The organism is Teichococcus deserti, from assembly GCF_001982615.1.
Lineage (GTDB): Bacteria > Pseudomonadota > Alphaproteobacteria > Acetobacterales > Acetobacteraceae > Pseudoroseomonas > Pseudoroseomonas deserti.
This window is the reverse complement of record NZ_MLCO01000188.1, coordinates 1-44,997: the sequence shown is the minus strand read 5'-3', so window position 1 is coordinate 44,997 and position 44,997 is coordinate 1. Positions and strand designations below refer to the sequence as shown.

Here is a 44,997-nt window from a genome sequence, read left to right as displayed (position 1 = left end):
CGCCTTGCCGGGCCTGCCCCGCACCGGCCGCGGCTTCGACCCGCTGGCCAGGGCGCTGGCCGCCGGGGGCCACCGCGCCCTCTGCCCCGACATGCCCGGCCGCGGGATGTCCTCCTGGCTGGCCGATCCGCGGCTCTATGCCGTGCCGACCTATGTGGCGCTGCTGCAGCCGCTGCTGCGCGGGCTGGGGCGGCCCTATGACCTGGTCGGCACCTCGATGGGCGGGCTGATCGGGCTGGGCCTGGCCAGCCTCCCCGGCCAGTCGCGCCGCCGCGCCAGCCTGCGGCGCCTGGTGCTGAACGATGTCGGCGCCGCCATCCCCGCCGCGGCGCTCGCCCATATCGGCGCCTACCTGGCCGCCACCCCGGATTTCGAGTCGCTCGACGCGGTCGAGGCGCATCTGCGCCGCATCCATGCCGGCTTCGGCGCGCTGACCGACGCGCAATGGCGCCACCTGGCGGCGCATTCCGCGCGCGCCCTGCCGGACGGCCGGCTCGGCCTGCACCACGACCCCGGCATCGGCCGCGCGCTGGGGCCGGCCATCGCCGATGTCAGCCTCTGGCCGCTCTGGGCCGCGCTGCGCCCGCCGGTCCTGCTGCTGCGCGGCGCCGACAGCCCGCTGCTGACCGCCGAGACCGCGGCGCGCATGGCGACGCGTCCCGACACCCGCCTGGTGACCTTCGACGGCTGCGGCCATGCCCCGGCGCTGATGGCGGAAGACCAGATCGCCACCGTGACGCGGTTCCTGCGGTAGCGCGCGATCGCCCGCTGCAAACCCGGAAACCCTTACCGCCAAGAGCACGTTTCCCCGGCACCGCCCGCCGCCTGATGCGGCCGGCCGAGGAGATTTCCATGATCAAGCTGACCCGCCGCGCCGGCCTGATGCTGCCGCTCGGCCTGATGGCCGCCTGCGCCGCCCAGCCCGAGATGCTGCCGCCCGCCGACCCGACCGGCCGCGCCGAGCCGGAGATGCGCGCCCTCCTCGACAGCCTGCAGTCGCTGCGCGGCAAGCCGATCGAGACGCTGAGCCCCGCCGAGGCCCGCCTGCAGCCTGGCATGGCCGATGCGGTGAAGGCGCGGCTGCGCCAGCTCGGCCGGCCGGTCGCGCCGCGCCCGGTGCCGGTGGTGCAGGACATCGAGATCCCGGGCAATGGCGGCCCGCTCGCCGCCCGCGTCTACATCCCCGCCGAGCCGCCGCGCGCCGGCCAGCCCGCCCGCCCGCTGATGCCGCTGATCGTCTACTATCACGGCGGCGGCTTCGTCATCGGCTCGCTCGACGCCTATGACGCCTCGGCCCGCGCCCTGGCGATGGAATCCCAGGCGGTGGTCATCGCCGTCCACTACCGCCAGGCCCCCGAGAACAAGTTCCCGGCGGCGCATGAGGACGCCTATGTCGCCTATCGCTGGGCGCTGCAGAACGCCGCCCAGTTCGGCGCCGACCTGACCCGCGTCGCCGTCGTCGGCGAGAGCGCCGGCGGCAACCTGGCGATCAACGTCGCCATGGCGGCGCGCGAATCCCGCGCCCCCCTGCCGGTCGCCATGGGGCTGATCTACCCGGTGGCGGGCACCGACATGACCACGCCCTCCTACCAGGCGAACGCCAACGCCAAGCCGCTGAACGCGGCGATGATGCGCTGGTTCATGGGCCACTACACCAGCCTGCCGGCCGAGGCGCAGGACACCCGCCTGAACGTCTACGGCCGCGCCGAGCTCACCGGGCTGCCGAAGGCGATCATCATCACCGCCGGCATCGACCCGCTGCAGTCGGACGGCATGCTGCTGGCCCAGCGCCTGCAGGCCAGCGGCGTCTCGGTGGTGGCGCAGGACTACCCGACGGTGACGCACGAGTTCTTCGGCGTCGATCCCACCCTGCTGGCGACCGCCGGCGCGGCGCAGCGCTTCATGGCGGGCGAGCTGCGCTCGGCCTTCGCCCTGCCGGCCCCGGCGGTGGTGGCGCCGGTGGCGACGCGGCGCGGGCGCTAAGCCCCGGCGGCAGGCGGGGGCAGGGGGAAGCGGTTCCCCCTGCGTCCCGGCGCTGTCCCGAGCGGCGGTTCGGCGCCAGGGTCGGCGCCAGGGTCAGCGCCAGGGTCAGCGCCAGTGGCCGGCGATCCAGGTCCAGCGGCCCTCGGCCCAGACCCAGCGGCCATGCTCCCAGACCTCGCCGCGCACCGGGCGCAGGATCCAGCGGCCGCCGATCCATTCATAGGCGCCGCCATGCCAGTGCCAGTGGCCGGGCTGCCAGACATAGCGCTCCGGCATCGGCGGCGGCGGCAGCGGCACCTCGCGGCGCAGCTCCGGCACCGGCGGATAGGGCGGCGGAACCGGCTGGGCGCAGGCGGTGGCGACGGTCAGCCCGGCCACGGCCAGGCCCTGCAGCAGCTTGCGACGGATCATCGGGCAGCTCCTCCTCAAGGCGGGCAATACCTGGTCCTGAAGCTGGGCTGCCGCCCCGCCAAGGCCAAGTGGAGGCCGGATGTCTTCGCCGCAAGCCGCGCCGTTCAGCCCGCCTTCAGCCGCCGCGCCGCCTCGACCGCGAAATAGGTCAGCACGCCGTCGGCGCCGGCCCGCTTGAAGCCCAGCAGGCTTTCCAGCATCGCCTTGTCGTGGTCCAGCCAGCCATTCTGCACGGCCGCCATGATCATCGCGTATTCGCCGCTGACCTGGTAGGCGAAGGTCGGCACGGCGAACTGCTCCTTCACCCGGCGGACGATGTCGAGATAGGGCATGCCCGGCTTGACCATCACCATGTCGGCGCCCTCGGCCAGGTCGAGCGCCACCTCGCGCAGCGCCTCGTCCGAATTGGCCGGGTCCATCTGGTAGGTCTTCTTGTCGCCCTTCAGCGCGCCGCCCGAGCCCACCGCGTCGCGGAACGGGCCGTAGAAGGCGGAGGCGTATTTGGCGGCATAGGACATGATCCGCGTGTGCAGCAGGCCCTGCGCATCCAGCGCGTGGCGGATGGCGCCGACGCGGCCGTCCATCATGTCCGACGGCGCGATCACGTCGATGCCGGCGGCGGCCTGGTTGACCGCCTGGGCCACCAGGATCTCAACGGACTCGTCATTGGCGACATAGCCGTCGCGGATCACCCCGTCATGGCCATGGTCGGTATAGGGGTCGAGCGCCACGTCGCCGACCAGCCCGAGTTCCGGGAACTCCTGCTTCAGGATCCGCGCGGCGCGGCACATCAGGTTCTCGGGGTTCTTCGCCTCGGTCCCTTCGGCGTCCTTCAGCGAGGGCGGCGTCATCGGGAACAGCGCGATCGCCGGGATGCCGAGCTGCGCCGCCGGCGCCACATGCGCCGCCAGCCGGTCCAGCGTCACCCGCTGCACGCCGGGCATCGAGCCGACATCCGTCGTGCTGGCGCTGCCCTCCATGATGAAGATCGGCCAGATCAGGTCGTCCACCGACAGGCGGTTCTCCGCCACCATCCGCCGGGTCCAGGCGTCGTGCCGGTTGCGGCGCGGGCGGATCGTCGGGAAGGCCCCCGTGACGAGGGGGAAGGGAGATTGCGGCATCGGCGGCTCCGGCGGTGGCGAAGCCTGGTCGGGATCGGCCAGGACGGATGCTCCGCGGCGGCCAAGGGCCGCGGAGGGCGCGACCACTCCTGCCACGCGTCCCCCGCCGGAGGGAAGAGGCGGTCTCCGCAAGCCAGCCGCCCATCCGTGGATTGCCGCGATTTCAGCAGCGTCCCGAGGGGCCGGGTGCCACCCTCGGCGCCATGCTGCTTCCCGCTCGCCTGGCGCTGCTGCTCGCCCTGATCCTCCCGGTCGCCGCGGCGCGTGCCGCCGAGCCGCGCCCCGTCACCCTGCCCGGGCCGGGCGGCTTGGCGCTGCAGGCGCTGCTGCTGACCCCCGAGGGCGGCGCCCCCGGCATCCCGGTCATCGCGCTGCACGGCTGTGGCGGCCTCGCCGGCCGCGACGGAAAGACGATCCGCCTCGGCGCGCGGGAGCGCGACTGGGCAGCGCGCCTGCTCGCCGCCGGCCATCCGGTGATCTTCCCGGAAAGCTTCGTCAGTCGCGGGCTGGGCCCGGCCTGCGGGCTGCGCGACTTCCCGGCCGGCGGGGAGGTCCGCGGCGGCGATGCCCTGGCGACGGCGGCCTGGGCCCAGGCGCAGCCCTGGGCGGCGCCGGGCGGGGCGCTGCTGCTCGGCTGGTCGCATGGCGGCAGCACCGTGCTGGCCGCGGCCGCCGCGGCGCCGCCTGGCCTGATCCGCGGCGGCGTCGCCTTCTACCCGGGCTGCGGCCCCTCCCGCCGCGCGCGGGCCGAGGCGCGGATGCCGCTGCTCCTGCTGCTGGGCGCCCGCGACGACTGGACCCCGCCGGCGGCCTGCCACGCCTGGGCGGCGATGCAGCCGGCAGGTCGGGTCGCGCTGCAGGACTTCGCGACCGCCGGCCATGGCTTCGACGCGCCAGGCGAGACGCTGCCGCGGGAGAGAAGCCTGGCGGATGGGCGGCGCGTCACCGTCGGACCCGACCCGGCCGCGCGGGCGGTGGCGATCCCGCGAGCGATGGACTTCCTGGCGACGCTGTCGCGCTGATGCGGCCAGGCCGCTCTCGCGGGATCCCCTTCGCGACGTTCGGGGTCTAGGATGCCGCCCGGGCGGCGCAGCACCGGGCTGATCCCCGCGGGGTGGGAGAGGCCGGCTTGGAGGCGCTGAACACGGAAAACCGGGCGCGGCAGGGCGCGACCGCCGCGGCCGCCATCGGCCTGACGGTGCTGGCGGGGCTGCTCTATGTCCTGGGCTATGCGCTGTCGAAAAGCCTGGTCTCGGACCATGGCCTGAGCCCGCTGCAGGTCACCTTCCTGCGCTGCGGCGTGATCCTGGCGGTGGTGCTGCCGGCGGCGGCCTGGCCGGGCGGCCGGCTGGGCTGGCACCGCCTGCTGCGGCCGGCGCTGGCCTGGCAGCAGCGGGCGGCGGCGGCCACGCTGGTGGTCTCCAACGCGCTGGCGGTGCTGGCCTACAGCCTGCTGCCGGTCACCGCCGCCTCGGCGCTCGGCTTCACCGCGCCGCTGCTGCTCGCCCTGCTCGGCGGGCTGTTCCTGCGCGAGCGGGTCTCGCTCGGCCGCTGGCTCGGCACGCTGACCGGCTTCCTCGGCATGCTGCTGATCGTGCGGCCGGGCGGCGAGGCCAGCCTGCCCGGCATCGCCGCCGCCTTCGCCGGCGCGCTGACCTATGCCGGCTACCAGATCCTGATCCGGCATCTGCGCGCCGTGGCCACCACGCTCGACACCATCATGCAGGTGGCGCTCGTCGGCGTCGTGCTGCTGGCGGTGCCGGTGGCGCTGCACTGGCGCCCGCTCGGCCTGGCGCAGGCCGGGCTGGTGGTGCTGGTGACGGCGATCCAGACCGCGGCGCTGGCCAGCATCGCGGCGGCGCTGCGCCGGGGCGAGGCCTCGCGGCTGGCGCCCTGGCAGTTCTCCGGCCTGCTCTGGGCGATGGCGCTGGATGCGCTGCTGCTGCAGGTGACGCCGGCGCCGGGCAGCCTGCTGGGCGCACTGCTGGTCATCGGCGGCGGCGTTCTGGCCCAGACGCTCAAGCCGCGACGCTGAAGCCGGGCGTCGGCCGGACTGCCGCGACCTGTGGCCGAGGTCACGCTCAGTTCAATGCCCTGACCGGCAACCATTCCGCCCTCGCGGGCCCGGGTTGCGCCCAAGCCGTGGGGGTCCGAGTTCCACCGATCAACAAGGCGTGGTAACGGGGGCGCCATGAACCCGGCCGAAACCCCCATCGCCCTCGGCGCCGACCATGCCGGCGTCGCCCTCAAGGACAGCCTGCGCGCCGCGCTCGAGGCGGCCGGGCATCCCGTCGTCGATTTCGGCACCCATGCCGGCGACAGCTGCGACTATGCCGACTTCGCCCATCCGGTGGCCGAGGCGGTGACCACCGGCCAGGCCCGCTTCGGCGTGCTGGTCTGCGGCAGCGGCATCGGCATGGCGATCACCGCCAACCGGCATCCGGCGGTCCGCGCCGTGGTGGTCCACAACACCACCGAGGCCCGGCTGACCCGCGCGCACAACGACGCCAACATCGCCTGCTTCGGCGCGCGCACCATCGGCGCCGAGGTCGTGCTGGACGCGCTGTCCACCTTCCTCGCGACCCCTTATGAAGGCGGCCGGCACGATCGCCGCATCGCCAAGATGACGCCGCCCGCCCTGGCCGGCGCCCGGCCCCAGGAGGTCTGATCCGATGAACGAGCTGTCCCCCGCGCAACTCGCCACCCGTTTCTTCTCGGCCCCCCTGGACGAGGCCGATGCCGACATCGCGAAGCTGATCGGCCAGGAGCTGGTCCGCCAGCAGGACGGCATCGAGCTGATCGCCTCGGAGAACATCGTCTCCCGCGCGGTGCTGGAGGCCCAAGGGTCCATCCTGACCAACAAGTATGCCGAGGGGCTGCCGGGCAAGCGCTACTACGGCGGCTGCGAGTTCGTCGACGAGATCGAGACGCTGGCCATCGAGCGCGCCAAGGCGCTGTTCGGCGCGGCCTATGCCAATGTGCAGCCGCATTCCGGCGCCCAGGCCAACCAGGCGGTGTTCTTCGCGCTGATGCAGCCGGGCGACACCTTCATGGGCCTGGACCTGGCCGCCGGCGGCCACCTGACGCATGGCTCGCCCGCCAACCAGTCGGGCAAGTGGTTCAAGGTCGCCCCCTACACGGTCGATCGCGAGACCGGCGTGATCGACATGGAGGAAGTGGCCCGCATCGCCCGCGAGAGCCGCCCCAAGGTCATCGTCGCCGGCGGTTCTGCCTACTCGCGCGCCTGGGACTTTGCCCGCTTCCGCGCCATCGCGGACGAGGTCGGCGCCTTCTTCATGGTCGACATGGCGCATTTCGCCGGCCTGGTGGCGGGCGGCGCGCATGAGAGCCCCGTCCCGCACGCCCACGTCACCACCACGACCACGCACAAGACGCTGCGCGGCCCCCGCGGCGGCATGATCCTCACCAACGACGAGGCGCTGGCCAAGAAGATCAACTCGGCGGTCTTCCCCGGCCTGCAGGGCGGTCCGCTGGAGCATGTCATCGCCGCCAAGGCCGTCGCCTTCGGCGAGGCGCTGCGCCCCGACTTCCGCGCCTATGCCCACCAGGTCGTGGCCAATGCCAAGGCGCTCGCCGAGGAGCTGATCGCCCAAGGTGCGGGCATCGTCACCGGCGGCACCGACAACCACCTGATGCTGGTCGACCTGCGCCCGCTGAACCTGACCGGCAAGGCGGCCGAGGCGGCGCTGGGCCGGGCCCACCTGACCTGCAACAAGAACGCCATCCCCTTCGACCCGGCCAAGCCCTTCGTCACCTCGGGCATCCGGCTCGGCACGCCGGCGGGCACCACCCGCGGCCTCGGCGAGGAAGAATTCGGCCAGATCGGCCGGATGATCGGCCGCGTCCTGCTCGGCCTGTCGCGCGCCAACGACCCCGAGGGCAATGCCGCCGTGGAGGCCGAGGTGGCCGCCGAGGTGCATGCCCTCTGCGACCGCTTCCCCGTCTACCGGGCCTGAACGGGCCAGGTCGGGGAAGCCCCGGATGCGCTGTCCCTTCTGCGGCAGCGAGGACACCCAGGTGAAGGACAGCCGCCCCGCCGATGACGGGGCGGCGATCCGCCGCCGGCGGTCCTGCCCCTCCTGCGGCGCGCGCTTCACCACCTTCGAGCGGGTCACCCTGCGCGAGCTGACGGTGGTCAAGTCCGACCAGCGCCGGGTGCCCTTCGACCGCGACAAGCTGTCCCGCTCGATCCGCATCGCGCTGCGCAAGCGCCCCGTCGACGAGGACCGGGTGGAGCGCATCGTCACCGGCATCCAGCGCCGCCTGGAAGCCGAGGGCGAGAGCGAGATCACCAGCCGCACCATCGGCGAGATGGTGATGGATACCTTGAAGGAACTGGACCAGGTGGCCTATGTGCGCTTCGCCTCGGTCTATCGGAACTTCGGTGAAGCCAGTGATTTCAAGGCTTTCCTGGGCTCCCTCGATTTCGGCAACGACCAGGACAAAGGCTGAGCTCAGCGTGGTCAAGCTTTCCCATCCGGCGGCGCTCTCCGCCGGGGTTTCTGCCGTGGCGCTCGCCTCGGTCCGGGCCGAGGCCGGTCTCGTCATCCGTGTCGCGGGCTTCGCCGACCGCCCGGCCCTGGCCGAGCTGTCGGCCGCCGCCTTCGCCCAGGGCGCGGCCGCGCTGCTGCCGGCCGGGCTGCGCCGCGCCGCCGACCCGGCCCGCTTCGCCGCCCTCTTCGCCGAGGCGGAAGGGCAGGGCGCCACCCTGCTGCTGGCCGAGCGCGACGGCCGCGCCCTGGGCTGCATCCTGGCCGAGCCGCCCCCCGCCGCACCCGGCGACGCCGCCCGCCTGACCGGCCTCTGGGTCTTCCCGGGCGCCGCCGGCCAGGGCGTCGGTTCTGCGCTGCTGCGGGAGTTGGAGACCCGGATGACGGCCGCCGGGGCGGGCTCGCTGCGCGTCCGCGTGCCCAGCGGGCATCTGCGCGCGCTCGGCCTGTTCCGCCGCCGCGGCTATGCCATGCAGGCCGCCGGCCGCCGCACCGAGCCGGTGCTGCAGGTCACCCTGCCGCACAGCGTGCTGGCCAAGCCGCTGCTGGCGCATCCGATCCTCGACGCGGCATGACGGCGGCGCCCGGAACCCACGACCCGCTCCAGGACGCGGCGCTGATGCGCGCCGCCCTGGCGCTGGCCGCGCGGGGCCTGGGCAACACCTGGCCGAACCCTTCGGTCGGCTGCGTCATCACCCGCGACGGCGCCGTGGTCGGCCGCGGCTGGACCGCCCCCGGCGGCCGCCCGCATGCCGAGACCGAGGCGCTGAAGCGCGCCGGCCATGCCGCTCGCGGCGCCACCGCCTATGTCACCCTCGAGCCCTGCTGTCATTGGGGCCGCACGCCGCCCTGCACCGATGCGCTGATCGCCGCCGGGGTGACCCGGGTGGTGGTGGCTATGCGCGACCCCGACCCCCGGGTCGATGGCGGCGGCATCGAGAAGCTGCGCGCCGCCGGAATCGAGGTCACCGTCGGCCTGCTGGAGGCCGAGGCGCGCGCGATCAATGCCGGCTTCGTCAAGGTGGCGACACGGAACCTGCCGCTGGTCACGCTGAAGCTGGCCTCGACGCTGGATGGCCGCATCGCCACCCGGACGGGCGAGAGCCAGTGGATCACCGGCCCTGCCGCCCGCCATGCGGCGCATGCGCTGCGCGGCCGGCATGACGCGGTGCTGGTCGGCAGCGGCACGGTGCTGGCCGACGATCCCGAGCTGTCCTGCCGCATTCCCGGCTTCGCCCGCATCCCCACGGTGCGCGTCGTCGCCGATGCCCGGCTGCGCATGCCGGCCACTGCCCGGATGCTCAGGGAAGGGCAGGGGCCGGTCTGGATCGCGACCCGCCCCGGCCATCCGCCGGAAGCCCTGGCCGCCCTGCAGGATGCCGGCGCCACCGTCTTCGAGGTCGCGCCCGACGCCTCTGGCCAGGGGCTCGACGCCGGCGCCCTGCTGCGCGCGCTGGCCGCCCGCGGCCTGACCCGGATCCTGGCCGAGGGCGGGGCGGGCCTGGCCGCCGCGCTGCTGCGCGGCGAAGGGCTGGTCGACCGGCTGGCCTGGTTCCACGCCCCCGCCGTGATCGGCGGCGACGGCCGGCCGGCGCTGGACGCCTTGCCGCTGGAGCTTTTGTCCGCCATGCCCAGATATCGCCGCACCAGCCTGGCGCAGCCGGGCCCCGACCTGCTCAGCGAATTCGAGGCTGCCTGACATGTTCACCGGGATCATCACCGCCACCGGCACCGTCGCCGCGATCGAACCGATCGGCGAGGGCCATGACATGCGCCTGGCGCTGGCCACCCCCCAGGGCTGGCTGCACGGGGCCGAGATCGGCGCCTCCATCGCCTGTTCCGGCTGCTGCCTGACCGTGGTCACGCTGGAGGAGAACCGCTTCACCGTCGAGGTCTCGGCCGAGACGCTGAGCAAGACCACGCTCGACCAGTGGCGCCAGGGCAGCGCCATCAACCTCGAGCGCGCGCTGAAGATGGGCGACGAGATGGGCGGCCATGTCGTCTCCGGCCATGTCGACGGCGTCGCGGAGGTGCTGTCGATCACCCACGAGAACGGCTCGCTTCGCTGCCGCTTCCGCTTGCCGACCGAGCTCGCGCGGTTTGTCGCGCAGAAGGGGTCGGTGACCATCGAAGGCGTCTCGCTGACGGTGAACGAGGTCGAAGGGCTGGATTTCGGCGTCAACCTGATCCCCCATACCGCCGCGGTGACCACCCTCGGCGCGCTGGCCCCCGGCCACCGGGTGAATATCGAGATCGACATGCTGGCGCGCTACGTCGCCCGGCTGCGGGAGTTCCAGGCATGACCATCCAGACGCAGCAGACCTCCTTCGCCGACTTCATCAGCCCCACCGAGGAGCTGCTGGAAGAAGCCCGCCGCGGCCGCATGTTCATCCTGGTCGATGACGAGGACCGCGAGAACGAGGGCGACCTGGTCATCCCGGCGCAGTTCGCGACGCCCGACGCCATCAACTTCATGGCCCGCCACGCGCGCGGCCTGATCTGCCTGGCCATGGCCCGCCCGCGTGTCGAGCAGCTGGGCCTGCCACTGATGGCGCAGAGCAACGGCACCCGGCACCAGACCGCCTTCACCGTCTCGATCGAGGCGCGGGAGGGGGTGACCACCGGCATCTCCGCCGCCGACCGCGCCCGCACCGTCGCCGTCGCCATCAACCCGGAAAGCCGCCGCGACGACATCGTCACCCCGGGCCATGTCTTCCCGCTGGTGGCGCGCGAGGGCGGCACCCTGGTCCGCGCCGGCCATACCGAGGCCGCCGTCGACTTCTCGCGCCTGGCCGGGCTGAACCCCGCCGGCGTGATCTGCGAGATCATGAACGACGACGGCACCATGGCCCGCATGCCGGACCTGGTCGCCTTCGCCCAGCATCACGGCCTGAAGCTCGGCACCATCGCCGACCTGATCGGCCACCGCCGCCGCACCGAGCGGCTGGTCAAGCGCGTCGAGGATTCGCGCCTGGGCGACCTGCCGGGCGGCGAATGGCGCGTCGTCGTCTATGCCAACACCCTCGAATACGGCGAGCATGTCGCGCTGGTGAAGGGCGACCTGGCCCGCCCCGGCCCCGTGCCGGTGCGCATGCATGCGGTGAACCTGTTCACCGACATCGTCGGCACCAGCGGCTCCAGCGAGCTGCACCGCGCCATGAACGCGATCAACGACCTCGGCCGCGGCGTCGTCGTGCTGATCCGCGACGTCAAGGCCACCTCGCTCTCCGAGCGGCTGCGCGCCAGCCGGGCCCGCGGCCCGGGCGCGGAGCTGCGCGACTACGGCATCGGCGCGCAGATCCTGGCCGATCTCGGCGTGCGCGAGATGCTGCTGCTGACCAACCACCCCAAGGCCATTGTCGGGCTGGAAGGCTACGGGCTGACCGTGGCCGAGACCCGCCCCATCGAGGAAGGCGCCGCATGAGCACCGCCGACGCGCCGGAACGCGCGATCCCCACCATCCCCGGCCGCCCGCCGCGCATCCTGCTGATCCAGGCCCCCTATTACGAGGCGGTCGTGGGCGGCATGCGCCGCGGCGCCGAGAAGATCCTGACCCAGATCGGCGCCAGCATGGACGTCGTCGACGTCGCCGGCGCCTATGAGCTGCCGGCCGCCCTGCGCATGGCGATCCGCCGCTCGGCCGAGGCCGGCACCATCACCTGGGACGGTTTTCTCCTTCTCGGCTGCGTGGTGAAGGGCGAGACCGACCACTACCAGTTCATCTGCGACGCCGTCTGCCAGGGCGTCATGGACATCAGCAGCGAGACCGGCGTGCCGCTGGGCTTCGGCCTGCTGACCGTCGAGAACCTGGCCCAGGCCGAGGCGCGCAGCGCCGACGACCACCACAACAAGGGCGGCGAGGCGGTGCAGGCCGTGCTGCAGCAGATCATCCTCGCGCGCCGCTGGGGCCTGGCATGAGCGACACTCCGAAGGGCGCGCCGAAGAAGCCCGCCCCCAAGCAGAACATGGCCGGCCGGCCGCGCACCGGGTCGCGCGTCGCCGCCATCCAGGCGCTGTTCCAGTCCGACATCAACGGCGAGGCCGCCGAGACCGTGCTGGACCAGTTCATCCGCTACCGCATCGGCCCCGATGCCGGCGGCTTCGAGGATGGCCGCGTCCCCCAGGCCGACGTGCCGCTCTTCACCAAGGTCGTCCGCGGCGTGGCCACCCAGGGCGACAGCCTGGACGCCATCCTGCAGGGCCACCTGCAGGGCGAATGGACGGTGGCGCGGCTCGACCCGGTGCTGCGCGCGCTGCTGCGGGCTGCGGCTTATGAGCTGTCCGCCGGCAGCGAGCCGCCGGCCCGCGTCGTCATCAACGAATACATGGACATCGCCCACGGCTTCTTCTCCGGGGAAGAGCCGCGCTTCGCCAACGGCGTGCTCGACGCCATGGCGCGGTCGCTGCGGGCGCCGGAGTTCCAGAAGTAAAGCAAGGCTGGGGGAATGAATTCCCCCAGACCCCCTTCTTTTTTCTGTCAGAAAGGGCAAGGAAGCGATGGCCATGACGCTTCCTGCCGAATTCTCCCTCATCGCACGACATTTCGCGCCACTCGCCGCCCCAGGCTCCCTCGGGCTGACTGACGACGCCGCGGTGCTGACGCCGCCCCCAGGGCGTGAGCTGGTCCTCGCGGCCGACGCCATGGTCGCGGGCGTGCATTTCCTGCTGGACGACCCGGCCGAGACCATCGGGCGCAAGCTGCTGCGCAGCAACCTGTCCGACCTGGCCGCCATGGGCGCCACCCCGCTTGCCTATCTCCTGACCGTCGGCCTGCCGCGCGGCACCCCCGACGCCTGGATTGCAGCCTTCGCCGCCGGCCTGGCGCTGGACCAGCAGGAATTCGGCCTCGGCGTGCTGGGCGGCGACACCGTCTCGACGCCCGGCCCCATCCACCTGTCGCTGACCATCCTGGGCCATGTCGCCCCCGGCACCGCGCTGACGCGCGGTGGTGCCCGGCCGGGCGACGAGATCTGGGTCTCGGGCAGCATCGGCGACGGCTATCTGGGCCTGGCCGTGCTGCAGGGGCGGCTGCCGATGGACGCCTATCTCGCCGACCGCTACCGGCTGCCGCAGCCGCGCCTGGCGCTGGGCCTCGGCCTGGTCGGGCTGGCGCGCGCCGCGATGGACGTGTCGGACGGGTTGCTGCAGGACCTCGGCCATCTCTGCCGCGCTAGCGGTTGCACCGCGCGGATCGAGGCTGCGGCCGTGCCGCTGTCGGCCCCTGCCACGGCGCTGGTCGCGGCGGATGTGTCGCTCCGGCAGAAGCTGATCACCGGCGGCGACGATTACGAGCTGCTGTTCGCCGCGCCGCCGGAGGCCGGGTCCGCCATCGAGGCGCGCGCCCTCGAGGCTGGTGTCGCGGTCACCCGCATCGGCCGCTTCGCCGCGGGCGAGCCGGCGGTCGTGGTGGTGGACGCGGCGGGTGTCGAGCGACCGGCCGGGCCGGGTGGCTGGAGCCACTTCTGATATGAAAACAGCGCGCCCTGGAAGGTCGCGCTGGGGCTGGGCTGGCTCGGGTGCAGTCCTTACCTGGGCACGGCATTCAGACAGGAAAAAGAAGGGGTCCAGGGGAATTCATTCCCTGGCCTTTACCGCCCCGGACCGCCGCCCGGACCGGCATCCTGGGCGGTGAGCCCGCCGGCGCCGACGCGGCCGATATTGCCGAACAGGGCCTGCAGCACGGTGCGCTCGGTGCCCGGCACCGGCGTGGTGCGGTCGACCATGCCGACATCGGTCCGCATGTCGCCCTCGCCGAGCTCGCGCACCTGGCGCAGGGTGCCGCCGTCGTCGAAGGTCATGACCACGACGCGCTGGTTCTCGACCGCGCCGTGGCTGCCGGGGCGCAGGCGGGTGGTCGAGCTGATATAGTACCAGTGGTTGCGGTCGAAGGTGCCGGTGGCGCTGGGCGGGCCCAGCAGCGCCTGCACGTCGGCCTGGGTCTGCACGCCGGGCGAGAGCTGGGCGAGCAGGTCGGCATCGGCCTTGTTGCCGCGCTGCACCGGCGGCGCCTCGAAGACCGAGCAGCCGGCGGCGGGCAGCGCCAGGGCGAGGGCGAGCAGCGCCGCCCGGGCGCGGCTGCGCGTCGGCCGGCGGTTCAGCTTGGCTCGGTTGGTGTCGCTGGTCACGGGCGCCCTGATTCCTCTTGGCCAGGCCCCGCGCGCCGTCGGATTGACCGGCGCGGGGATGCAGTCCATCTGCATGCCCGATTGCCACCGCCCCGCACCGGGGTCAACCGGCGCCTGCATGCGCCGCCATTGGGGAGCCGTTCCGACCATGGCCTTGTTCGGCCTGTTCCGCCGCCGGCCGCATGAACGGACGGGCTTCGAGCTTTATGGCGCCGCCGTGCGCGCCGCCCGCCACCCGGCCTTCTTCGCGCGGCTGGGCGTGCCCGACACGCTCGACGGGCGCTTCGACCTGATCGGGCTGCATGTGGCGCTGCTGATCCGCCGGCTGCACCGCGACCCGGATGCGCGCGGCGCGGCCCTGGCGCAGGCGGTGTTCGACGCCATGTTCGCCGACATGGATTTCAACCTGCGGGAGATGGGGGTGGGCGACATGTCCATCGCCCGCCGGGTGAAGACCATGTGGGAGGCGTTCCACGGCCGCGCCCAGGCCTATGAGGCGCCGCTCGCGGCGGGCGACCGCGCGGCGCTGGCCGATGCCCTGGCCCGCAACGTCTGGCGCGGCGCGCTGCCGGAGGGGGCGGCCGAGCCGGTCGCCCTGGCGGCGCTGGCCTTTTCCACGGATGCCCTGCTGGCGCAGCAGGGGATGCCCCAATTCCTGGCTGGCGAGGCCCGCTTTGCCGCCCCCGAGGACGCTTCGTCATGACGACCCCTGATCCGGTCCTGGAATTCTCCCGCACCCTGCCCTGGGGCGCCATCGGCCCCGAGGGGCGCCGCCAGGCCTGGACCGCGACGGCCGCCGAATGCGCGGCCCTGGCCCGGCGCTTCGACATCCCGGCGATCCACGACTTCGCCGTCGAGCTGCAGCTGGAGCATGAGCGCGGCGGCACCATCCGCTGCCGCGGCCGGCTGTTGGCGCATGTGGTGCAGAGCTGCGTGGTCACGCTGGAGCCGGTGGAGCAGGCGGTGGAGGAGGCGGTCGACCTGCGCATCCTGCCGCCCGGGCGCCTGCCGGCCGACGATCCGGAGGGTCCGGACGAGATCGAGACCGAGCGCGGCAGCATCGAGCTGGGCGAGCCGCTGGCCGAGCAGCTCTCGCTGGCGCTCGATCCGTATCCGCGCGCCCCCGGCGCCGTGCTGCCGGAGGCCGATCTCGAGGAGGATGAGGAGGCGCCCGAAGCGGAGGCGCCGGCCCGCCCCAATCCCTTCGCCGTGCTGAAGGGTGGCCGGAAGGACCCGTAGGCGTCAGCCCGGCCGGTTCCGCCGGCCGGGCTTTTTTGTGCGCCGCAGCATGAGCCTCTCGTCAAGCCTCCGTTGGCCGCCTCAGAAAGGCAACGTTAACCCTTTCAAGCCTGTCCACCGGCGCGTAACAACGGTGTATCAAGACTGGCGGGGGCGGACGGCCCCCTGTTATGGAGGCGTCATGCGCCGCAGAGACCTGTCCGCTTTGGTGATCGCCCTTGGCCTGCCGGCGCTGGGCCTGCCAGCTCTGAGCTCGCGGGCCCTGGCCGCGGCGCCGGTGCCGGCGACGACCGCCCAGCCGAACTGGGAGGCGCTGCTGCGGCTGGCCGCCCGGCTGCGGGCGCTGGATGCGGACGGGCTGACGCCGCGCTACTACGATATCCCCGAGGATGCCCGGGCCGCTTCCGATCCGAACGGCTATGTCGCCGCGCTCTACGCCTCGGCGATGGCGGCGATGACCGACCTGCTGCAGGGCCGGGTGCAGGAGGTGGCAGGCCGTCCCGACATCCGCCGCGACCTGACCGCCCAGCCGGTCGCGCAGTGGCAGGCCGCCCTCTATGGCAGCGCCGAGCCGGCCGAGGTGATCGAGCGCGCCGCCCTGCTGCCGGCCGACATGCCGGCGCTGCGCCTGGCGCTGCAGGCCGCCCGCGCCCGCGTCGAAGCCGGCGGCTGGCCCAGCATTCCCGCCGGCGTCGGCACGCTGGACCCCGGCATGGAGGATGCCCTCCGCATCCCCGCGCTGCGCGGCCGCATCGCCGCCGACGACCGGGAGCTCGCCGCCGCCATCGCCGCGGCGCCGGAGATGGCGCAGGCGCCGCTCTACGACGCGCCGCTGGAGGCCGCGGTGCGCCGCTGGCAGATGGCGAACGCGCTGGAGTCGGATGGCCGCGTCGGGCCGGCCACCCAGCGCCTGCTGAACCGCCCGGCCGAGGCCTGGCTGGGCCAGATCCGCGTGGCGATGGACCTGCGCCGCGGCCAGGGCGCCCCGGCCCCGGGCCGCCGCATCGAGGTCAATATCCCCGAATTCCGCCTGCGGGTGATGGAAGGCAGCCGCCAGACCATGAGCATGGCGGTGGTGGTGGGCAAGCAGGCCCGCGCCACCCCGCCGCTGGCCGTGCGCATGACGGCGGTGCAGTTCAACCCGCCTTGGGGCGTGCCCGAGCGCAATGCGCGCGAGGACCTGCTGCCGAAGTTCCGCCGCGACCCGCGCGCCATGATGGAGAAGGGCTTTCGCCTGTTCACCACCGTCGGCGGCGAGCGGGTGGAGGTCGATCCGACCACCATCGACTGGTCCAGCCTGAACGCCCGCAATTTTCCTTACTACGTCCGGCAGGATGCCAGCGACGTCAGCGCGCTGGGGCGGCTGAAATTCGTCATGCCGAATGGCGACGACATCTATCTGCACGACACGCCGGACCGGCATCTCTTCGGCCGCGCCGACCGCGCGCTGTCCTCCGGCTGCATCCGGCTGAGCCAGCCGATGGAGCTGCTGGAGCTGGTGCTGGACGGCGTCCCCGGCTGGGACCGGGCGCGGGCACAGCGCGCGCTGGACAGCCGGCAGACCAGCTTCGTCGGCCTGCCGCGCACCATCCCGGTGCGGCTGGCCTATAGTTCCGTCGTGGTGGAGCAGGGCAGGGTCCGTATCCACCAGGACATCTACGGGCTGGACGCGGCCTATCAGCGCCTGCTCGACCAGCGCCGCCCGGTGCCGGCGATGGCGCCCGCCGCGCCCGCCAGCGGCAACACGCCGGTGGCGCGCAGCACGTCCCGCCCCGACGCCGCCCGCACGCCGCAGCCGGCCCGCGCCGCGACGCCGGCCGCCAACCCCACGCCCGTGCGCGCCGAGGGCACCTCGGCCCGCGCCCAGGCGGCCCCCCTCGCCACACCGGGTACGACGATCGAGTGATGCTGTTCCGACGCTTCGCCGCTCCCCGCCACACCGCTGGCGACTGCCCCTGCTGCGACCCGGCCATGGCCGGGCGGCGGGAGGTGATCGCGGCGGGCCTCGGCCTGCTGGCCTGCGCCGCCGTGCCGGGATCGGCGCGCGCCGTCACCCTGCCGCCGGTGCGCAGCATCAAGGTGGAGCGCAGCTACACCGAGGACAGCTTCGACGGCGTCTATTTCCGCGACGGCCGCTACGACCGCGAGGCGCTGCACAAGCTGGACCTGGTGTTCCGCGATCTCTCGGCCTCCGAGGTGACGCCGATGGACCCGCGGCTGTTCGACGTGCTGAGCGCGGTGGCGACGCGGCTCGAGACCACCGAGGCCTTCGTCATCTCCAGCGGCTACCGCACGCCAGAGCACAATGCCCGCAACGTGCGGCGGCGCGGCGGCGCCTCCACCGTGTCGCTGCACATGTCGGGCATGGCGGCCGATTTCCGCCTGCCCGGGCGCGACCCCTATGGCGTGGCGCGGACGGCGGCGCAGATGCAGGTGGGCGGTGTCGGCCTCTACCGCCGCGAGGGTTTCGTCCATCTCGACTGCGGGCCGCCGCGGCGCTGGTGACGGGAAGGGGCCGCGAGGCCCCTTTTTCAGGCCGCCAGCTCGAGCAGTGCCGCCGCCAGCACCCGCGTTCCCTTGGCCAGCTGCTCCGGCGTCGAATATTCTGACGGGTGGTGGCTGACCCCGTCGCGGCAGGGGACGAAGATCATGCCGCTGGGGCAGAGCGGCACCAGGAACTGCGCGTCGTGGAAGGCGCCCGAGGGCATGCGCAGCGGCTTCAGCCCCTGGGCCAGCGCCGCCCGCTCGACGGCGCCGGGCACCTCCGGCTGGAACTCCACGGGCAGGGCGAAGAAGCGCTCGGTCACGGTGGCGCGGCAGGAGGTCAGCGCCGCCTGGATGACGCCGGGGATGGCGGCGCCGCGGGCCAGCAGCACATCCTTGTCCGGGTGGCGGAAATCGATGGTGAAGCGGGCGCGGTCGGCCACCGTGTTCGAGGAATTGGGAAACACCTCGACCTTGCCCACGGTGAAGCGCAGCACGTCGGCCGGGTCCTGCATCAGCCGGTTCAGCGCAGTGATGGCGCGGACCATGTCCTGCACGGCGTCCTGCCGCTGCGACAGGGGGGTGGTGCCGGCATGGTCGGTCTTGCCCTCGATCTCGACCAGGAACCAGCGGCTGCCCTGGATGCCGGTGACCACGCCGATGTCGAGCCCGCCGGATTCGAGGCGCGGCCCCTGCTCGATATGCGCCTCGACATAGGCATGCGGGCGATAGGCGCCGAGCGGCCGGCGCGGCAGGTCGGCCTCGGCCGCCAGGTGTTCGTCCAGCGCCGCGCGGAAGGGGATGCCGTCAGGATCGACCACCGCATCCCAGCTGTCCGGTTTCGCGAAGCCGGACCAGGCCATGCTGCCCATGCAGCCAGGGGCGTAGCGGCCGCCTTCCTCGTTGGTCCAGGCGACGACCTCGATCGGGCGGCGGGTGGCGAGGCCGGCCTCGCGGATCGCCTGCACCGCCTCCAGCCCCGCCAGCACGCCCCAGATGCCGTCGAAGCGGCCGCCATTGGGCTGGCTGTCCATGTGGCTGCCGGTCAGCACCGGAGCGGCCTCGGGGTCGCTGCCCTCATGCCGCAGGAAGAGGTTGCCCAGCTCGTCGGTGGCGACGGCCAGGCCCAGGGCTTCGGCCCAGCCGATCAGCAGCCGGCGCGCTTCGCGGTCCAGCGGCGACAGGCAGGGGCGGTTGACGCCGTCGCCGGGGATGGCGCCGAGCTTCGCCATCTGCATCAGCCGGTCCCATTGCCGCGCCTCGTCCACCGCCGCGATCAGGTTGGGTGCCACGCTCTCGCTCATGATCCGCGCCTCGCCGTTTCTCCGCGGTATTCCTGACAGGCGCCCCGCGAAAGGCAACGGGGGACGCGGCTTGACCCCTGAACCCCCCGCATGCTGAGAGGGAGGGGCGAGGCCACGTCCTCCCCCCATCAGGGTCGAAGTCCGGGACGGCCCGGCGGTTCTTCTGCAAGGAGGCCGCCATGGCCTGGTTTCTGTTGATCGTCGCCGGGTTGTTCGAGGTCGTCTGGGCCTTCAGCATGAAGCAGTCCGAGGGCTTCACCCGGCTGTGGCCCACCGTCATCACCTTCGCCGCCATGCTGGTCAGCTTCGGCCTGCTCTCCTGGTCGATGCGGGTGCTGCCGCTGGGCACCGCCTACACCATCTGGACCGGCATCGGCGCGGTCGGCGCCTTCACCGTCGGCGTGCTGTTCCTGGGCGAGGCGCTGACGCCGCTGCGGGTGCTGGCGGCGATCCTGATCGTCGGCGGGCTGGTGCTGATGAAGCTGTCCAGCCCGCAGTGACCTTCGCCAGTTGGGCCCTTCAGTCGGGCCCGTCAGTCGGGCCCGTCAATCTGGGCCGTCAGCCGGGACCGTCAGTCCGGGCCGGCGACCTCGCGAAGGCGGCCTGCCTCGATGCGCAGGAAGCGGGTGCCGAGGCGCGCGATGCAGTGCCGGTCATGCGAGACCATCAGGCAGGCGGCCCCGGCCTGCTGCACCGATGCCTCCAGCACCGCCTCCTCCAGCGCCTCGCGGCCGGGGATGTCCAGGTGGTTGGTCGGCTCGTCCAGGATGAAGAAGTTCGGCTGCTGCAGCCGCAGCGCCAGCAGCCCCAGCCGCGCCCGCTGCCCCGGCGACATTGTCTTCAGTTCCCGCTTCTGGTCCGGGACGGGAATGCCGGCGCCGGCCAGCAGGCGCCGCGCCGCGGCGTCGCCCCCCGTCGTCAGGCCGGCGATCAGCCGCTCGGCACTGCTGCCTGGCGGCAGATGCGCCAGCGCCTGGTCCAGATAGCCCGGGCGCAGAGCCGCGCTCGCCGTGATGCCGGGCAGCGGGGTGGCGATGGCCTGGCGCAGCAGCCGCAGGAAGCTCGACTTGCCGCTGCCATTGGCGCCGAGCAGCACCAGCCGCTCGCCGGCGCCGATGGCCAGCGTCCCGCTGCGGAACAGGCGCCTTCCGTCGGGGGCGGCGACCCACTGGTCCTCGACGGTCAGCAGCCGCCTGGCATGCAGCGCGCCGGCGGCCAGGCGGATCGTCCCGGCCCGCGGCGCCGCGGCGGGCGGCGGCGCCGAGGCCTCGACGGCCGCGGCCCGCCTGCCGAGCTGCGCCGATTTCCGCAGCGCCGCGTCGCTGCGCCGGTTGACGCCGACATTCTTCAGCTCGGCGGCGGAGCGGCGCAGGCGGTCGGCCTCGCCGGCGGCGCGCGCCGCCCGGCCGGCCTGGGCCTCCTCGCGTTCGGCCAGCAGCCCGACGGCGCGGCCATAGGGCGCCGGGGCCAGGAAGGAATCGGCCGGCCGCAGGAAGAGGGTCCGCGGACAGCATTCATGGAGGAAGAAGCGGTCATGGCTGGCGACGACCAGGGCCGGCGCGCCGGGGGCGGTGGCCCAGCGCGCCAGCAGGTCGATCCGCGCCAGGTCCAGATGGTTGGTCGGCTCGTCCAGCAGCAGCAGCGCCGGGTCGGCCAGGAAGCCGCGCCCCAGCAGCGCCAGCCGCTGCCAGCCGCCGCTGAGCTGGCCCAGCACCGTCTCGCGCAGCGCCGCGGGCGCCTCGAGCTCCTCCAGCATGGCCTCGGCGCGCCAGGCGCCGGCGGCGCGCTCGGCGGGCGGGATGGCGCGGCGCAGCGCCTCGGCCAGGGTCAGCCCGGCCAGGATCTCAGGCAGCTCCTGCGGCACCAGCAGCGCCGTGGCGCCGCGGGCCAGCGTCAGCCGTCCGGCGGTCGGCGCCTGCTGCCCGGCCAGGCAGCGCAGCAGGGAGGACTTGCCGGCGCCGTTGATGGCGACCAGCCCCAGCCGGTCGCCGGCGGCCAGCGAAAGGCTCAACCCGTCGAAGAGCGGCGCCAGCGCCAGCCCCTGGGCTTGAAGGATCATCTTGTTTCAGTCCGATCAGCGGCCGAACCGGAAGGTCAGCCGTCGCCGCATCCCGTCGGAACGAAGGACGCGGCCCCGAAGGGCAGGAAGCGGGGCTGGGTCAGCCCGGTCCGCTGGCCTGCCCCATGACGATAGCCTGCCATGGGGCGGGGAAGGGCCCGCGCGGGGTGTGCTGGCCGTATGATGTCATGCGGCCCTCCTCAGGCGCGGGGTGATCGGTGGCGGCAGCCTAGCGCCGGCGGCGGCGGGCGGGAAGGCGGCTTCGATCCGCGGGGGCTTTTATCGCTTGCTTAAGCGCGCCCGGACGACCCTGCGGCGCCATTTGCTGCGGCCCCCGCGATGAACCCTCCCGCCCTGCGCTGGCAGGCCCTGCTGCTGATGTTCGTCCTCGGCCTCGCGGTGGTGGCCGAGGAGGCCTGGAACTATGCCGCCAGCCGCCGGCACGAGATCGTCTCGATCCAGGAGGGCATGGCCAACCTGGCCCGCTCGGTCGCGCAGGAGACCGAGAGCAACGTCGCCATGGCCGATGTCGCGCTGGTCGGCTTCGCCCAGGCCATGCAGTCGGACAAGGCGGCGCTGGACCAGGCCCAGGGCCATCTCTGGAGCCAGCTGGAGACCCAGCCGCTGCTGCGCAGCCTGGCGCTGCAGGATGCCGGGGGCAGGCCGCTGGCCGGCCTCGCCGCCCGCAACGGCGCGGTGCGGCCGGAGGCGCCGATCTTCCTCGCCCCCGGCTCCGAGATCGAGCAGCACCTGACCCGCCCCGGCTGGAAGCTGCAGGTCGGCGCGCCGCAGCGCGCGCCCGACGGCGATGGCTGGGTCATCCCGCTGTCGCGCCGCTTCGAGGATGCCGATGGAAGGCTGGCCGGGCTGGTGGTCGCCGCCCTCGACCTCGGCGCGCTGGAAGGGCGGCTGGGCGGCTTCGACCTCGGCCGGCTGGGCTCGATCGCGCTGATCCGCGCCGACGGGCTGCTGCTCGGCCGCTTCCCCTCGATGGAAAGCGCCTTCGGCCGCCGCTTCGACTTCACCGCGCTGGACGAGGCCGGCAAGGGCGGGCCGACCGGCCGCACCGACTATGTCTCGCCGATCGACGGCCGGCGGCGGGTCGGCGCCTATCACATCAGCCCGCGCTACGGCGTCGGCGTCGGCGCGGCGCGCGAGCTGCACGAGGCGCTGGCGCCCTGGACGCAGCGCGCCTGGGCCCGGCTGGCGGTGGTGGCGGCGCTGCTGCTGGGCTCGCTGACGCTGGGGCTGCACCTGATGCGCCAGGTGCTGCGGCGCCGCGCCGCCGAGCAGGCCCGCCTGGCCAGCGAGGCGCATTTCCGCCTGCTGGCCGAGCATGCCTCGGACATGGTGGCGCGGCTCGGGCTGGACGGGCGCTTCCGCTATGTCTCGCCGGCGTCGCAGCGGCTGCTGGGCGCGCCGCCCGAGGCGCTGCTCGGCCGCCCGATCGGCGAGGTGGCGCTGGAGGAGGATCGCCCGGCGCTGCAGCTCGCCCTGGCGGAGGCCGACCATCCCGGCTGCCAGGGCCAGGTCGCCTTCCGCGTCGCGCGCGAGGACGGCGCCACCGCCTGGATCGAGACCACGCTGCAGCGGGTGCGGGAGACCGGGGAGGGCGCCGGCTTCGTCATCGTCTCGCGCGATGTCACCGCCCGCCGTGTCATGGAGGAGCAGCTCTCGGCCCTGGCCATCACCGACGGGCTGACCGGCCTGGCCAATCGCCGCCACCTGGACGAGGCGCTGGCGCGCGCCTGGCAGCAGGCGGTGGAGCGCGGCGCGCCGCTGGCCGTGCTGCTGCTCGACATCGACCACTTCAAGCTGTTCAACGACCAGTATGGCCACCAGGGCGGCGATGCCGCGCTGCGCGCGGTCGCCGGCGCCATCCGCCGCTGCATCCGCGACAAGGACGATCTGGCGGCGCGCTATGGGGGCGAGGAATTCGCCGTCATCCTGCCGGGCGCCGAGGCCGCCGGCGCCGCCCGCGTCGCCGAGCGGGTGCGCAAGGCCATCGCGGCGCTGGCCATCCCGCATGCCCGCCACCCGCTGGGCCATGTCACCGCCAGCATCGGCATCGCGGCGCTGCTGCCGGCAGCGCAACTGGCCGCCGCCGCCGATGCCCCGGAGGAGGAGGCGACCGCCGCGCCGCCGGGGCCGGAGCAGCTGCTGGCCGCCGCCGACGCCGCCCTCTACGAGGCCAAGCGCCAGGGGCGGAACCGGACGATCGCGGCCTAGTCTGTGATCGCCCGACGCGGCCTTACGGACAGGCGTGAACCACGGGCTCAGATCACGGCTTGTTCGGCTTGGCCAGCAGGAAGTCGAGGTCGCAGCCCTCGTCCGCCTGCAGCACCTCGCGGCGATACAGCCTTGCATAGCCGCGCGGCGGCTCGGCGGCCGTCGCGGGCTGGGCGTCGCGGCGGCGCTGCAGCTCGGCCTCGTCGACCAGCAGGTCGATGCGGCGCTCCTTGACCGACAGGCGGATGCGGTCGCCGTTGCGCACCAGCGCCAGCGGCCCGCCCGAGGCCGCGTCCGGCGTCACATGCAGCACGATGGTGCCATAGGCGGTGCCCGACATGCGCGCATCGGAAATCCGCACCATGTCCTTCACCCCGGCCCGCGCCAGCTTCGACGGGATCGGCAGGTAGCCCGCCTCCGGCATGCCCGACGGCGACAGCGGCCCGGCATTCTGCAGCACCAGGACATCGTCGGCGGTGACGTCCAGATCCGGGCTGTCGATGCGGTTCGACAGATCCTCGAGCGAGGTGAAGACCACCGCCCGCGCCTCCTTCTCGAACAGCGTCGGATCGGCCGCGGCGCGCTTCAGGATGGCGCCGCGCGGCGCCAGGCTGCCGAACAGCGCCACCAGCCCGCCCTGCGGCTGCAGCGGCTCCTCCCGGCTGCGGACCACCGTGCGGTCGACGAAGCCGGCCGGCTGGTCGAGGCGCTCGCCCAAGGTCTGGCCGGTGACGGTCAGCGCGTCCAGATGCAGCAGCGGCTTCAGCTCGCGCAGCACCGCGCCGATGCCGCCCGCCACATGCAGGTCCTCCATGTAGAAGGGGCCGGTGGGCTTCAGGTCGACCAGCACGGGCGTGGTGTCGGAGAGCTCGTTGAGCCGGTTCAGGTCGATCTTGATGCCGGCCCGCCCGGCGATGGCGGTCAGGTGGATGATGGCATTGGTCGAGCCGCCGATCGCCAGCAGCACCCGCAGCGCATTCTCCACCGATTTCTCGGTGATGATCTGGCTGGGCCTGATCTTCCTGGCCGCCAGCATCATCGCGGCCTTGCCCGAGGCCTCCGCCGCGCGGATCCGGTCGGCATGCACGGCGGGGATCGCGGCGGTCCCGGGCAGCATCATCCCCAGCGCCTCGGTCAGCGACGCCATGGTGCTGGCCGTGCCCATCACCGCGCAGGTGCCGGCGGTGGTGGCCAGGTTCTCCTCCACCTCCTCGATGGTGTCCTGGTCGATCTCGCCGGCGCGGAACTTGGCCCAGAAGCGGCGGCAATCGGTGCAGGCGCCGAGCCGCTCGCCGCGCCACCGGCCGGTCATCATCGGCCCCGTCACCACCTGGATCGCCGGCACGTCGGCCGAGACCGCGCCCATCAGCTGCGCCGGCACCGTCTTGTCGCAGCCGCCGACGAGGACCACCGCATCCATCGGCTGGCCGCGCACCATCTCCTCGGTGTCCATGGCCATCAGGTTGCGGAAGAACAGGCTGGTCGGATTCAGGAAGACCTCGCCCAGCGAGATCGTCGGAAATTCCAGCGGCAGCCCGCCGGCGGCCAGCACGCCGCGCTTCACCGCGGTGACCAGCTCCGGCACCAAGCGGTGGCAGTTGTTGAATTCCGAATAGGTGGCGGCGATGCCGATCACCGGCTTCTTCATCAGCTCCCGCGAGTAGCCCATGGCGCTGGCCATGCTGAGCCGCAGGTAGCGGGCGAAATCCATGTCGCCGTAATTGGTCAGGCCGCGGGTCAGGCCGACGGCTTCTTTCTTCTCATCGCTCATGGACGTTGTTCCTCAGGGGCAGGTCAGGCGGACAGGAAAGCAGACTGGGCGCGCAGATAGGCCTGGCGGGACGGCGCCAGGTGGTTGCCGCAGAGCCGCGTCAGCCCGGCGCGGTCGCCCGAGGCCAGCGCCGCCAGCATCGCATGGTGCTCCTCCCGCGACCGGGCCAGGGCCGCGGGATCAGGGAAGGCGGCGAAGCGGATGGCATGCGCCCGCTGCGCCAGCCGCTCGATCGCCTCGGCGAGAAACGCATTGCCGCAGCGGGCGAAGAAGCCGCGATGGAAGGCGAGGTTCGCCCGGAACGCCGCCCGGGCATCGCCCGCCGCGACCGCCGCGTCATGCCCCGCCTGCAGCCCGCGCAGCACGGCCAGCTCCGCCTCCGGCAGGGGCAGCGGCATCTGCTGCGCGGCCTGGGTCTCCAGCAGGTCGCGCAGCGCGCAGAGCTGCTCGACCTCGGCCAGGCTATAGGCCTTCACCAGCGCGCCGCGGTGGGGGATGCGCTCGATCAGCCCCATCCCCTCCAGCACCGCCAGCGCCGCCCGCACGTTGTGCCGGCTGGCGGCGAAGCGCTCGGCCAGCTCCTCCTCGATCAGCCGCTCGCGCGGATGCAGCCGGCCGAAGACGATGTCCTCCTCCAGCGCCGCGGCGATGGCGGCGGGAAGCGGGGCAGGCGCCTCGGCGCGCATGGCCTGCGGCATCGGAGTCTCCGGGATCGGTCACCGCCACCGTAAACGCCGACGGGATTGTCGACAATCCCGTCGACTCCCGGTTGACTCGGTGGCGTTCCGCCTTCGAAACTGGCGCGCAGAAAAAGAACCAGTGGAGGAAGTCCCCATGCGCAATCCCCTGTTGCGACATCCCGTGTCCCGCCGCGCCTGGCTCGCCGCACCCGCTCTGCTGCTGGCGAAGCCCGGCCGCGCTGCCGAATTTCCCGACCGCACCATCACCATCGTCGTGCCCTTCGCCCCGGCCGGCGCCACGGATCTGGCCGGCCGCGTGCTGGCCGACCGCATGGGTCCGCTGATGGGCCCGCAGGGCCGCGTGGTGGTGGAGAACAAGCCCGGCGCCGGCTCGGCGCTGGGCGCCGAATATGTCCGCCGGGCGCGGCCGGACGGCTACACGCTGCTGGTCGGCTCCGCCTCGACCCTGGCGGTGGCGCCCGCCGCGCAGCCTGCCGTCGCCCGCTACAACCCGGCCGAGGACTTTTCCCCGATCGCCATCGTCGGCACCAGCGCCCTCGGCCTGGTGGTCCCGGCCGCCTCCGGCATCAAGTCGATCCCCGAGCTCGTGCAGAGGCTGCGGGCCGATGGCGGCAAGCACGGCTATGCCAGCTCCGGCGTCGGTGGCGTCTCGCATCTGGCCTCGGCGCTGTTCAGCAAGCTGGCCGACGCGCCGGCCAACCACATCCCCTATCGCGGCGGCAGCTCCGTGGCGGAGGCGCTGCTGAAGCAGGAGGTGCTCTTCGCCGTCGACCAGATCGCCTCGATCGTCGGCCAGATCCGCGATGGCCAGCTGACGCTCCTGGCCGTCACCACCACCACCCGCGACCGCAGCTTCCCCAACGTCCCGACCCTCGCCGAGGCCGGGGTCAAGGAATACGAGCTCTCCACCTGGACCGCGCTGGTCGCGCCCAAGGACACGCCGGCCGAGGTCGTTGCCCTCCTCAACCGCGCCGCCAACGGGGCGCTGCGCGAGGCCGCCGTGCGCGAGCGCCTCTCCACCAGCGGCACCGATCCCCGCGACGACAGCACGCCGGACACCACCAAGGCCTTCCTGGCGGAGGAATTCGCCAGGTTCAAAGGTGTCGTCGAGAAGACCGGGCTCAGGATAGAGTAAGCAAGGCCGGGGGACAGTATTCCCCCGAGCCCCCTTCTATTTTTGTCAGTTGGCAGGCGCCATCAGCAAGGCGGTGCGCATCGCCTGCTCGGAATCCAGCCAGCCCGTCTCGTTGTCGTCGGCGGCCAGCGTCAGCCCCTCCGGCGACAGCACATGCTTCACCTGGGCGTCGCGCCAGGCCTTCTGGCCGCGCTTCGCCAGCCCGTGGGCCAGGGCGCGCACCAGCCGCAGCACCATCGCCCGCTCGGCCACCAGCTGGGCGGCCTCGGCCACGACCTCGGGCTCGGCCTCCGGCGGCGCCAGGGCGCGAAGACGCTCCGCCAGCAGCGCCACGGCCGGATAGGCCAGGTTCACATGCAGCTGGTGCGTCTCGGCGTAGTAAGCGGCGGCCCGCTCGGTCAGATCGCGATCGGCGATCTCCTGCGCATCGCGCAGCAGCACCAGCGCCGGCGGCACCTCGAAGGCCGGCCCTGGCGGCGGACCTGGCGGCGAGGCGGCCTCGGTCGCCGCGCGCGCCGCGGCCGGCGTCGCTGACGGAGCGGACGGCTTCGACGCCGGCGCGGCCGGGGCGGCGGCAGCCACGACCGGTTGCCCGCGCGGCCGCATCCTCGCCACCTCTAGCCGTTCCAGCAGCTCCTGCATGGTCTGCCGGGCTTCCTCGGCATAGAGCGCCTCGGGCTGCGCCTCGGCCAGCTTCTTCGACAGCCAGCGCGGCAGGTGCTTCGCCAGCAGCCCGGCGAAGTCGAGCAGCTTCACCTGCGCCTGGCTGCCGCCGCGATAGCGCAGGAATTCGCGGTAAGCCTCGGGCTGCACCGGATAGGTCTCCGGCAGCTCGACCAGCAGGGTGACGTGGCGCGACAGGAAGGGGATGCCGAAGCTCGGCGCCTCGCGCCGCCAGGCGGCGGCCCAGAGCAGGCCGTAGATCTCGTCGCGATGCACCACCGCGCCCAGGCTCTTGCGCGCCTCGGCCAGGCTGGCCTCGGGGTCGAAGGCGTAGTGCAGCACCGTGCCGTCCGGCAGCCGCACCGCCTCGTAGCCGGCGCCCGCCTCCTGGGTCAGGGCGGCCAGCCGCGCCGCCAGGCTCTGCAGCGCGACCGGCGCCTTGTTGCCGGCCACGCCCGGCTGCAGCACGACTTCGATTCCGTCGGGGAAGCGGAAGAAGCGGTGGGTGATGGTGTGCGGCAGCCAGCGCGGCGAGACGCGGGGCTGGCCCAGATAGGGATCGGCCGTGGTGTCCTGCGCCGGTGCCTGGCCGAGCAGCACCGCCTCGGTCCAGTCGGGAACCGGGTCGCGGCCTTCGGCGCGCGCCGCCTCTGTCGCCGGGATGACCTCGGTGGGCGACCCGTCCGGCCCGGGGCGGCGCAGCCGGCCATAGACGCCGCCGAACCTGCCGATCACCACCTCCTGCACGGCCCCTTGATGCGCCGAGCGGTAGCGCAGGCCCCGCGGGTTGGAGGGCAGCGCCGCCACCTTCGCCCCCATGCCGAAATTGCGGTCGAGCCCGGTCTCCTTGCGGATCGAGGCGGCGATGTCGCACATGGCGAACAGCTCCGGCCCGGTCAGGCCGCGGCCGCTGTTCCAGATCGCCAGCTTGCGCGCGCCCTCCACCGGCAGCGCCGAGAACTCGACCCGCCGCTGGCCGGCGGGCGCGGTCGCCGCCGCCTCCAGCGCGTTCTGCAGCAGCTCGCGGATCATCATCGTCCTCGGGCAGCGCTCGATCATCGAGGCGACGAGGAAATCCTCGTCCTGCACCTTGAGGCGGGTGACCTTGGCGTCGTCGCTGCGCACGGCATCTCCTTTCCCGGCGGGACGGCCAGCCTAGCAGCCGGGCGCCCTGCCGTCAGGGTGGCGCGTAGGGCGAGGGATCGTCGAGCTCGGGCGGCGGCCGCGCCGCCGTGTCGCGGGCGATCAGCCCGGCATCGTTCTCGGTGAATTTTCCGACACGCGCGCCAACTGGCCAGCAGGCGAGGTCCCCGGCCGGGCTCGGCCGCAGCAGAGCCTGCGGATCGCCCTCCGCCTCGCCGAGCCAGAGCGGCCAGTCCTGGCGCGCCAGGATCACCGGCATGCGGTGATGCACCAGCGCCTGCTTGGCATTGGCCTCGGTGGTGACGATGGAGAAGGTCTTCAGCCAGGAACCGTCCGGCTGCTGCCAGCCTTCCCACAGCCCCGCCAGCGCCATCGGCGCCCCCGAGCGCAGCGCCACCGCATAGGGCTGCTTCGCCTTGCCTTCCTGCCGCCATTCGTAGAAGCCGTCGGCAGGCACCAGGCAGCGGCGCTTCGCGAAAGCCTCGCGGAAGGAGGGCTTCTCGGCGATGCCCTCGGCGCGGGCGTTCATCAGCCTGGCCGCGCCGGAGGCATCCTTGGCCCAGCGCGGCACCAGCCCCCAGCGCAGGATGTCGAGATGCCGCGCGCCGCTCTGCGGGTTGCGCCGCAGCACCGGCGCATGCTGCGTCGGCGCCACGTTCCAGGACGGCGCCGCGTCATTCGGCAGCGGGGTGTGGACCTCGAAATAGGCCCCGAGGTCCACGATCTCCCGCTGCCGGAAGTAGCGCCCGCACATCCGGCGGCGTGCCCTACTTCGGCAGCAGCTGCTCGGCCAGCGTCGCGAAGAAGCTGGCGCCGACCGGCAGGATGGAGTCGTTGAAGTCATACTTCGGGTGGTGCACCTGCGGGTCGCCGGCCGACCTGCCGCCGCCCAGGAACAGATAGGCGCCCGGGCGCTCGTTCAGCATGAAGGCGAAGTCCTCGCCGCCCATGGTGGGTTTCGGCAGCTCGGCCACCTTGGCCTCGCCCGAGACGCTGCCGGCGGCGCGGATGGCGAGCCTGGTGGACGCCTCCTCGTTGATCGTCGCCGGATACATGCGGGTGAACTTGACGTCCGCCTTCGCGCCATAGGCGGCGGCGATGCCGGTGGCAAGCTCGGTCACCTTGCTCTCCAGGACGTCGCCGATCTCCGGCTTGAACCAGCGGGCGGTGCCGTGCAGGCGGACGCTCTCGGGGATGACGTTGAAGGCATGGCCGCCGGTGATGCTGCCGATGGTGACCACGCCGGCCTCGACCGGCTCGATGTTGCGCGCCACGATCGACTGGAAGGCGGTGACGATCTGCGCCGCGATCACCACCGGGTCGTTGCCCTGGTGCGGCATGGCGCCATGCGCGCCCTTGCCGGTCACCGTGATGTCGATATCGGCGACCGCGGCCATCAGCGGCCCGACGCGCCAGGCGAATTCGCCGGCCGGCAGCGACGGCCAGTTGTGGATGCCGAAGACGCGGTCGACGGGGAAGCGGTCGAACAGGCCTTCCTTCACCATCACCTCGGCGCCGCCGCCGGATTCCTCGGCCGGCTGGAAGAAGACATAGACGGTGCCGGCGAAGTTGCGGGTCTCGGCCAGGTACTTGGCGGCGCCCAGCAGCATCGAGGTATGGCCGTCATGGCCGCAGGCATGCATCTTGCCCGGGATGGTCGAGCTGTAGGCGACGCCGCTCTCCTCCAGGATCGGCAGGGCGTCCATGTCGGCGCGGAGCCCGATGGCGCCACCCGGCGCGCTGCCGCGGATCACGCCGACCACGCCGGTCCTGGCGATGCCGGTCACCACCTCGTCGACGCCGAAGCTCTTCAGTTTCTCGGCGACGATGCCGCTGGTGCGCACCTCCTCGAAGGCCAGCTCCGGATGGCGGTGGAAGTCCTGGCGCCAGGCGGTCATCTCGTCGTGGAAGGCGGCGATGCGGTTCAGCACGGGCATGGGCGGTGTTCCGGCGGTTCTGGATCAGGTGGCTGACAGCTTTGCGCCATGGGGCGCGGCCGGCAAGCCCACCCCTCGGCAAAGCCCGCGCCGGCCCCATATCCACGGGGATGATCCGACGCCTGCTGGCCTGGCTGCTGCTCCTGCTCCCGCTGCTGGCGGGCATCGCCTATTGGCAGGGGGTCTGGCGGCCGCCGCCGCGCTGGGACCCGGCGGCGCCGCTCGACTTCCGCGCCGAGCCGAATTTCCTGACCGGCCTGAAGCTGGCCCGGATGCAGATGCAGCCGGACAGCTGCTTTGCTGCCTTTGAGGCCTCCGAGATGCCGGTGGCCCGCGTCCCCGACCGCGAATCCGACCAGGGCTGCCCGATCCGCGCCGCGCTGCGGCTGCAGGGTTCGCAGGTCGAGTTCTCGCCCAACCGCCCGGTGGTGACCTGCCCGCTGGCCGCCGCCTGGGCGCTGTTCGAGCGCCACGCGCTGCAGCAGGCGGCGCGGCAGCATCTCGGCACCACGGTGACCGTGGTGCGCCATCTCGGCAGCTACAACTGCCGCAACGTCTATGGTCGAGCGCAGGGCCGCCGCAGCCAGCACGCCACGGCCAATGCGCTGGACATCGCTGGCTTCACTTTGGCCGATGGCCGCAGCGTGATGCTGCCCCGCGACTGGGAGGCCGCCGATGGCCGCGGCGCCTTCCTGCGCGCCGTGCGCGACGGCGCCTGCCGCAGCTTCCGCGCGGTGCTGGGGCCGGACTACAACGCCGCCCATCGCGACCATTTCCATCTCGACCGCGGGCCCTGGGGGCGCTGCTCCTAGGGTGACAGATGGTCGCGGGCGGCGTGCTGCACGGCCAGCGTCAGCTGCTCCAGCAGCCGGCCGCCCAGCCGCGCATGCTGCCAGAACAGCGGCACCGCCAGGTCCCGGCCAGGCGCCAGCGCCACCAGCCGGCCACTCTCCAGCAGCGGCGCCGCCAGGCCGGCCGGCGCCATGGCCCAGCCCATCCCCAGGAGCGTCGCTTCCAGGCAGCCCTGCGTCGTCGGCACCCAATGGGCCGGCGCCGCCAGCGCGATCCCGGCGGCCTGCTCCGCCCAGCGCGCCTGCAGCCGGTCGTGCCGGTCGAACTGCACCACCGGCGCGGCCGCCAGCGCCGCGGCCGTCGGCCCCTGCGGGAACCAGCGCCGTGCGAAGTCGGGGGAAGCGGTCGCGACATACGAAAGGACACCCAGGCGGCGAAGGCGGCAGCCGGGCAGGGGGGTGGCCTCGGCGGTGACGGCGGCCAGCACCTCGCCGCTGCGCAGCCGGGCGGCGGTCTGGCCTTCATCCTCGGTGATCAGGTCGAGCAGCACGCCCTCGGCCGCGGCGAAGCGGGCGGCGGCGGGCAGGAACCAGCTGGCCAGGCTGTCGGCATTGACGGCGATGCGCAGCGTGGTCGGGCCGGCCGGCTGCGGCAGCAGCCCGGGCAGGTCGGGCGCCATCTCCGCCTCCAGCAGCCGCACCTGCTCCAGATGGGCGCAGAGCCGGGCGCCCGGCGGCGTCGCGCGGCAGGGCTGGCCGCGGACGACGAGGATGGCGCCGCTGCGCTCCTCCAGCATGCGCACCCGCTGCGACACGGCCGAGGGCGTGACCCCCAGCGCCCGGGCGGCGCCCTCGAAGCTGCCGGTGCGGAGCACGGCGGCGAGCGCCGCCAGCGCCGGATAGTCGATCATCTGGTTTAGCTCTGCTTCATTCGGCTTAGGGGAATGAATTTTCCTGAAGCGCCGCGGTGCTGCAAGCCAGCGGGCATGACAACGCTTCCGGCTTCGGCCTTCCTCGGCGGCTTCGCCCTGACCTTCTCGCTGATCGTCTCGCTTGGCGCCCAGAACCTTTTCCTGCTCCGCCAGGGGCTGCGGCGGGAGCATGTCGGCGCGGTCGTCGCCTTCTGCATCCTGGCCGATATCCTGCTGATGGCCGCCGGGGTCGCCGGCATCGGCCGGCTGCTGCAGGCGGTGCCGGGCCTGGCTGCCTGGCTGACGCTCGGCGGCGCGGCCTTCCTGGCCTGGTACGGCTATGGCGCTGCGCAACGCGCCTGGCGCGGTGGGGCGGGGGCCGCGGCGGCCCGCGCAGCCGGTACCCCGCTAGCCGCGACCCTGCTGCAGGCCGCGGCCATCACCCTGCTGAACCCGCATGTCTATCTGGACACGGTCCTGCTGGTCGGCGTCGCTGGCTCTGCGCTGGCGGCCGAGGCGCGACCGCTCTTCCTGGCCGGCGCCGGCTCGGCCAGCCTGATCTGGTTCGCGGGGCTGGGCTATGGCGCCCGGCTGCTGGCGCCGCTCTTCGCCCGGCCGGGCGCCTGGCGGGTGCTGGACGGGGCGGTGGCCGCCGTCATGCTGCTGCTGGCGATCGGCCTGCTGGCCAGCCTGCGCGGCAGCCTGGGAATCGGCCAGCAGCCGTGATTCGTCGGGAAATCGCGCGCCGGCGACGCCGCGCGGGCATCACCCCGCCAAAGATTCTGTCCAGAAACACAGCGAAATCAGCATCCTGGCCCCTGTCGCGACACGCCAACAGGAATACGGTATCTCAATACCACAAGTTTTTCCCTTGACCCTCCGCCGCCCAGCAGGGATAAGGCGCGCCTCTTTCAGGACTAAGCAGAAGCCGATCATGCTGACCACGCAGACCCGCTCGCTGAAGCCGGCGGAGGTCAAGAAGGGCTGGGTGTTGATCGATGCGGAGGGCCTCGTGCTCGGCCGCCTCGCCACCATCGTTGCCAATCGCCTCCGCGGCAAGCACAAGCCGCAATTCACCCCGCATGTCGACTGTGGCGACCATGTCGTCATCGTCAACGCCGAGAAGGTCCGCGTGACCGGTAACAAGGCCGAGCAGTCGGTCTTCTACTGGCACACCGGCTATGCCGGCGGCATCAAGGAGCGCACCATGCGGCAGCGCCTCGAAGGCCGCTTCCCGGAGCGCGTCATCGAGAAGGCCGTGGAGCGCATGATCACGCGCGGTCCGCTCGGCCGGAAGCAGATGAAGAACCTGCACGTCTATGCCGGTGCCGAGCACCCGCATGCCGGCGCGCAGCCCCAGTCGCTCGACGTCGCCGCCCTGAACCGCAAGAACAAGGTGGCTTGAAAATGAGCGAGCAGACCACCGCCTCCTCCCTCTCCGAGCTGAAGAACCTGGTCGCCGGCACCCCGGCCGCCGGCGAGTCCTCCGCCCCGCGGGAGCCGAAGCGCGACCAGTTCGGCCGCGCCTATGGCACGGGCCGCCGCAAGGACGCGGTCGCCCGCGTCTGGGTCAAGCCCGGCAAGGGCGAGATCGTCATCAACGGCAAGAAGCAGAGCCAGTATTTCGCGCGCCCCGTGCTGCGCATGCTGATCGCTCAGCCCTTCCTGGTTGCTGACCGCTACCAGCAGTTCGACGTCTACGCGACCGTCGCCGGCGGCGGCCTCTCCGGCCAGGCCGGCGCGGTGCGCCACGGCCTCAGCCGCGCCCTGGTCAACTATGAGCCTGCCCTGCGCGGCATCCTCAAGAAGGCCGGCTTCCTGACCCGCGACCCGCGCGTCGTCGAGCGGAAGAAGTACGGCAAGGCGAAGGCGCGACGCTCCTTCCAGTTCAGCAAGCGCTGACGCTGGGCGGACCGGCGTTGCGCCGGTCCGTTCGAGGACTGTTTATCGGCAAGGGCGGGTCCGCAAGGACCCGCCCTTTCTGTATGCTCTGACACCGTCTCCGACCCTGAAGGAGGGCCTCATGGCCAAGGGTTCACTGCCTGCCATCTTCATCGACGGCGAAGCCGGCACCACGGGGCTCGGCATCCGCCAGCGCCTCGAGGCCCTGCCGGGCATCCAGCTCCGCTCGATCGATCCGGAGCGCCGCAAGGACCCCGAGGCCAAGCGTGCCCTGATGGCGGACGTCGACCTGGTGGTGCTCTGCCTGCCCGACGCCGCCGCCAAGGAGGCCGCGGCCATGGCCGCCTCGCTCGGCAAGGATGCGCCCAAGCTGCTCGACGCCTCCACCGCGCACCGCGTCGACCCGGACTGGGCCTTCGGCTTCCCCGAGCTGAACCCGGCCCAGGCGGCGAAGATCGCGGCCGCCCAGAACGTGGCGAATCCGGGCTGCTACCCCACCGGCGGCATCGCCCTGCTGCGGCCGCTGGTCGATGCCGGGCTGATCCCCGCCGATCACCCGATCACGGTCAACGCCGTCTCCGGCTATTCCGGCGGCGGCAAGGCCATGATCGAAGGCTACGAGGCCGGCACCTCGCCCGCCTTCGAGCTCTATGGCCTCGGCCTCGAGCACAAGCACCTGCCCGAGCTGCAGCTCTATTCCACCCTGACCCGGCGCCCGATCTTCGTGCCCTCCGTCGGCAACTACCGCCAGGGCATGCTGGTCTCCATTCCGCTGCATCTCGACACCCTGCCGGGCACGCCCAAGGCTTCGCAGCTCGAGGCGGCGCTGGCCGCCCATTACGCCGGGTCGGAATGGGTGAAGGTCGTCCCCACCGCCGGCAACGCCAAGCTCGAGCCCGAGGCGCTGAACGACACCAACGCCATGGAGCTGCGCGTCTTCGGCAATGACGACCGGCACCAGGCGGTGCTCGTCGCCCGGCTGGACAATCTGGGGAAGGGGGCTTCGGGCGCCGCCGTCCAGAACATCAGGATCATGCTCAACCTGCAGGCGCATCAGGCTGCGGCGGCATAGACGCAAGCAAGCCGGGGAGAAAGTATTCTCCCCGGACCCCTCATCTATTTCTATTCTCGAAAAATCAGCACCAAACCAGAAGGGAACGCGTCCGAACCATGGCTCCGCTCTACCCGTTTGAAGGCCGCATGCCGGCCATCGACCCCTCCGCCTTCGTCGCCCTCTCCGCCGCCGTCGTCGGCGACGTCGAGCTCGGCGAGGACGCCTCGGTCTGGTACCATTGCGTGCTGCGCGGCGACACCAACATCATCCGCATCGGCGCCCGCACGAATATCCAGGACGGCACCATCGTCCATGTCAACGCCGGCAAGTTTCCCGCGTTGATCGGCAATGACGTCACCGTCGGCCATGCCTGCATCATCCATGCCTGCACCCTCAAGGACCGTGCCTTCGTCGGCATGGGCGCGACCGTGCTCGACGGCGCGGTCATCGAGGAAGGTGGCATGCTGGGTGCCGGCGGGCTGCTGGCCCCTAACAAGCGCATCGGCCCCAACGAGCTGTGGCTCGGCTCGCCCGCCCGGCTGGCGCGCGTCATGACCGCCGAGGAACGCGCCGGATGGGACAAGACCGCCGTCCACTACGTCGAGCTCGCCAAGCGCCACCGCACCTCGCTGGCGACATGACCCGCCGGGGCGCGCTGCTGCTGTCCGGGATCCTCCTGGCGGCCTGCGTCGCCCCGCCGCCGCCCGTCTCGCTGCCTTCGGTGGCGGTGACGGCGGCGCCCAACACCACCACCGCCGCGCTGCGCGCGGCGGCAGCCGCCTTCTCGGCGCCCGGCAAGCTGCAGGGCCGGCCGTCGCTGGCGGCGCTGGCCGTGGCGCAGCTGGAATACCTGGCGGTCGAGCTGCCCTCCGGCCGGGTCTCCGGCGATATCGGCATGATCGCGCCGATGCTGCAGGCCGCCCGCAGCGAGGTGCGGACCTGGCTCGGCATCGACGAGGCGGTGCCGCCGCAGCAGGTGATCGATGCCATGGCCGCCGCCGCTGCCGCCCCCGGCGGCGAGCCTGCCGCGCCTGGCCAGATCCCGGCGGGCCTGTCCTCGGCGGGTGCTGTGGAGATGTGGCGCCGGCTGGGCGCGATGCCGCGGCTGCCCCAGGCCAATGCGGCGACGCGGATGGCGCTGCGCTATTGGGAATTCGGCCCGCTGGAAGACTTCGACATCGGCTTCCTGCGCCGCTGAGTTTGGCGAAGCGGCGGGGCTGCGGCAGAATGGGGGGGAACCCCGACGGAGTGCCCGCCATGCGTCTTGCCCGAATCTCGGTCCTTCCGGCGCTCTTGGCGGGGGCGCTGCTGCTGCCCGGCTGCGCCGAGCTGCGCACCCCGCGGCCGCGCGTCGAGCTGCCGCTGGAGCTGGTGCAGGGCCCCGAGGACCCGGTGCGCAACTCGGCCCGGCTGACCGCCGCCGCCTTCGACAACCAGGGCGCCGGGCTGGACGGCCGCCCTGCCGAGACCGCCCGCGCCGCCGCCCGGCTGGAATATCTGGCGCAGGTGCTGACCACCGATGCCCGCTTCGCCGCGCTGCCGCCGGGCCTGTCGATGTCGCTGCGCGGCGCGGTGCGCGAGGTGCGCCAGGCCATCGGCATCTCGGCCACCGCGCTGCCCGAGCAGGTGATCCCCGCCCTGGCGAATGCCGCCCGCGTCATCGAGACCAAGGGCGACACGGCGGCCGCGCTGCCCGCATCCATGTTCCAGGCCGGCCCGGCCCTGACCCTGCAGCGCCTGGGCCAGCCCGGCCCGCTGCCGGAGGCGGCGATCGCCACCGGCCGCACGCAGGAGGCGATCGCGGCGCTGGACAGCGTGGATGGCTGGGGCGGCGCGCGCGACACTGATCCTTTGCGCTGACGAGGATGAGGGGGCGCGGGGGAATCCAATTCCCCCGCTCTTCTGCTTTCCTTAAGCTGCTTTTCCTATCTTCCTTGTTCTGACAAGGAAGAATCCCCGACATGCCCTTTCAATCGCTCCGCGCGCGGATGGTGCTGGCGATCCTGGGCGCGAGCCTGGGGGCGTCGCTGCTGCTGACGCTGGTCGGCGCACTGCAGCGCGACGCGTCGGAGGAGCAGGACCTGGCCCGGCGCATGGTGCAGCTGCGGCAGAGCCTGATGCTGTCCCTGGCGGAGGAGGAGCGGCTGGCCGCCTCGATCGGCAGCGCGGTGGCACGGGTCCCTGCGGTGGCGGCGGCGGTGCGCGACGGCGACAAGGCGGCGCTGCGGGCCGGGACGGCGGCGCTGTTCCAGGACATGGCGCAGCGCTTCGGCCGGGTGATCCTGACCTTCGCCGACGGCCAGGGCACGGTGATGCTGCGGGCGCATGACCCGGCGGCCTCGGGCGACAACTACCGCGACCGCCGCACCACGGTGCGGGAGGCGCTGTCGCGCGCCGCGCTGGTGACCGGGCTGGAGCCGGGGCGGGACAATGTCAGCGTCTTCGCCGTGGCCCCGGTGACCGAGGGCGGCCGGGTGGTCGGCGTGGTCGATCTGGGCATGGCGATCGGCGACAGCCTGGCGGAGCGGATGAAGGCGCTGAGCGGGGCCGAGGTCGCGGTCTACCGGCTGGCGGCGGGCAGCCTGACGCGCATCGGCTCGACCACCGGCGGGCAGGGGCTGCTGCCGGAGGCGCAGCTGCGGGCCGGGCTGCAGGCGGCGCAGGCGGAGACGGTGGCCTGGCGCGGCGCGCGGATGCGGGTCGCGACCGAGGCGCTGCGCGGCATCGACGGCCAGCCGCTCGGGCTGATCGAATATGGCATCAACATCGAGGCGCGGCTGGCCGCCGGCGACCGCACCGACCGTGACGCGCTGCTGATCACCGCGGGCACGGCGCTGATGGCGCTGCTGCTCGGGCTGTGGCTGGCGGCGCGGCTGGCGCGGCCGCTGGTGGCGCTGGCCGAGACGGCGCGACGGCTGGCCAACGGGCAGACCGCGCTGGAGGTGCCGGGCCGCGCCCGGCGCGACGAGATCGGCGCCGTCGCCCAGGCGATGGAGGTGCTGCGCCAGGGCACGGCGGAGGCCGAGACGATGCGGGCCGACCAGGCGCGGCAGCGGCAGCAGGCCGAGGCCGAGCGGCGGCAGGCGACGCTGGATCTGGCCGGGCAGGTGGAGGCGCGGATCGGCGCCGTCAGCGAGGAGCTGGCGCAGAGCGCCACCCGGCTGCAGCGCAGCGCCACCGCCCTGCTGGCCAGCATCGAGACGGTGGGCAGCCGCGGCGCCGGCGCGGCCCAGGGCGCGGAGCTGGCCTCGAGCAACGTGCAGACGGTGGCCGCCGCGGCCGAGGAGCTGAACGCCGCCATCGCCGAGATCACCCGCCAGGTGGCCGAGGCCGCCAGCGTCGCCCGCCGTGCGCTGGAGCGCAGCGAGGCGGCCGATGGCACGGTGCGGCAATTGTCCTCGAGCTCGGAGCGGATCGGCGAGGTGGTGCAGCTGATCGGCGACATCGCCGGCCAGACCAACCTGCTGGCGCTGAACGCCACCATCGAGGCGGCGCGGGCGGGGGAGGCGGGGAAGGGCTTTGCCGTGGTGGCCTCCGAGGTGAAGAACCTGGCCGCGCAGACCGCGAAGGCGACGGAGGAGATCAGCGCGCAGATCGCCGGCATGCAGCAGGCGGCGCAGCAGGCGGCCAGCGCCATCGGCGGCATCGCCGGGGTGATCGCCGAGGTCGACCATATCGCCGGCAGCATCGCCGCCGCGGTGGAGCAGCAGGGCGCCGCCACCAAGGAGATCGCCCGCAACGTGCAGGAGGCTGCCGACGGGACCACCCGCGTGACGCGGGAGGTGGAGGGGGTGAGCAGCGCCGCCGCCGGCGCCGCCGAGGCGGCGGCCGGGCTGGACCGGCTGGGCCGGGATCTCGGCGAGCAGGGCGGCGCACTGCGCAGCGAGCTGCAGGCGCTGCTGGCGCAGATGCGGGCGGCCTGAGGGCGCCGGGCGGAGCCACGTCCGCCGCAGCGCGGAAAACCACCGCCGGACCGCGGGAAGATGTGGCGCGGCGGCCATAGCGGCGCGGCCATTGGACCTGCAGGCGCCCTGGCCCTTCATGTCGGCCGCGCGATGTGCAGAATGCCTCCCTCTTTCGTGAGTGTGGAGCACCCCGTGCAGCGTCGCAGTTTCCTGGCCGGGGCCGCCGGCCTCGGCATCGGCCTGGCCCGCCCGGCCCTGGCGGCCGGCGAGGCCCGGCGGGTGCTGCGCTTCGTGCCGCAGTCGGACCTGCGCGTGCTCGACCCGATGGCCACCACCGCCTATGCGACGCGCAACCACGGGCATCTCTGCTGGGACACGCTCTACGGGCTGGATGCCGAGCTGAAGCCCCAGCCGCAGCTGGCCGAGGGCCATGTCGTCGAGGAGGATGGCCGCCTCTGGACCTTCACCCTCCGCCAGGGCCCGCGCTTCCATGATGGCGAGCCGGTGCGGGCGCAGGACGCCGTGGCCTCGATCCGCCGCTGGATGCTGCGCGACCTGCATGGCCAGACCCTGGCGACCCGATTGGAAGACATCCGCGCGCTGGACGACCGCCGCTTCGTGCTGCGGCTGTCGCGCCCCTTCGGGCTGATGCTGGACGCGCTGGGCAAGGCCTCGACCTATCCCTGCTTCATCTATCCCGAGCGCTTCGCCCGGCAGGACCCGTCGCGCGCCTTCACCGAGGTGGTCGGCAGCGGCCCCTATCGCTACCTCGCCGAGGAGCGGGCGCCGGGCAGCCTGGTGGCCTATCGCCGCTTCGAGAACTACAGCCCCGCCCCGCGCGGCCCGGTCAGCCTGACCGCCGGCCCGAAGCTGGCGCTGTTCGACCGGCTGGAGCTCCGCCACACCCCTGACGCGACCGTCGCGGCCGAGGCGCTGCAATCCGGCCAGGTCGACTGGTGGGAGCAGGTGGCGCCCGACCTGCGCCCGGTGCTGAAGCACGACCGCAACCTGACCATGGACCGGCTGGACATGGGCGGCACCGTCGCCATGCTGCGGGTCAACCAGCTGCACCCGCCCTTCGACAATCCGGCGCTGCGCCGCGCGCTGCTGCCGGCGCTGCGCCAGGGCGACTTCATGACCGCCATCATGGGCGACAACCGCGAGTTGTGGCGGGAGAATGTCGGCTGCTTCCCGGAAGGCAGCCCGATCGCCTCCGAAGCCGGGCTCGAGGCCATCACCGGCCCGCGCGACGTCGAGGCCGCGCAGCGTGCCGTCCGCGCCGCCGGCTACAAGGGCGAGAAGGTCGCGGTGCTGCACCCGACCGACGTGGTGAACAACAGCAACCTGACCGCCGTGGCCACCGACCTGTTCCAGCGCGTCGGGCTGAACGCCGAGACGGTCAGCTGCGACTGGGCCGGCTTCCTGCAGCGCCGCGCCAGCCGCGCCCCGGTGGCCGAGGGCGGCTGGAGCGCGCTGGTCGTGCTGTTCGGCGGCATGGACCTGGCGACGCCGGCCGGCCACCCCCTGCTGCGCGCCAATGGCGAGCGCGCCTGGTTCGGCTGGCCCGACAGCCCGAAGCTGGAGGCGCTGCGCGACCGCTGGTTCGACACGGGCGACCTGGCGGCGCAGCAGAAGCTGGGGCGCGAGATCCAGCGGCAGTTCTTCCAGGATCTGCCCTACTACCCGCTCGGCCAGTACCTGAACGACAGCGCCTGGCGCTCGTCGCTCTCGGCACCGCGGCGCGGGATGGTGCTGCCGCTGAACGTCAAGCGGGTCTGACCCGACGCGGTTGACCGCGACGTTCTTGCACCGCAGCATCGTGCGATCCTGTTGATCGGATCACGATGATGATTCTCCGCCGCCGCAGCCTCCTGGCGACGCCTGCCCTGCTGCCCGCGCTCAGCCTCGGCAGCCGCGCCCGGGCGCAGGGTGCCGCCTGGCCGACCCGCCCGGTCCGCATGATCGTGCCCTTCGCCGCCGGCGGCAGCACCGATGTCTCGGCCCGCATGATCACGCCGAAGATGTCGGAGATCCTCGGCCAGAGCGTCGTCATCGAGAACCGCGCCGGCGCCGGCGGCACCGTCGGCTCCGACGCGGTGGCCAAGTCGGCGCCCGACGGCAGCACCTTCCTGATGGGCACCATCTCCACCCATGTGCTGGCGGTCGGCCTCTACGGCGCGCGGCTGCCCTACGACCCGGAGCGTGACTTCGTGGCCGTCGCTCCCACCGTGCTGGTGCCGATCTGCATCACCGTGCATCCCTCGCTCGGCGTGACGACGCTGGCGGAGTTCATCGCGCTGCTGAAGGCCAATCCGGGCAAGTACAGCTACGGCACCGGCGGCGCCGGCGGCTCGGCGCATATCGCCGCCGTCAGTTTCCTCAACGCCATTGGCGCGCAGGCCGAGCACATCCCCTATCGCGGCAGCGCGCCGATGCTATCCGACCTGCTGGCCGGCCAGGTGGCGGTCGGCTTCGACACCCCCGCGCTGATCGCGCCCTACCACAAGACCGGCGCGCTGCGCTGCCTGGCCATCGCCACCGACGAGCATTCCACCCTGATGCCCGAGGTGCCCACCGCCGCCCAGGCCGGCCTGCCCAATTACCGCGCCTATAGCTGGTTCGGCGTCTTCGCCCCCGCCGGCACGCCGGCGCCGATCGTGCAGAAGATGAACGCCGCCGTGCGCGCCGCGGTGGAGGAGCCGGAGACCGCCCGCAAGCTGCGCGAGCTGGAGCTGCCGCCGATCGAGAAGGGCTCGCCCGCCGATTTTGCCACATTCTTGAAGGCGGAGCTGGCGCTCTGGGTGCCCTTGGTCAAAGCCTCCGGCGCCACGGCGGATTAAGAAAGAAGGGGCGGGGAGCTCACCCCGCCCTCGTCTTTCCTGCCCAGGAGTGCCCATGGCCGCCACGCCCGACCCGACCCCCATCAGCCCGGCGCGGGTCCGGCGCCTGGGCTGGACCCTGCTGGTGGTGGGCGGGCCGCTGCTGCTGCTGATCATCCTCTTCGCGCTGCCGCTGCTGGGCAACCTGGTCGGGCTGCTGACCCTGCCGAAGGTGGCCGAATGCAGCCAGCAGGCCGGCACCTTCACCCATTGCTGGCTCTGGGGCGAAGACGTGGCCGAGATCGTCAACGGCTACGCCATCGGCATCTTCCTGGCCGGGCTGATCAACCCGATGCTCTTCATGAAGCTGCTGGCGATCTACCTCCACCCGCTTCTGGTCCTGGCCTGGGCTGTCTTGAGCCTGTGGCTGACGGCGAAGTGGTTGAAGGGAAGGAAGGCTCTGAAGGCAGGGAAGTAGACTGAAGGTTGGGGGAAGAATGAATTCTTCCCCCTTCGGACGTATTCGTCCGAACCCATCATTCTTTTTTGTCACCGGCCATGAAGTGACCTGCGCTTCGATGGCTACGACACCAGGGTTTCACGTTGGAACACTGGTCTCGAAACGGCGCTCGCTGAAAGGTCGCGCTGTGGCGGGGCCGTTTCACGTCCTGTTGCCACGTGGACACGGCAGTCTGACAGAAAGAAGAAGGGGTCCAGGGGAATTCATTCCCCTGGCCTTTCACCCTGTCTTCGCTTCAACAAACTTCCGGCAGGAAAACCCGGGAAGGCGAGACGAATTCGTCCTGCGCCGCCACGGTGAGGATCTCGCGCGACGCCGCCTCCGATGTCCGCCGCAGCAGCCCGTAGATGGAGGATGCGGCCGCCCCGAGCGCCGCGCTGGCCGAGCCGGTCTTCAGCCGGTGGAACAGGAACAGCGCGGCGATGGCGTCGCCGGCGCCGTTCACCGAGAGCGGCAGCATCGGCGTGCGGATGCGATGGAACTGCTCGCCCTCGGCGGCCAGCATCTCGATCTGGTCGTCGGGGGTCTCGGCGACCTTCAGCGAGGTCACCAGCACGCAGCGCGGGCCGCCCGGCGCCATGCGGGATTGCAGGGCGCGGGCGGCGGCCTTGGCTTCGGCCAGGGTGGTGACGGGCTGGCCGGTCATCCATTCCAGCTCGAACTGGTTCGGCGTGATGATGTCGGCCGCCGGGATGGCGCGGTCGCGCATGAATTCGGGGATGCCCGGGCGGACGAAGACGCCGCGCCCGACATCGCCGATCACAGGGTCGCAGCAGTAGAGCGCGCGGGGGTTGGCCGCCTTCACCCGGACGCTGGCGTCGAGGATGGCCTCGCCGATGGCCGCGTCCCCCATGTAGCCCGACAGCGTCGCGTCGCAGCGGGGCAGGGCGCCGCGATCCTCGATTCCCTGCACCAGGTCGCTGACCAGATCCGCCCCGAAGACCTGGCCGCGCCAGCTGCCATAGCCGGTGTGGTTGGAGAACTGGACGGTGTTCACCGCCCAGACCTCGGCCCCCAGGCGCTGCAGCGGGAAGACGGCCGAGGCGTTGCCGACATGGCCGTAGGCGACCCAGGACTGGATGGACAGGATGTTCATGCGCCGATCTTCCTCAGCGGGGCGGTATTTCGCTCTAGGATCGGCGTGGGACAGGGTCAATCCAGGGTGGGCGGCGGGGTGGCGGTTTCGGTTGCCAAGGCCCTGGGGCGCCTGTAGAAGCGGCGCTTCCGTGCGGCCGGTCGGCATCGGCTGCTCCAGACAGAGAAGCAATCGCCATGAAGCCCGATATCCATCCCGACTACCACGAGATCACCATCATCATGACCGACGGGACGACGTACAAGACGAAGTCCTGCATGGGCAAGGAAGGCGATACGCTGCGTCTGGACATCGACCCGAAGTCCCACCCGGCCTGGACCGGCGTGCAGCGCGTGATCGACACCGGCGGCCAGATCGCCAAGTTCAACAAGCGTTTCGCCGGCATCGGCACCCGCAAGGCCTGAGGCCTGCGGCAGGCTTCCCCGCCTCGGCGGGGGATCTGAAAAAAAACGCCGTCCCTCGCTTGAAGCGGGGGGCGGCGTTTTCCATTTGGAGCTCTGTCGACGGCGCCCGGTTGCGGGGCCGCCGGCGTGATCCAGAGGCCCTGGGCTGCCCGATCGGGGGTCCGAACTTGGCCGGGGATCGCAACGCAACGGACCCTTGCTTTTGAGGAGGCTCCATCATGACCAGTTTCGACACCGCCCCCCTGTTCCGCTCCGCCATCGGTTTCGACCGCATGACCCGCCTGCTTGATCAGGTGCGCAGCGCGGCGGACAGCAATTCCTACCCGCCCTACAACATCGAGCGCACCGCCGAGGACGCCTATGTCCTGACCATGGCCGTCGCCGGCTTCGGTCCCGAGGATCTCGAGATCAACGCCCAGGACAATGTCCTGGTGGTGACCGGCAAGGCCGCGCAGAACGAGGGCCAGGACCGCCGCTTCCTCTATCGCGGCATCGCCGGCCGGGCCTTCGAGCGTCGCTTCGTCCTGGCCGACCATATCCAGATCCAGGGCGCCGACCTGTCCAACGGCCTGCTGCATGTGGCGCTGAAGCGCGAGGTGCCCGAGGCGCTGAAGCCCCGCCGCATCGAGATCGCCAGCGCGGCCCCGCGCCAGCCGGTGCTCGAGGGCAGCAGCCAGCAGCCGATCGCCGCGTAAACAACACGCAAGACGTGTCTGGATGAGGCGGCCGGGGTGGCGGCACCCCGGCCGTTTTTGCAGGGGCGGCGGGCGGGCAGGGGG

47 protein-coding genes are annotated in these 44,997 nt (G+C 72.6%); 35 read left to right on the top strand and 12 right to left on the bottom strand.

Annotated features, from left to right (window positions below; translation table 11 throughout):
- Together BKE38_RS18590 and BKE38_RS18585 are read left to right on the top strand one after the other, a co-directional pair.
- Positions 1-754, top strand: a 754-nt coding sequence (locus BKE38_RS18590; RefSeq protein ID WP_083747660.1) for an alpha/beta fold hydrolase, incomplete at its 5' end; no start/stop codon positions are given.
- Positions 755-852: 98 nt separating this feature from the next.
- Complete coding sequence (locus BKE38_RS18585) at positions 853-1,983, top strand: alpha/beta hydrolase (RefSeq protein WP_076958766.1); 1,131 nt, start codon at positions 853-855, stop codon at positions 1,981-1,983.
- 105 nt (positions 1,984-2,088) lie between these two features.
- Here the strand turns inward: BKE38_RS18585 and BKE38_RS18580 are convergent, their stop codons facing one another.
- Together BKE38_RS18580 and hemB are read right to left on the bottom strand one after the other, a co-directional pair.
- Positions 2,089-2,394 carry a YXWGXW repeat-containing protein gene (locus BKE38_RS18580; RefSeq protein WP_076958762.1) on the bottom strand — a complete coding sequence of 102 codons (306 nt, stop codon included), beginning with the start codon at positions 2,392-2,394 and terminating at the stop codon, positions 2,089-2,091.
- A gap of 104 nt (positions 2,395-2,498) precedes the next feature.
- The gene (gene hemB / locus BKE38_RS18575; protein ID WP_076958761.1) at positions 2,499-3,515 is read right to left on the bottom strand and encodes a porphobilinogen synthase; all 1,017 of its coding nucleotides are present in this window, start codon (positions 3,513-3,515) and stop codon (positions 2,499-2,501) included.
- A gap of 203 nt (positions 3,516-3,718) precedes the next feature.
- Between hemB and BKE38_RS18570 the strand changes: the two genes are divergently transcribed.
- The 12 genes from BKE38_RS18570 to thiL all read left to right on the top strand — a co-directional run bounded on the left by BKE38_RS18570 (position 3,719) and on the right by thiL (position 13,492).
- On the top strand, positions 3,719-4,537 hold the full coding sequence (locus BKE38_RS18570) for a dienelactone hydrolase family protein (RefSeq protein ID WP_076958760.1): 819 nt from the start codon (positions 3,719-3,721) through the stop codon (positions 4,535-4,537).
- 107 nt (positions 4,538-4,644) lie between these two features.
- Positions 4,645-5,550 carry a DMT family transporter gene (locus BKE38_RS18565; protein ID WP_076958759.1) on the top strand — a complete coding sequence of 302 codons (906 nt, stop codon included), beginning with the start codon at positions 4,645-4,647 and terminating at the stop codon, positions 5,548-5,550.
- Between the two features lie 156 nt (positions 5,551-5,706).
- Positions 5,707-6,183, top strand: a complete 477-nt coding sequence (rpiB, locus tag BKE38_RS18560) for a ribose 5-phosphate isomerase B (RefSeq protein WP_076958758.1) — start codon at positions 5,707-5,709, stop codon at positions 6,181-6,183.
- A 4-nt stretch (positions 6,184-6,187) separates the two neighbouring features.
- Positions 6,188-7,492: a serine hydroxymethyltransferase gene (gene glyA, locus BKE38_RS18555; RefSeq protein ID WP_076958757.1), complete on the top strand. Its 1,305-nt coding sequence runs from the start codon at positions 6,188-6,190 to the stop codon at positions 7,490-7,492.
- Between the two features lie 25 nt (positions 7,493-7,517).
- Positions 7,518-7,988 carry a transcriptional regulator NrdR gene (gene nrdR / locus BKE38_RS18550; RefSeq protein ID WP_076958756.1) on the top strand — a complete coding sequence of 157 codons (471 nt, stop codon included), beginning with the start codon at positions 7,518-7,520 and terminating at the stop codon, positions 7,986-7,988.
- A 7-nt stretch (positions 7,989-7,995) separates the two neighbouring features.
- On the top strand, positions 7,996-8,601 hold the full coding sequence (locus tag BKE38_RS18545; protein WP_076958755.1) for a GNAT family N-acetyltransferase: 606 nt from the start codon (positions 7,996-7,998) through the stop codon (positions 8,599-8,601).
- Complete coding sequence (gene ribD / locus BKE38_RS18540) at positions 8,598-9,725, top strand: bifunctional diaminohydroxyphosphoribosylaminopyrimidine deaminase/5-amino-6-(5-phosphoribosylamino)uracil reductase RibD (RefSeq protein WP_076958754.1); 1,128 nt, start codon at positions 8,598-8,600, stop codon at positions 9,723-9,725. The genes BKE38_RS18545 and ribD overlap by 4 nt, the downstream gene beginning before the upstream one ends.
- A gap of 1 nt (position 9,726) precedes the next feature.
- Positions 9,727-10,329 (top strand): riboflavin synthase, encoded by a 603-nt coding sequence (locus BKE38_RS18535; RefSeq protein ID WP_076958753.1) that lies wholly within the window; start codon positions 9,727-9,729, stop codon positions 10,327-10,329.
- Entirely contained in the window at positions 10,326-11,450 is a 1,125-nt protein-coding gene (gene ribB / locus BKE38_RS18530; protein WP_076958752.1) for a 3,4-dihydroxy-2-butanone-4-phosphate synthase, read from the top strand. The genes BKE38_RS18535 and ribB overlap by 4 nt, the downstream gene beginning before the upstream one ends.
- Positions 11,447-11,944: a 6,7-dimethyl-8-ribityllumazine synthase gene (gene ribH, locus BKE38_RS18525; protein WP_076958751.1), complete on the top strand. Its 498-nt coding sequence runs from the start codon at positions 11,447-11,449 to the stop codon at positions 11,942-11,944. The genes ribB and ribH overlap by 4 nt, the downstream gene beginning before the upstream one ends.
- Positions 11,941-12,456, top strand: coding sequence for a transcription antitermination factor NusB (nusB, locus tag BKE38_RS18520; RefSeq protein WP_076958750.1), 516 nt, complete (start codon positions 11,941-11,943; stop codon positions 12,454-12,456). Before ribH ends, nusB begins: the two co-directional genes overlap by 4 nt.
- A 73-nt stretch (positions 12,457-12,529) precedes the next feature.
- Positions 12,530-13,492, top strand: coding sequence for a thiamine-phosphate kinase (gene thiL / locus BKE38_RS18515; protein WP_083747659.1), 963 nt, complete (start codon positions 12,530-12,532; stop codon positions 13,490-13,492).
- 122 nt (positions 13,493-13,614) lie between these two features.
- Here thiL and BKE38_RS18510 read toward each other — a convergent pair whose 3' ends face one another.
- Positions 13,615-14,151, bottom strand: a complete 537-nt coding sequence (locus BKE38_RS18510) for an outer membrane protein assembly factor BamE (RefSeq protein ID WP_242662464.1) — start codon at positions 14,149-14,151, stop codon at positions 13,615-13,617.
- Positions 14,152-14,299: 148 nt separating this feature from the next.
- On the opposite strand from BKE38_RS18510, the gene BKE38_RS18505 reads away from it, so the two are divergent.
- The 4 genes from BKE38_RS18505 (at position 14,300) to BKE38_RS18490 (ending at position 17,895) form a co-directional block, all read left to right on the top strand.
- Positions 14,300-14,854 carry a ubiquinol-cytochrome C chaperone family protein gene (locus tag BKE38_RS18505; protein WP_076958748.1) on the top strand — a complete coding sequence of 185 codons (555 nt, stop codon included), beginning with the start codon at positions 14,300-14,302 and terminating at the stop codon, positions 14,852-14,854.
- On the top strand, positions 14,851-15,390 hold the full coding sequence (locus BKE38_RS18500; RefSeq protein WP_076958747.1) for a YceD family protein: 540 nt from the start codon (positions 14,851-14,853) through the stop codon (positions 15,388-15,390). The genes BKE38_RS18505 and BKE38_RS18500 overlap by 4 nt, the downstream gene beginning before the upstream one ends.
- Before the next feature lie 181 nt (positions 15,391-15,571).
- Positions 15,572-17,296, top strand: a complete 1,725-nt coding sequence (locus BKE38_RS18495; protein WP_083747656.1) for a L,D-transpeptidase family protein — start codon at positions 15,572-15,574, stop codon at positions 17,294-17,296.
- Positions 17,296-17,895, top strand: a complete 600-nt coding sequence (locus tag BKE38_RS18490; protein WP_076958745.1) for a YcbK family protein — start codon at positions 17,296-17,298, stop codon at positions 17,893-17,895. The genes BKE38_RS18495 and BKE38_RS18490 overlap by 1 nt, the downstream gene beginning before the upstream one ends.
- Positions 17,896-17,921: 26 nt before the next feature.
- On the opposite strand, the gene BKE38_RS18485 is transcribed toward BKE38_RS18490, so the two are convergent.
- Positions 17,922-19,178: a M20 family metallo-hydrolase gene (locus BKE38_RS18485; protein ID WP_076958744.1), complete on the bottom strand. Its 1,257-nt coding sequence runs from the start codon at positions 19,176-19,178 to the stop codon at positions 17,922-17,924.
- A 179-nt stretch (positions 19,179-19,357) separates the two neighbouring features.
- Between BKE38_RS18485 and BKE38_RS18480 the strand changes: the two genes are divergently transcribed.
- Complete coding sequence (locus tag BKE38_RS18480) at positions 19,358-19,678, top strand: DMT family transporter (RefSeq protein ID WP_076958743.1); 321 nt, start codon at positions 19,358-19,360, stop codon at positions 19,676-19,678.
- Positions 19,679-19,749: 71 nt separating this feature from the next.
- Here the strand turns inward: BKE38_RS18480 and BKE38_RS18475 are convergent, their stop codons facing one another.
- Positions 19,750-21,237: an ATP-binding cassette domain-containing protein gene (locus BKE38_RS18475; RefSeq protein WP_076958742.1), complete on the bottom strand. Its 1,488-nt coding sequence runs from the start codon at positions 21,235-21,237 to the stop codon at positions 19,750-19,752.
- A gap of 339 nt (positions 21,238-21,576) precedes the next feature.
- On the opposite strand from BKE38_RS18475, the gene BKE38_RS18470 reads away from it, so the two are divergent.
- Positions 21,577-23,466: a diguanylate cyclase domain-containing protein gene (locus tag BKE38_RS18470; RefSeq protein ID WP_076958741.1), complete on the top strand. Its 1,890-nt coding sequence runs from the start codon at positions 21,577-21,579 to the stop codon at positions 23,464-23,466.
- A 52-nt stretch (positions 23,467-23,518) separates the two neighbouring features.
- Here BKE38_RS18470 and BKE38_RS18465 read toward each other — a convergent pair whose 3' ends face one another.
- Positions 23,519-25,237, bottom strand: coding sequence for an IlvD/Edd family dehydratase (locus BKE38_RS18465; protein WP_076958740.1), 1,719 nt, complete (start codon positions 25,235-25,237; stop codon positions 23,519-23,521).
- Between the two features lie 23 nt (positions 25,238-25,260).
- Entirely contained in the window at positions 25,261-25,935 is a 675-nt protein-coding gene (locus BKE38_RS18460; protein WP_076958739.1) for a GntR family transcriptional regulator, read from the bottom strand.
- Between the two features lie 136 nt (positions 25,936-26,071).
- Between BKE38_RS18460 and BKE38_RS18455 the strand changes: the two genes are divergently transcribed.
- On the top strand, positions 26,072-27,073 hold the full coding sequence (locus tag BKE38_RS18455; RefSeq protein WP_076958738.1) for a Bug family tripartite tricarboxylate transporter substrate binding protein: 1,002 nt from the start codon (positions 26,072-26,074) through the stop codon (positions 27,071-27,073).
- A 45-nt stretch (positions 27,074-27,118) separates the two neighbouring features.
- Here BKE38_RS18455 and BKE38_RS18450 read toward each other — a convergent pair whose 3' ends face one another.
- The 3 genes from BKE38_RS18450 to BKE38_RS18440 are packed head-to-tail and all read right to left on the bottom strand — an operon-like array spanning position 27,119 to position 30,816.
- Positions 27,119-28,861, bottom strand: a complete 1,743-nt coding sequence (locus BKE38_RS18450; protein WP_076958737.1) for an ATP-binding protein — start codon at positions 28,859-28,861, stop codon at positions 27,119-27,121.
- Between the two features lie 52 nt (positions 28,862-28,913).
- Complete coding sequence (locus BKE38_RS18445; protein WP_076958736.1) at positions 28,914-29,633, bottom strand: SOS response-associated peptidase; 720 nt, start codon at positions 29,631-29,633, stop codon at positions 28,914-28,916.
- Positions 29,634-29,646: 13 nt separating this feature from the next.
- Positions 29,647-30,816, bottom strand: coding sequence for a M20 aminoacylase family protein (locus BKE38_RS18440; RefSeq protein ID WP_076958735.1), 1,170 nt, complete (start codon positions 30,814-30,816; stop codon positions 29,647-29,649).
- Positions 30,817-30,926: 110 nt separating this feature from the next.
- Between BKE38_RS18440 and BKE38_RS18435 the strand changes: the two genes are divergently transcribed.
- Complete coding sequence (locus tag BKE38_RS18435; protein ID WP_076958734.1) at positions 30,927-31,628, top strand: extensin-like domain-containing protein; 702 nt, start codon at positions 30,927-30,929, stop codon at positions 31,626-31,628.
- Here BKE38_RS18435 and BKE38_RS18430 read toward each other — a convergent pair.
- The gene (locus BKE38_RS18430) at positions 31,625-32,518 is read right to left on the bottom strand and encodes a LysR family transcriptional regulator ArgP (RefSeq protein WP_076958733.1); all 894 of its coding nucleotides are present in this window, start codon (positions 32,516-32,518) and stop codon (positions 31,625-31,627) included. The genes BKE38_RS18435 and BKE38_RS18430 overlap by 4 nt on opposite strands.
- Before the next feature lie 75 nt (positions 32,519-32,593).
- Here BKE38_RS18430 and BKE38_RS18425 point away from each other — a divergent pair, with 75 nt between their 5' ends.
- The 11 genes from BKE38_RS18425 to BKE38_RS18375 all read left to right on the top strand — a co-directional run bounded on the left by BKE38_RS18425 (position 32,594) and on the right by BKE38_RS18375 (position 42,676).
- Positions 32,594-33,244, top strand: coding sequence for a LysE/ArgO family amino acid transporter (locus tag BKE38_RS18425; RefSeq protein ID WP_076958732.1), 651 nt, complete (start codon positions 32,594-32,596; stop codon positions 33,242-33,244).
- A gap of 208 nt (positions 33,245-33,452) precedes the next feature.
- Entirely contained in the window at positions 33,453-33,923 is a 471-nt protein-coding gene (gene rplM / locus BKE38_RS18420; RefSeq protein WP_076958731.1) for a 50S ribosomal protein L13, read from the top strand.
- 2 nt (positions 33,924-33,925) lie between these two features.
- Positions 33,926-34,420 carry a 30S ribosomal protein S9 gene (gene rpsI, locus BKE38_RS18415; protein ID WP_076958730.1) on the top strand — a complete coding sequence of 165 codons (495 nt, stop codon included), beginning with the start codon at positions 33,926-33,928 and terminating at the stop codon, positions 34,418-34,420.
- 121 nt (positions 34,421-34,541) lie between these two features.
- Positions 34,542-35,492, top strand: a complete 951-nt coding sequence (gene argC, locus BKE38_RS18410) for an N-acetyl-gamma-glutamyl-phosphate reductase (RefSeq protein WP_076958729.1) — start codon at positions 34,542-34,544, stop codon at positions 35,490-35,492.
- Positions 35,493-35,590: 98 nt separating this feature from the next.
- Complete coding sequence (locus BKE38_RS18405; RefSeq protein ID WP_076958728.1) at positions 35,591-36,115, top strand: gamma carbonic anhydrase family protein; 525 nt, start codon at positions 35,591-35,593, stop codon at positions 36,113-36,115.
- Entirely contained in the window at positions 36,112-36,672 is a 561-nt protein-coding gene (locus tag BKE38_RS18400) for a hypothetical protein (RefSeq protein ID WP_076958727.1), read from the top strand. Before BKE38_RS18405 ends, BKE38_RS18400 begins: the two co-directional genes overlap by 4 nt.
- Positions 36,673-36,731: 59 nt before the next feature.
- Positions 36,732-37,334, top strand: coding sequence for a hypothetical protein (locus BKE38_RS18395; protein ID WP_131829641.1), 603 nt, complete (start codon positions 36,732-36,734; stop codon positions 37,332-37,334).
- 101 nt (positions 37,335-37,435) lie between these two features.
- Positions 37,436-39,397 (top strand): methyl-accepting chemotaxis protein, encoded by a 1,962-nt coding sequence (locus tag BKE38_RS18390; protein ID WP_076958725.1) that lies wholly within the window; start codon positions 37,436-37,438, stop codon positions 39,395-39,397.
- A gap of 174 nt (positions 39,398-39,571) precedes the next feature.
- Positions 39,572-41,158 carry an ABC transporter substrate-binding protein gene (locus tag BKE38_RS18385; protein WP_242662462.1) on the top strand — a complete coding sequence of 529 codons (1,587 nt, stop codon included), beginning with the start codon at positions 39,572-39,574 and terminating at the stop codon, positions 41,156-41,158.
- A 68-nt stretch (positions 41,159-41,226) separates the two neighbouring features.
- The gene (locus BKE38_RS18380; protein WP_076958764.1) at positions 41,227-42,219 is read left to right on the top strand and encodes a Bug family tripartite tricarboxylate transporter substrate binding protein; all 993 of its coding nucleotides are present in this window, start codon (positions 41,227-41,229) and stop codon (positions 42,217-42,219) included.
- A 55-nt stretch (positions 42,220-42,274) separates the two neighbouring features.
- A complete protein-coding gene (locus BKE38_RS18375; RefSeq protein ID WP_076958723.1) occupies positions 42,275-42,676 on the top strand; it encodes a hypothetical protein in 402 nt (133 codons plus the stop codon).
- A 277-nt stretch (positions 42,677-42,953) separates the two neighbouring features.
- Here the strand turns inward: BKE38_RS18375 and pdxY are convergent, their stop codons facing one another.
- A complete protein-coding gene (gene pdxY / locus BKE38_RS18370) occupies positions 42,954-43,814 on the bottom strand; it encodes a pyridoxal kinase PdxY (protein WP_076958722.1) in 861 nt (286 codons plus the stop codon).
- 176 nt (positions 43,815-43,990) lie between these two features.
- On the opposite strand from pdxY, the gene rpmE reads away from it, so the two are divergent.
- Both rpmE and BKE38_RS18360 read left to right on the top strand, forming a co-directional pair.
- The gene (gene rpmE, locus BKE38_RS18365; RefSeq protein WP_076958721.1) at positions 43,991-44,218 is read left to right on the top strand and encodes a 50S ribosomal protein L31; all 228 of its coding nucleotides are present in this window, start codon (positions 43,991-43,993) and stop codon (positions 44,216-44,218) included.
- A 218-nt stretch (positions 44,219-44,436) separates the two neighbouring features.
- A complete protein-coding gene (locus BKE38_RS18360) occupies positions 44,437-44,913 on the top strand; it encodes an Hsp20 family protein (protein WP_076958720.1) in 477 nt (158 codons plus the stop codon).
- Positions 44,914-44,997 lie beyond the last annotated feature (84 nt).

Bases quoted from the DNA above. Each gene is read 5' to 3' on its own strand.
- BKE38_RS18585 (WP_076958766.1), top strand. From the start codon at position 853: ATGATCAAGCTGACCCGCCGCGCCGGCCTGATGCTGCCGCTCGGCCTG.
- BKE38_RS18580 (WP_076958762.1), bottom strand. From the start codon at position 2,394: ATGATCCGTCGCAAGCTGCTGCAGGGCCTGGCCGTGGCCGGGCTGACC.
- hemB (WP_076958761.1), bottom strand. From the start codon at position 3,515: ATGCCGCAATCTCCCTTCCCCCTCGTCACGGGGGCCTTCCCGACGATC.
- BKE38_RS18570 (WP_076958760.1), top strand. From the start codon at position 3,719: ATGCTGCTTCCCGCTCGCCTGGCGCTGCTGCTCGCCCTGATCCTCCCG.
- rpiB (WP_076958758.1), top strand. From the start codon at position 5,707: ATGAACCCGGCCGAAACCCCCATCGCCCTCGGCGCCGACCATGCCGGC.
- glyA (WP_076958757.1), top strand. From the start codon at position 6,188: ATGAACGAGCTGTCCCCCGCGCAACTCGCCACCCGTTTCTTCTCGGCC.
- nrdR (WP_076958756.1), top strand. From the start codon at position 7,518: ATGCGCTGTCCCTTCTGCGGCAGCGAGGACACCCAGGTGAAGGACAGC.
- ribD (WP_076958754.1), top strand. From the start codon at position 8,598: ATGACGGCGGCGCCCGGAACCCACGACCCGCTCCAGGACGCGGCGCTG.
- BKE38_RS18535 (WP_076958753.1), top strand. From the start codon at position 9,727: ATGTTCACCGGGATCATCACCGCCACCGGCACCGTCGCCGCGATCGAA.
- ribB (WP_076958752.1), top strand. From the start codon at position 10,326: ATGACCATCCAGACGCAGCAGACCTCCTTCGCCGACTTCATCAGCCCC.
- ribH (WP_076958751.1), top strand. From the start codon at position 11,447: ATGAGCACCGCCGACGCGCCGGAACGCGCGATCCCCACCATCCCCGGC.
- nusB (WP_076958750.1), top strand. From the start codon at position 11,941: ATGAGCGACACTCCGAAGGGCGCGCCGAAGAAGCCCGCCCCCAAGCAG.
- thiL (WP_083747659.1), top strand. From the start codon at position 12,530: ATGACGCTTCCTGCCGAATTCTCCCTCATCGCACGACATTTCGCGCCA.
- BKE38_RS18505 (WP_076958748.1), top strand. From the start codon at position 14,300: ATGGCCTTGTTCGGCCTGTTCCGCCGCCGGCCGCATGAACGGACGGGC.
- BKE38_RS18500 (WP_076958747.1), top strand. From the start codon at position 14,851: ATGACGACCCCTGATCCGGTCCTGGAATTCTCCCGCACCCTGCCCTGG.
- BKE38_RS18495 (WP_083747656.1), top strand. From the start codon at position 15,572: ATGCGCCGCAGAGACCTGTCCGCTTTGGTGATCGCCCTTGGCCTGCCG.
- BKE38_RS18490 (WP_076958745.1), top strand. From the start codon at position 17,296: ATGCTGTTCCGACGCTTCGCCGCTCCCCGCCACACCGCTGGCGACTGC.
- BKE38_RS18485 (WP_076958744.1), bottom strand. From the start codon at position 19,178: ATGAGCGAGAGCGTGGCACCCAACCTGATCGCGGCGGTGGACGAGGCG.
- BKE38_RS18480 (WP_076958743.1), top strand. From the start codon at position 19,358: ATGGCCTGGTTTCTGTTGATCGTCGCCGGGTTGTTCGAGGTCGTCTGG.
- BKE38_RS18475 (WP_076958742.1), bottom strand. From the start codon at position 21,237: ATGATCCTTCAAGCCCAGGGGCTGGCGCTGGCGCCGCTCTTCGACGGG.
- BKE38_RS18470 (WP_076958741.1), top strand. From the start codon at position 21,577: ATGAACCCTCCCGCCCTGCGCTGGCAGGCCCTGCTGCTGATGTTCGTC.
- BKE38_RS18465 (WP_076958740.1), bottom strand. From the start codon at position 25,237: ATGAGCGATGAGAAGAAAGAAGCCGTCGGCCTGACCCGCGGCCTGACC.
- BKE38_RS18460 (WP_076958739.1), bottom strand. From the start codon at position 25,935: ATGCCGCAGGCCATGCGCGCCGAGGCGCCTGCCCCGCTTCCCGCCGCC.
- BKE38_RS18455 (WP_076958738.1), top strand. From the start codon at position 26,072: ATGCGCAATCCCCTGTTGCGACATCCCGTGTCCCGCCGCGCCTGGCTC.
- BKE38_RS18445 (WP_076958736.1), bottom strand. From the start codon at position 29,633: ATGTGCGGGCGCTACTTCCGGCAGCGGGAGATCGTGGACCTCGGGGCC.
- BKE38_RS18440 (WP_076958735.1), bottom strand. From the start codon at position 30,816: ATGCCCGTGCTGAACCGCATCGCCGCCTTCCACGACGAGATGACCGCC.
- BKE38_RS18435 (WP_076958734.1), top strand. From the start codon at position 30,927: ATGATCCGACGCCTGCTGGCCTGGCTGCTGCTCCTGCTCCCGCTGCTG.
- BKE38_RS18430 (WP_076958733.1), bottom strand. From the start codon at position 32,518: ATGATCGACTATCCGGCGCTGGCGGCGCTCGCCGCCGTGCTCCGCACC.
- BKE38_RS18425 (WP_076958732.1), top strand. From the start codon at position 32,594: ATGACAACGCTTCCGGCTTCGGCCTTCCTCGGCGGCTTCGCCCTGACC.
- rplM (WP_076958731.1), top strand. From the start codon at position 33,453: ATGCTGACCACGCAGACCCGCTCGCTGAAGCCGGCGGAGGTCAAGAAG.
- rpsI (WP_076958730.1), top strand. From the start codon at position 33,926: ATGAGCGAGCAGACCACCGCCTCCTCCCTCTCCGAGCTGAAGAACCTG.
- argC (WP_076958729.1), top strand. From the start codon at position 34,542: ATGGCCAAGGGTTCACTGCCTGCCATCTTCATCGACGGCGAAGCCGGC.
- BKE38_RS18405 (WP_076958728.1), top strand. From the start codon at position 35,591: ATGGCTCCGCTCTACCCGTTTGAAGGCCGCATGCCGGCCATCGACCCC.
- BKE38_RS18400 (WP_076958727.1), top strand. From the start codon at position 36,112: ATGACCCGCCGGGGCGCGCTGCTGCTGTCCGGGATCCTCCTGGCGGCC.
- BKE38_RS18395 (WP_131829641.1), top strand. From the start codon at position 36,732: ATGCGTCTTGCCCGAATCTCGGTCCTTCCGGCGCTCTTGGCGGGGGCG.
- BKE38_RS18390 (WP_076958725.1), top strand. From the start codon at position 37,436: ATGCCCTTTCAATCGCTCCGCGCGCGGATGGTGCTGGCGATCCTGGGC.
- BKE38_RS18380 (WP_076958764.1), top strand. From the start codon at position 41,227: ATGATTCTCCGCCGCCGCAGCCTCCTGGCGACGCCTGCCCTGCTGCCC.
- BKE38_RS18375 (WP_076958723.1), top strand. From the start codon at position 42,275: ATGGCCGCCACGCCCGACCCGACCCCCATCAGCCCGGCGCGGGTCCGG.
- pdxY (WP_076958722.1), bottom strand. From the start codon at position 43,814: ATGAACATCCTGTCCATCCAGTCCTGGGTCGCCTACGGCCATGTCGGC.
- rpmE (WP_076958721.1), top strand. From the start codon at position 43,991: ATGAAGCCCGATATCCATCCCGACTACCACGAGATCACCATCATCATG.
- BKE38_RS18360 (WP_076958720.1), top strand. From the start codon at position 44,437: ATGACCAGTTTCGACACCGCCCCCCTGTTCCGCTCCGCCATCGGTTTC.